General features: G+C 57.8%; 55 protein-coding genes, 2 tRNA genes and 1 pseudogene (1 of these 58 running past the window's edge). 32 read left to right on the forward strand and 26 right to left on the reverse strand.

The features are described 5' to 3' along the window. The first annotated feature begins 37 nt into the window (after window positions 1–37). Genes MX657_RS08180 through yccX form a run of 3 tightly spaced genes read left to right on the forward strand, consistent with a single transcriptional unit; the run spans window position 38 to window position 1687 of the window. Window positions 38–595, forward strand: coding sequence for a kinase inhibitor (locus MX657_RS08180; protein ID WP_346808017.1), 558 nt, complete (start codon window positions 38–40; stop codon window positions 593–595). A 10-nt stretch (window positions 596–605) separates the two neighbouring features. Continuing rightward, window positions 606–1394, forward strand: coding sequence for a helix-turn-helix transcriptional regulator (locus MX657_RS08185; RefSeq protein ID WP_346808019.1), 789 nt, complete (start codon window positions 606–608; stop codon window positions 1392–1394). An 11-nt stretch (window positions 1395–1405) separates the two neighbouring features. Beyond that, entirely contained in the window at window positions 1406–1687 is a 282-nt protein-coding gene (yccX, locus tag MX657_RS08190) for an acylphosphatase (protein ID WP_346808021.1), read from the forward strand. Here the strand turns inward: yccX and tusE are convergent. The 6 genes from tusE to MX657_RS08220 form a co-directional block, all read right to left on the reverse strand. Further along, window positions 1684–2013, reverse strand: coding sequence for a sulfurtransferase TusE (gene tusE, locus MX657_RS08195; RefSeq protein WP_346808023.1), 330 nt, complete (start codon window positions 2011–2013; stop codon window positions 1684–1686). The genes yccX and tusE overlap by 4 nt on opposite strands. A 69-nt stretch (window positions 2014–2082) precedes the next feature. Further along, window positions 2083–2634, reverse strand: coding sequence for a LuxR C-terminal-related transcriptional regulator (locus tag MX657_RS08200; protein ID WP_119914932.1), 552 nt, complete (start codon window positions 2632–2634; stop codon window positions 2083–2085). Between the two features lie 10 nt (window positions 2635–2644). Further along, window positions 2645–3802 carry a CfaE/CblD family pilus tip adhesin gene (locus tag MX657_RS08205; protein ID WP_346808025.1) on the reverse strand — a complete coding sequence of 386 codons (1158 nt, stop codon included), beginning with the start codon at window positions 3800–3802 and terminating at the stop codon, window positions 2645–2647. Window position 3803: 1 nt separating this feature from the next. After that, entirely contained in the window at window positions 3804–6521 is a 2718-nt protein-coding gene (locus MX657_RS08210) for a TcfC E-set like domain-containing protein (RefSeq protein WP_346808027.1), read from the reverse strand. A gap of 72 nt (window positions 6522–6593) precedes the next feature. Then, window positions 6594–7100 (reverse strand): CS1 type fimbrial major subunit, encoded by a 507-nt coding sequence (locus MX657_RS08215; RefSeq protein WP_119914929.1) that lies wholly within the window; start codon window positions 7098–7100, stop codon window positions 6594–6596. 75 nt (window positions 7101–7175) lie between these two features. After that, window positions 7176–7838, reverse strand: coding sequence for a fimbrial protein (locus tag MX657_RS08220; RefSeq protein ID WP_265194157.1), 663 nt, complete (start codon window positions 7836–7838; stop codon window positions 7176–7178). Window positions 7839–8226: 388 nt separating this feature from the next. Between MX657_RS08220 and MX657_RS08225 the strand changes: the two genes are divergently transcribed. Together MX657_RS08225 and MX657_RS08230 are read left to right on the forward strand one after the other, a co-directional pair. After that, on the forward strand, window positions 8227–8988 hold the full coding sequence (locus MX657_RS08225) for a winged helix-turn-helix domain-containing protein (protein WP_429844736.1): 762 nt from the start codon (window positions 8227–8229) through the stop codon (window positions 8986–8988). After that, window positions 8985–9461 (forward strand): hypothetical protein, encoded by a 477-nt coding sequence (locus MX657_RS08230; RefSeq protein ID WP_119914927.1) that lies wholly within the window; start codon window positions 8985–8987, stop codon window positions 9459–9461. Before MX657_RS08225 ends, MX657_RS08230 begins: the two co-directional genes overlap by 4 nt. Before the next feature lie 55 nt (window positions 9462–9516). Here MX657_RS08230 and yccA read toward each other — a convergent pair whose 3' ends face one another. Further along, window positions 9517–10176 (reverse strand): FtsH protease modulator YccA, encoded by a 660-nt coding sequence (gene yccA, locus MX657_RS08235; protein WP_013097244.1) that lies wholly within the window; start codon window positions 10174–10176, stop codon window positions 9517–9519. Window positions 10177–10445: 269 nt separating this feature from the next. Here yccA and MX657_RS08240 point away from each other — a divergent pair, with 269 nt between their 5' ends. Beyond that, window positions 10446–12074, forward strand: coding sequence for an ABC transporter substrate-binding protein (locus MX657_RS08240; protein ID WP_346808032.1), 1629 nt, complete (start codon window positions 10446–10448; stop codon window positions 12072–12074). A gap of 130 nt (window positions 12075–12204) precedes the next feature. After that, window positions 12205–12292, forward strand: a tRNA-Ser gene (locus MX657_RS08245). A 47-nt stretch (window positions 12293–12339) separates the two neighbouring features. On the opposite strand, the gene MX657_RS08250 is transcribed toward MX657_RS08245, so the two are convergent. After that, on the reverse strand, window positions 12340–12744 hold the full coding sequence (locus MX657_RS08250; RefSeq protein ID WP_346808034.1) for a GNAT family N-acetyltransferase: 405 nt from the start codon (window positions 12742–12744) through the stop codon (window positions 12340–12342). Window positions 12745–13057: 313 nt separating this feature from the next. Here MX657_RS08250 and MX657_RS08255 point away from each other — a divergent pair, with 313 nt between their 5' ends. Beyond that, on the forward strand, window positions 13058–13315 hold the full coding sequence (locus MX657_RS08255; protein ID WP_032674491.1) for a YjhX family toxin: 258 nt from the start codon (window positions 13058–13060) through the stop codon (window positions 13313–13315). 44 nt (window positions 13316–13359) lie between these two features. Here the strand turns inward: MX657_RS08255 and MX657_RS08260 are convergent, their stop codons facing one another. The 5 genes from MX657_RS08260 to MX657_RS08280 form a co-directional block, all read right to left on the reverse strand. Beyond that, window positions 13360–14196, reverse strand: coding sequence for an alpha/beta fold hydrolase (locus MX657_RS08260; protein ID WP_080327648.1), 837 nt, complete (start codon window positions 14194–14196; stop codon window positions 13360–13362). 213 nt (window positions 14197–14409) lie between these two features. Beyond that, on the reverse strand, window positions 14410–14628 hold the full coding sequence (locus MX657_RS08265; RefSeq protein ID WP_008499867.1) for an acyl carrier protein: 219 nt from the start codon (window positions 14626–14628) through the stop codon (window positions 14410–14412). Between the two features lie 17 nt (window positions 14629–14645). Then, entirely contained in the window at window positions 14646–16079 is a 1434-nt protein-coding gene (locus MX657_RS08270; protein WP_346808036.1) for an AMP-binding protein, read from the reverse strand. Continuing rightward, on the reverse strand, window positions 16076–17194 hold the full coding sequence (locus MX657_RS08275; protein ID WP_119914923.1) for an MBOAT family O-acyltransferase: 1119 nt from the start codon (window positions 17192–17194) through the stop codon (window positions 16076–16078). Before MX657_RS08275 ends, MX657_RS08270 begins: the two co-directional genes overlap by 4 nt. 128 nt (window positions 17195–17322) lie before the next feature. Beyond that, the gene (locus MX657_RS08280; RefSeq protein ID WP_346808536.1) at window positions 17323–18459 is read right to left on the reverse strand and encodes a D-alanyl-lipoteichoic acid biosynthesis protein DltD; all 1137 of its coding nucleotides are present in this window, start codon (window positions 18457–18459) and stop codon (window positions 17323–17325) included. Window positions 18460–18737: 278 nt separating this feature from the next. Between MX657_RS08280 and MX657_RS08285 the strand changes: the two genes are divergently transcribed. Further along, window positions 18738–18825: transfer RNA gene (locus MX657_RS08285), tRNA-Ser, on the forward strand. Between the two features lie 75 nt (window positions 18826–18900). Here MX657_RS08285 and MX657_RS08290 read toward each other — a convergent pair. Further along, window positions 18901–19767 (reverse strand): AraC family transcriptional regulator, encoded by an 867-nt coding sequence (locus MX657_RS08290; RefSeq protein WP_346808037.1) that lies wholly within the window; start codon window positions 19765–19767, stop codon window positions 18901–18903. Window positions 19768–19996: 229 nt separating this feature from the next. Here MX657_RS08290 and MX657_RS08295 point away from each other — a divergent pair, with 229 nt between their 5' ends. The 4 genes from MX657_RS08295 to MX657_RS08310 are packed head-to-tail and all read left to right on the forward strand — an operon-like array spanning window position 19997 to window position 24938. After that, the gene (locus MX657_RS08295) at window positions 19997–21835 is read left to right on the forward strand and encodes a DUF2264 domain-containing protein (protein WP_346808039.1); all 1839 of its coding nucleotides are present in this window, start codon (window positions 19997–19999) and stop codon (window positions 21833–21835) included. Continuing rightward, window positions 21832–23112 carry an oligosaccharide MFS transporter gene (locus tag MX657_RS08300; RefSeq protein WP_320727927.1) on the forward strand — a complete coding sequence of 427 codons (1281 nt, stop codon included), beginning with the start codon at window positions 21832–21834 and terminating at the stop codon, window positions 23110–23112. Before MX657_RS08295 ends, MX657_RS08300 begins: the two co-directional genes overlap by 4 nt. Window positions 23113–23125: 13 nt before the next feature. After that, complete coding sequence (locus MX657_RS08305; RefSeq protein WP_346808041.1) at window positions 23126–24316, forward strand: glycoside hydrolase family 88 protein; 1191 nt, start codon at window positions 23126–23128, stop codon at window positions 24314–24316. A gap of 22 nt (window positions 24317–24338) precedes the next feature. Beyond that, window positions 24339–24938 carry a DJ-1/PfpI family protein gene (locus MX657_RS08310; protein WP_346808043.1) on the forward strand — a complete coding sequence of 200 codons (600 nt, stop codon included), beginning with the start codon at window positions 24339–24341 and terminating at the stop codon, window positions 24936–24938. A 123-nt stretch (window positions 24939–25061) separates the two neighbouring features. Here the strand turns inward: MX657_RS08310 and MX657_RS08315 are convergent, their stop codons facing one another. From MX657_RS08315 to hpxO, 3 genes are read right to left on the reverse strand one after another with little or no spacing between them, the layout of a single operon-like run. Beyond that, entirely contained in the window at window positions 25062–25997 is a 936-nt protein-coding gene (locus MX657_RS08315; protein WP_346808045.1) for a PDR/VanB family oxidoreductase, read from the reverse strand. Window positions 25998–26008: 11 nt separating this feature from the next. Further along, window positions 26009–27043 carry a molybdenum cofactor-independent xanthine hydroxylase subunit HpxD gene (gene hpxD / locus MX657_RS08320; RefSeq protein WP_217479861.1) on the reverse strand — a complete coding sequence of 345 codons (1035 nt, stop codon included), beginning with the start codon at window positions 27041–27043 and terminating at the stop codon, window positions 26009–26011. A gap of 15 nt (window positions 27044–27058) precedes the next feature. Then, window positions 27059–28213, reverse strand: a complete 1155-nt coding sequence (gene hpxO / locus MX657_RS08325) for an FAD-dependent urate hydroxylase HpxO (protein ID WP_346808047.1) — start codon at window positions 28211–28213, stop codon at window positions 27059–27061. Window positions 28214–28452: 239 nt separating this feature from the next. On the opposite strand from hpxO, the gene uraD reads away from it, so the two are divergent. Continuing rightward, window positions 28453–28953, forward strand: coding sequence for a 2-oxo-4-hydroxy-4-carboxy-5-ureidoimidazoline decarboxylase (uraD, locus tag MX657_RS08330; protein WP_346808049.1), 501 nt, complete (start codon window positions 28453–28455; stop codon window positions 28951–28953). Next, window positions 28950–29273 (forward strand): hydroxyisourate hydrolase, encoded by a 324-nt coding sequence (gene uraH / locus MX657_RS08335; protein WP_252001340.1) that lies wholly within the window; start codon window positions 28950–28952, stop codon window positions 29271–29273. Before uraD ends, uraH begins: the two co-directional genes overlap by 4 nt. Here the strand turns inward: uraH and guaD are convergent. Together guaD and MX657_RS08345 are read right to left on the reverse strand one after the other, a co-directional pair. Beyond that, window positions 29253–30569, reverse strand: a complete 1317-nt coding sequence (gene guaD, locus MX657_RS08340; protein WP_346808051.1) for a guanine deaminase — start codon at window positions 30567–30569, stop codon at window positions 29253–29255. The genes uraH and guaD overlap by 21 nt on opposite strands. Further along, window positions 30569–32077, reverse strand: a complete 1509-nt coding sequence (locus MX657_RS08345) for an NCS1 family nucleobase:cation symporter-1 (RefSeq protein ID WP_346808053.1) — start codon at window positions 32075–32077, stop codon at window positions 30569–30571. The genes guaD and MX657_RS08345 overlap by 1 nt, the downstream gene beginning before the upstream one ends. A 144-nt stretch (window positions 32078–32221) precedes the next feature. Here MX657_RS08345 and MX657_RS08350 point away from each other — a divergent pair, with 144 nt between their 5' ends. The 3 genes and pseudogenes from MX657_RS08350 to puuE all read left to right on the forward strand — a co-directional run bounded on the left by MX657_RS08350 (window position 32222) and on the right by puuE (window position 34628). After that, a complete protein-coding gene (locus tag MX657_RS08350) occupies window positions 32222–32938 on the forward strand; it encodes a GntR family transcriptional regulator (RefSeq protein ID WP_217479856.1) in 717 nt (238 codons plus the stop codon). Next, window positions 32938–33811 (forward strand): annotated as a pseudogene (gene hpxA, locus MX657_RS08355) (allantoin racemase). The gene MX657_RS08350 and the pseudogene hpxA overlap by 1 nt, the downstream one beginning before the upstream one ends. Further along, window positions 33729–34628, forward strand: coding sequence for an allantoinase PuuE (gene puuE, locus MX657_RS08360; protein ID WP_429844912.1), 900 nt, complete (start codon window positions 33729–33731; stop codon window positions 34626–34628). Before hpxA ends, puuE begins: the two are co-directional and overlap by 83 nt. Window positions 34629–34670: 42 nt before the next feature. On the opposite strand, the gene hpxZ is transcribed toward puuE, so the two are convergent. Genes hpxZ through hpxW form a run of 4 tightly spaced genes read right to left on the reverse strand, consistent with a single transcriptional unit; the run spans window position 34671 to window position 38230 of the window. Continuing rightward, window positions 34671–35057 carry an oxalurate catabolism protein HpxZ gene (gene hpxZ / locus MX657_RS08365; RefSeq protein ID WP_336238494.1) on the reverse strand — a complete coding sequence of 129 codons (387 nt, stop codon included), beginning with the start codon at window positions 35055–35057 and terminating at the stop codon, window positions 34671–34673. After that, window positions 35054–36451 carry an AtzE family amidohydrolase gene (locus MX657_RS08370; RefSeq protein WP_346808056.1) on the reverse strand — a complete coding sequence of 466 codons (1398 nt, stop codon included), beginning with the start codon at window positions 36449–36451 and terminating at the stop codon, window positions 35054–35056. The genes hpxZ and MX657_RS08370 overlap by 4 nt, the downstream gene beginning before the upstream one ends. Next, on the reverse strand, window positions 36448–36636 hold the full coding sequence (gene hpxX, locus MX657_RS08375) for an oxalurate catabolism protein HpxX (RefSeq protein WP_080327617.1): 189 nt from the start codon (window positions 36634–36636) through the stop codon (window positions 36448–36450). Before hpxX ends, MX657_RS08370 begins: the two co-directional genes overlap by 4 nt. 10 nt (window positions 36637–36646) lie before the next feature. Continuing rightward, on the reverse strand, window positions 36647–38230 hold the full coding sequence (gene hpxW / locus MX657_RS08380; protein ID WP_346808057.1) for an oxamate amidohydrolase: 1584 nt from the start codon (window positions 38228–38230) through the stop codon (window positions 36647–36649). 143 nt (window positions 38231–38373) lie between these two features. Between hpxW and hpxU the strand changes: the two genes are divergently transcribed. From hpxU to hpxK, 7 genes are all read left to right on the forward strand, one after another. After that, window positions 38374–39213, forward strand: a complete 840-nt coding sequence (gene hpxU, locus MX657_RS08385; RefSeq protein WP_265194138.1) for a MurR/RpiR family transcriptional regulator HpxU — start codon at window positions 38374–38376, stop codon at window positions 39211–39213. A 191-nt stretch (window positions 39214–39404) separates the two neighbouring features. Then, a complete protein-coding gene (locus MX657_RS08390; RefSeq protein ID WP_080327614.1) occupies window positions 39405–40187 on the forward strand; it encodes a transporter substrate-binding domain-containing protein in 783 nt (260 codons plus the stop codon). A gap of 4 nt (window positions 40188–40191) precedes the next feature. Continuing rightward, window positions 40192–40857, forward strand: a complete 666-nt coding sequence (locus MX657_RS08395) for an amino acid ABC transporter permease (protein WP_346808060.1) — start codon at window positions 40192–40194, stop codon at window positions 40855–40857. Then, a complete protein-coding gene (locus tag MX657_RS08400) occupies window positions 40857–41513 on the forward strand; it encodes an amino acid ABC transporter permease (protein ID WP_217479943.1) in 657 nt (218 codons plus the stop codon). The genes MX657_RS08395 and MX657_RS08400 overlap by 1 nt, the downstream gene beginning before the upstream one ends. Next, a complete protein-coding gene (locus MX657_RS08405; RefSeq protein ID WP_346808061.1) occupies window positions 41494–42231 on the forward strand; it encodes an amino acid ABC transporter ATP-binding protein in 738 nt (245 codons plus the stop codon). The genes MX657_RS08400 and MX657_RS08405 overlap by 20 nt, the downstream gene beginning before the upstream one ends. A gap of 13 nt (window positions 42232–42244) precedes the next feature. Beyond that, the gene (locus tag MX657_RS08410; protein ID WP_346808063.1) at window positions 42245–43486 is read left to right on the forward strand and encodes a pyridoxal-phosphate-dependent aminotransferase family protein; all 1242 of its coding nucleotides are present in this window, start codon (window positions 42245–42247) and stop codon (window positions 43484–43486) included. Continuing rightward, window positions 43483–44721 carry an allantoate amidohydrolase gene (gene hpxK / locus MX657_RS08415; protein ID WP_346808065.1) on the forward strand — a complete coding sequence of 413 codons (1239 nt, stop codon included), beginning with the start codon at window positions 43483–43485 and terminating at the stop codon, window positions 44719–44721. Before MX657_RS08410 ends, hpxK begins: the two co-directional genes overlap by 4 nt. On the opposite strand, the gene MX657_RS08420 is transcribed toward hpxK, so the two are convergent. After that, window positions 44718–45833, reverse strand: a complete 1116-nt coding sequence (locus MX657_RS08420) for an ABC transporter ATP-binding protein (RefSeq protein WP_346808067.1) — start codon at window positions 45831–45833, stop codon at window positions 44718–44720. The two genes, hpxK and MX657_RS08420, sit on opposite strands and share 4 nt — an antisense overlap. Window positions 45834–46154: 321 nt before the next feature. On the opposite strand from MX657_RS08420, the gene MX657_RS08425 reads away from it, so the two are divergent. From MX657_RS08425 to MX657_RS08450, 6 genes are all read left to right on the forward strand, one after another. Then, window positions 46155–47369: an extracellular solute-binding protein gene (locus MX657_RS08425; protein WP_346808068.1), complete on the forward strand. Its 1215-nt coding sequence runs from the start codon at window positions 46155–46157 to the stop codon at window positions 47367–47369. A 57-nt stretch (window positions 47370–47426) separates the two neighbouring features. Next, a complete protein-coding gene (locus MX657_RS08430) occupies window positions 47427–48731 on the forward strand; it encodes a carbohydrate ABC transporter permease (protein WP_119914896.1) in 1305 nt (434 codons plus the stop codon). A gap of 11 nt (window positions 48732–48742) precedes the next feature. Beyond that, the gene (locus MX657_RS08435) at window positions 48743–49594 is read left to right on the forward strand and encodes a sugar ABC transporter permease (RefSeq protein WP_042715482.1); all 852 of its coding nucleotides are present in this window, start codon (window positions 48743–48745) and stop codon (window positions 49592–49594) included. Between the two features lie 2 nt (window positions 49595–49596). Then, window positions 49597–50799 carry a glycoside hydrolase family 53 protein gene (locus MX657_RS08440; protein ID WP_336238502.1) on the forward strand — a complete coding sequence of 401 codons (1203 nt, stop codon included), beginning with the start codon at window positions 49597–49599 and terminating at the stop codon, window positions 50797–50799. A gap of 29 nt (window positions 50800–50828) precedes the next feature. Then, window positions 50829–52886: a beta-galactosidase gene (locus MX657_RS08445; RefSeq protein WP_346808070.1), complete on the forward strand. Its 2058-nt coding sequence runs from the start codon at window positions 50829–50831 to the stop codon at window positions 52884–52886. Between the two features lie 148 nt (window positions 52887–53034). Next, entirely contained in the window at window positions 53035–53277 is a 243-nt protein-coding gene (locus tag MX657_RS08450) for a PTS transporter subunit EIIB (RefSeq protein WP_346808072.1), read from the forward strand. Between the two features lie 104 nt (window positions 53278–53381). Here MX657_RS08450 and MX657_RS08455 read toward each other — a convergent pair whose 3' ends face one another. Continuing rightward, the gene (locus MX657_RS08455; RefSeq protein ID WP_119914892.1) at window positions 53382–54647 is read right to left on the reverse strand and encodes a maltoporin; all 1266 of its coding nucleotides are present in this window, start codon (window positions 54645–54647) and stop codon (window positions 53382–53384) included. 269 nt (window positions 54648–54916) lie between these two features. On the opposite strand from MX657_RS08455, the gene MX657_RS08460 reads away from it, so the two are divergent. After that, complete coding sequence (locus tag MX657_RS08460; protein ID WP_346808074.1) at window positions 54917–55993, forward strand: LacI family DNA-binding transcriptional regulator; 1077 nt, start codon at window positions 54917–54919, stop codon at window positions 55991–55993. 42 nt (window positions 55994–56035) lie between these two features. On the opposite strand, the gene MX657_RS08465 is transcribed toward MX657_RS08460, so the two are convergent. Next, on the reverse strand, window positions 56036–56115 hold the 3' portion of the coding sequence (locus MX657_RS08465; protein WP_346808076.1) for a magnesium transporter. It continues 922 nt past the right edge of the window; 80 of the gene's 1002 nt are visible here — the last part of the coding sequence; its start codon lies beyond the right edge, outside the window; it ends in the stop codon at window positions 56036–56038.

Here is a 56115-nt window from a genome sequence, read left to right on the forward strand (position 1 = left end):
TTACAGTGGGGCTTCCGGTACAGCAAAGGGAGCACCCATGAAAAAGCGTAGTGTGATAGCAATAGCCGCTCTGGCGGCAATCAGTTTTCAGGTTTCAGCGGCAACGCCTTTCAGCATTACCAGCCAAGATATATCCGGCGAGCGTCGCTTAGCGCAACAGCAGGTATTCGAGGGATTCGGCTGCCACGGCGGTAATCAGTCTCCGCAGCTGGTGTGGAAAAACCCGCCCGCTGGTACGAAAAGTTTTGCCGTCACGGTATATGACCCCGATGCGCCCACCGGCAGCGGCTGGTGGCACTGGACCGTAGCCAATATTCCCGCGAAGACAACGACGTTGCCCGCTGATGCCGGTAACCCAAATGGCGAGAAATTACCTGCCGGTGCAGTGCAGGGGCGTAATGATTTCGGTTATTCTGGATTCGGCGGCGCATGTCCACCTGCGGGAGACAAACCTCACCGCTATCAGATGACCGTCTGGGCGCTGGATGTGGATAAACTGCCTCTCGACAAAAATGCCAGCGGTGCGCTGGTCGGTTTTATGATCAACAGCCACGTTCTGGAAAAAGCCCAGTTAACCGCAACCTACAGCAGATAAGGATGAACCGGTGCAGGAGTTCCATTTTCGAAATAAACACCTCACGTCGGGTGAAGTGAACGCCAGCAAAATGCATCGCCTGCATCAGGTTAAACTCTTTTTTCCGGCCATTTGCCATATCACCCATGGCAGTAAGGTGATTGTTCAGGATGACAACCGTCTGGTGGCGACCCGGGATGAGCTCATCATTATCCCGGCCAATACCACGATGGAGATTATCAATCAGCCCGCGAACGGTATTTTTCATTCTGATTTACTGATGTTGTCTCCGGAAATCGTCGCAGAGTTCAAAGCGCATTACCTGAAATCCTGGCCACGAACGACATTACATTCACTTTGCGCCCCGCTGAGCGAGGGGCTGGCGTTTATGTGGGATAACCTGCTGCACGCCGTGCGCCAGGATTTACCCGAGGCGCTACAAAAGCATCAGGCCTTCGGTCTTCTGCTGGCTTTGCTGCATGACGGTTTGGCAGGTCCGCTGCTTATTGAGCGAAACAGTAACCTGACCGAGCAGGTGCGGCAGTTCATTATGCTGTCGCCCGCCAGAGCCTGGACAGCGCAGGACGTCGCCAGCCGTCTGGCCTTAAGCGTACCGACCCTGCGCAGACGGTTACGTGAAGAATCGCAGAGTTTTCGCCAGATCGTGGAGGAGGTGAGGATGGCCGTGGCGCTGTCACAGCTTCAGTCGACCCGACTACCGATCGGTGAAATCGCGTTACAATGTGGGTATCTTTCCAGCTCTCGTTTCACCGCCCGTTTCCGGCAGCACTACGGCTGTTTACCGAAAACGCTACGTTAAGGAGAAGAAAAATGTCAAAAGTCTGCACCATTGCCTGGGTCCACGGCGTTGTTCAGGGCGTCGGGTTCCGCTACAGCACCCAGCGCGAAGCGATTGAGCTTGGGCTAACGGGATACGCGCGAAATATGGAAGACGGCAGCGTTGAGGTGGTCGCCTGCGGCGACGCGGAGCAGGTTGAAAAACTAATGGCGTGGCTGAAAGCAGGTGGACCGCGCAGCGCCCGGGTTGATAAGGTCTTAACGGAACCGCATCAACCCGGCCGGGAATATGTGAACTTCGGTATTCGGTATTAAATACACTTCACCGGTTTAGGCAGGCCGGCAATTTTGGTGGCCTGTTTTGCCGGGCCTTTAGGGAACAGACGATACAGATAGCGGCTGTTGCCTTTCTCTTCGCCGAATTTGTTGGCCATCGCTTTCACCAGCATGCGGATCGCCGGAGAGGTGTTGAATTCGAGATAGAATTCGCGCACGAAACGCACCACTTCCCAGTGTTCGGGAGAAAGGGCGATACCTTCGTTCTCGGCGATTTTCTCCGCCAGCGACTCGCTCCATAGCGTCGTGTCTTTCAGATAGCCTTCGCTATCGGTTTCAATTTCCTGGCCTGCAAAAATGAACATAGTGCTCTGTCGATAAAGTAAAAATCGCCCCTAGTCTAGCAAATAAGGGGCGGCGTGAGAATCATTGACCTACAGAAGAAGCTGGAGCAGATTGTTGGCATTAAGCTTTTTCAGCGCGTTGCATTTATACGTCGAAACCTGTTTTTCGCTCATCTGCGTCATATGCGCCACGTGCCGTACCGATTGTCCGTTCACCAACCTGTCAAGGACGTTGAACTCCATGCCCGTCAGGCAACAATTCAGGGTGCGCACCCGACGGGGCTCTCTGGCAAGCAGATACGCCGCATCCGCCACGGCAATCCGGTCATCAATGATATATAAGGTCAGCGTGGCAAACCGCTTTCGCAGATGGGTAGCCAGCGCCCAGCCTTTTTCATTGCACACCAGGTAAAGCGTTCCCTCCCAGCGCCTGGCTTCCAGCTCCAGCAGAATGTCGACCAGCGCCAGATGGGTCCCCGCGACGGAAAAGCGGCAGCGAACAACGAGGGTATTGCAGGCTAGCAGTGAACGTCGCCACTTTACCGCGCCGCTCTCAACCTGCGTCTGAGCGTTACGGCGCAGAAGGGCGTAGCGCAACCCTTCGGCATAAAAGCGATTATTGTCGAGAATGGCGTAACTCACGATGGCCTCTTTATAACGTGCTGGGCGTGTAGATCACGCGCAGCGTGCCGGTGTAATCCCCGGCATTTTTACTGCTGGCAGCAAACGCGGGCGTTTTCAGAATGATGGGGGCGGGGACACAAAGTACGCTCTCCCGTCCACCCGGCAGCACAACCTGACGCAGATATTGCGGGTCATTAGTGCCCTGCCAGACCAGCGTTTTGCCATTCGCCACGGTTTCGGTTGCACCCGTCACCGGGTTGGCCACCGTAACCTGATAATCGAGGCGATCCCGCGGTTCGGTCTGGCTTCCTCCGCGCCGTCTGACGGAAAACGCCCCTTCGGCACGGTCTGTTGCCGCCAAACCATCATCCTCAAAGCGCAGATAGACGCGCGTGCTGGCGCTGTTATTGCCGTCATAGAGGCACATATCCAGCGCACTCTCGCCCTGGATCTCGCTGCCGCCGGGCCGCCCGGGGAAGTTGGTCAGGTTAAGGTTCACGATTGGCGTTGAGTGGGGAAACGCTGGCAGATAAATCTGCTGGTTACCCGGATCGACCACCTCAATACGTATCGTCGCCTGCCAGCGGGCAATGGTGAGGTAGCCGGGACATCCGATGTTAACATCGTTAAAGTTGCCCCCGCAGTCGGCGCTACCCCATTCGCGGAGGTTCTGCTTCAGCGTTGCGGTCCAGATACCCGGCTGGGTGAGCTTATCCAGTTCGCTTTTAACGATGTAAAAATCAAAATAGGGCTCCCGGTTCCAGGCCGAGAGCTCGCCGGTGCCACCGGTAACAAAGCTGGCGAACGTGAAGACTTTGTTGTTGATAAACATATGTTTTTCCCCATACACCTTGATGTCTGCCGTTTTTTTGGTCGACGAGTGGGTAAAACGCAGCGTAATGGAGGAGGGGCCTGCCGGGGTCGCGGAAAACCAGACCGGCGCTGTCATACATGCTCCGTTCGTCGGGTCGGTGCGGGACTCGCAGGTCAGGGTGTTGCGTCCCCACTTTTGCGGGTCGATTGTGTCGTAACCGCTCGGCTCATGGACCCAGATATCAAAACGCGCAGGCGGTACCGCGCGATCGTAGCTAATCCCCACGCTGGAGTTTCTTCCGGCAGGGACGCCCGCCAGCGTCTGGCAGCTCCACAAGGTCAAAAAAAGCAAAATAAAGAGGTAGTTGATCACGTCATTTCCCTTTGGTGAGGTGCTCTGCATTCATGGCCGTTGGCCCCGTCGGCACGTTGCGCCCGGCGAGCATCAGCTCAGCCTGGTGCTGGACTGAATCCGGCAGGGCGGAGAAGGTGAGTTCCCGACACGGGATCGACCCGACGTAACGCACCACGTCGCGCATGCTTTTCACGCTCAGCTCGCACTGATAAAACTGCTGCTGACGCACCAGATAAAGGTTGCGGAGCAGGGCGTCGCTCTGGGCGCTGAAACCGCCATTGCCGAGATCGTTCCAGCCGTTCACGTTCAGCGGCACACCGCCCACGAACGGCGAGTGATGTTCGTCAGTGAGCTGGCCGAGCCAGGTGTAGCGGGTGGTGGTCTGTACGTCCCGGCGGAGCATTTTGCCCGGCACCATAAAGAGCGTCCGGCTGCCGGAACCCTGCGTGATTTCACTGGTGGCACCGGATGAGACGTTCAGCGACTCATTAACCGTCAGCGTGGTTTGCTGATAACCCGGCACCGCAAAAAGGGCACGGCTGTTGGCCGGGATATCCGCGCTGCCGCCGTTATCCAGCGAGACGGCAACGCGTGAATCACGGGAATCCTCAGGCGTAGCCACGTTCACCGCAATGGCAGAAGCGGGACGGCCGTCTCCCCAGCGGCCAAGCCACAGCCCGGAGCGCGACAGGGCGAGGGTAGAGCTGTAATTGCCGCTGCTGCTTAACGTATGACGCCGATCCTGACGATCCCACGCGTCGCTCACCGTCAGGCTGGCATTACCAAAACGTCCGCCCTGGCGCGTATACGCCGAGGCGTTGAGCGAATCGCTGTTGATCCCCGACGCGCTCAGGCCGTATTCATTCTCGCCACGCGCGTCGGCATACCAGTTGTGCGCCACGTTGTAACTCAGCTGGTTTTTCTGATTCTGCTGGTGCTGCCAGGTTGCCCCAAGCGAGGTATAGCCTGACGCATCGCCCTGGCGGTTATGCGCCATTGAGAGGCTAATGCTCAGATAGCCACCTTTGTCTTTACCGTCGCGAGAGTGGTCGTTGCGCATAAACAGGTTAATACTGCTGTTGATGTTCAGACCGCGCGCGCTAAAGGAATTACTCAGCCCTCCCTGCCAGGCCTGCGTGCGGGAGCGGGTCACATACACTGGTTCCCACGGCAGGCCCGCGTCGTGACGATCGTCATGGTCCGGCAGTTCCCGGCGCGTAACGTAGCGCCCTTCGTTGCGGTTATCCGAGTACCCAAGGTTTGCGTACCACGAACCGACAGGCACGGAGAACATGACCGAGAGGCTACGATAACAGCCGTTGACGGCGTCAAAACCTGCGCTGCGGGTATCACAATTTTCTGCGGATAACGCGTTGCGATAGAAGCTCAGCGAAAAGCCGTCGTTATAGCTGATTTGCTGAATATTGCCGCGTTGGCCCTTGCTGCCGTAGAGGTAGCTAAAGCGTGTGCTTAATACCCCGTCGATCGGACCCGCGTTAAAGCCGCGGCTCCAGTCGAGGGCATTTTCCAGAAAATGCTGCCTTTTCATGACGGTTGCGCCGCTGGTCAGGGCCAGCGTCGGGGTAACGGGCAGGCGTATACCCGCCTGCGCGACCGGGCTGCGTTCGTCACTCGAATCGTTATTGGCCGTTTCCCCTGCCTGCAAAAACCACTCGACGCGGTCGAATGGCGTGATGCCCGTACGGGTAAATGGAACCTGCTCAGTGCGCGTCAGTCGGTTATTTTCATAAACAGACAGCGTCACGGTATAGCTTCCATCCGGGAACGCGCGGGTATCCAGGGTTTGTGCCCCGGCATTGAGGTAAAAGCTGGCCAGTAGCTCCTTGCCGCGGCGCGCGTCGATACGCGCATCGTGCGAAAGCAGCACCGTAATGGGCGTGCCCTTCGATTGCTGAACCGGGTTGATCCAGGCCCGGGTCGAACCCGTGCGCAGGCCACGAATTTTGCCCAGCGGCAGCTGGCTGAGGTTAATATTCCCCCCGGCGTTGCTGAACAGGTCGCGGGTATCCATCTCGCCCATCTGTAGATAATATTCACGCCATAAATCCTGGCGGAACCAGGCATTGTTGACGGTCATTTCCTGCTGCTGCTGGTGACGCGAGCGTTGTCCAAGCCAGGTCCAGTCAAGGTTAAGATAGCCGTCCTGGGTCAGCGCCAGCGCCCCGTTACCCTGAACGGTGGCGGACTGATAATCCCTGTCGGCAACAAAATTGATATTTTGCTGATGAATTAACGCATTTTCGCTGTCCTGCGTGGGCTGATACCACTGGCTTTCCACCGTGGGCTTTGGCAAAAAGCGCTTATCAAAAAACAGGTTTATGCGGGCATTGTTTTCGTCATAAATGATGGCCGCACGGCGGGTTTCGAGATAGTCACACCCCGTTGCCGAGCCGTTGCTGCTGCAGGCCAGGTTGCCGTTTCGGGCAAGCGGAACGGCCAGCGCCGCGGAAACGGAACCGATAAGAGCAGGATCGTCGTTAAACTGACGTTTGATGGCCGCGACCACGGTGTCAGGCGCGACAAAACTGACCGTTTCAAGATTGATATCGGTTTCAAAAAGGCCAAGCGACTCGCCGTATAAGCTCACTTCTGTCCACATGCGCTGCGTTTTCGCCAGATCCTCGAAACCGGCCGGGACGGCCATTTCAGCGCAGGCGAGGTGAACAGATGCGGGTAATAAAGCAACAAAAAGGAGAGTATTTCTGTGAAACGCCATGAACGAGCCTCGACATCATCCTGACGTCAGAGGGCGGGCGCCCTCTGACGTTATTCCTTAGGTGCTGTGGTGTTACGCACCGCCTTCCGTGGTGGTTGCCTGAGTCAGCATCAGGCTTACAACGCCGCTGTACTGGCCAGTTTTCAGAATGCCTTTGGTGGTCTGGGAAATGGTCAGAGGCAGAACCGCAGAACCGTTTTCAATGCTGCCCGGGAACAGTTCGGTTCCGGTAAATTCAGCATCGGCCGTGGTCAGGGTTTTGTCGCCCAGCTTCACCGTCATCGGTACGGCCTGATCGCCATCGGTGTTGGTCAGCTGCGCGGCGCTTACCAGACGCACTTTGACGTTGCTGGTGGCTGAGTTTGACCATACTTTGGTATTCAGGCGGTAGCTTTCCAGCCCGCGGCCCGGCAGATACTGCATATCAATACTGGCTGGCAGCGGCGTATTATCGGCCTGCGTCAGGTCAAGCTGTGAATCGACGCTGGCGTTGACGGTAATATCTTTCTGAATTGCCAGCGCGCTGGCAGATGTGGCCATCGCGGTAACGATCATCAGAGGTTTAATAAATTTACGCATTGATATCTCCATATTTTACAAATGAGCACCCTGGCTCTTTAAACAAACCACAAGGGTTTTTACAGTGACGTCGTGTTATTGCACGACGGGTAAGTCAGCTTCCTCAGCGGTTTTTTTCACCCAGTTGAAGTAGCGGAATTTGTATTTCTTGCCGTTTACCTGATTAAGCGTTTTTAATTTCCGCTCGGTATCCGGGTAAATCGTGGCGTCTTCTTTAATCCATTTACAGACGTCGTCTGACTGGCAAATACCAATTTCCCTGAGCGGCACGCGCAGGGTGCCAGCGTTGGTGACGGTCCCACGAGCAGGATCGATATACAGCGAAACGCGCTCCTTTGCGGGGGCAAGATGGACCAGCGCTCCCCAGATCACATTGACCCCTAATTTTGCCGTCGCTGCCGTGTTTTCGGGCTGGCCGGGAATAATGCTGTCCGGCTGTTTCACCCCCTCGAAATAGACTCGCCAGGTGGTCTCTTTTTCCGGCGGCGTCAGTGAAACAAGGCGCACCACGCGCATTGCGCCTGCCGCCAGGGCAAATTTATCGGGCGTCACCACCACGCCGCCTTCTTTCCACGATGCAACGTCAATCTCTTTTTCCTGGGCCGTTCCGGGGTTAAGAATTTTCTTTTGCCTCACCCGGATGAACTGAATATCATCCGTTTTCGATGCCACTTTTATTTGCGCTGCGCCGGAACTATCCACGTTAAGTTCCATTGGATAAACGCTCATATTGGCCATTGTCATTCCTGAGAAAAATGACAGTGACAGCGCGGCGACATAAAACGCGGTTGTCATATTCACTTTTTGTTTCTGTTTCACATTCAGCCTGCCTGCTCTGAGTTCATGTACGGTTTTTAACACCAGGACACCGTCTGCTTTCGTATCGCTTCAGGGCAGGGAAACTTTAACCAGAACAGAAGGTTGTGAGAATTTGTATTAGCTAACTGGCAAAATACAGTGATTTGTCCTGCCTTTCTGGATTTAAAGATGTATAGTTAAAAGAAAATACCGCAACCCAGGATGGGGAGAAAATTCCTGTTGATGAAAAATTAACCTGTTCAGGAGGCGATTTTCTTGCCGATGTCACAGGGATAAAAAAGCATGCGGTAACAGCTGAGAGTGAAATATGTTTTTTATATGCAATAATTCGTTGTTATTTGATCCTGAAGCACATGCGATTAGTCTTGTCGGTCAACCGGAGACGGTATTAACGCTTTCGGCGCCCGCCGTTCGTCTTTTGCAGGAATTTATTCGTCATAAAGGACACGATCTGAGTCGGGAAGAATTGATTACGCGCGTCTGGGAGGAATACGGCTTTACGCCCTCAGGAAATAATCTCAACAAAGCGGTCAGCGAATTACGCAAAAGTTTCCAGCTACTGGGTGAGCAACACGATTATATTGTGACTATACCCCGGCATGGGTTCCGTTTTGTTGCCGACGTTGTTTTTCAGCCTGCGCAAGCCGTTCAACCCGCTGAACCGCAGTCGTTCTCTGTTGTGGCGCAGCCAGAGGCAAAACGTCAGCGTTTTTCCCTAAAATGGGGCGTTGCGGCGGCGGTGCTTTTAGCCTCAGCATTGGGGCTAGGGCTGCTGTTTAACCAGCAGCAGAAAATCGTTATACCGATGAAACCAACACCCGTCGCGCAGAAAATAGCGGGCTGCAGCATCTGGCTTATTAACGATAATGGCCGACCGCTGGTGCTGTCGAAACTGGCGGCGTTACTGGAGGAAAATAACGTGGCGTGCGAGCGGGAAGCGTACAATATTTACTATTTCAGCGCCCGTTTTAACCTTGCCGCTGCCGATGAAGTGTTTATTGGCGCATGCCCGGTCAGTACAACCAGCCTGTGCAAAACTATTCGCTATAAAAGCGGGGCAGAAAAATGAAAATGAGGCTTCTCTTTGCTGCGGGTGGTGCGCTTGCCGGCGGCGCGCTGGCGCTCTTTATTTATTCCGGCGGCATATATAAACGTGATGCGCTGGTTTGCAGTACGGAATTTAACTTTACGCGCAATGAGGGAAAAGCAAGTGAAGTGAAGGTTAATGCCGTTGCCCATTTCTATTTTCATCGGGATGGCACTGGCTTGACCACATATAAAGGGGCAGCGAGCGCGGGCGGGCAATGTCTGATTGTTGACAGAGATGTGGACTTTACCTGGAAACAGCGGGACGATGATAACGTCATTGTGTTGAGCTATACCAAAACCTGGCGTCGGCACAATGACAATACGCCGGATGCCCAGTGGGGTAGCTATGCTAATCCGACCGCACGCTACTATCTGACGATCTCTGAACTCTCACCTTCCGTGTGGCTGATTCAGGACCGTCATTATCCCACCTATATTTGCCGCAAGGAATAAAGCATAAAAAAGGAGAATGCCTCAGGCATTCTCCTTTTAATTTCAGCAGGTCTGCTTAATCGCGGCTGGCGAAGCCCAGGATGCTCAGCAGGCTGACGAAGATGTTGTACAGCGACACATACAGGCTCACGGTCGCGCGGATGTAGTTCGTCTCACCGCCGTGAATGATGTTGCTGGTTTCATACAGGATCGCGCCAGATGACAGCAGGATAAACACCGCACTGATGGCCAGGTGCAGGGCAGGCAGCTGCAGGAAGATGTTCGCCACCATACCAATCAGCACCACCACGATACCCGCCATCAGCATACCGCCGAGGAAGGACATGTCCTTACGCGTGGTCAGCACGTAGGCCGAGCAGCAGAAGAACACCAGCGCGGTACCGCCCAGCGCCATGCCAATCACGTCACCCATACCGGCAGACAGATACGCGTTCAGGATCGGCCCCAGGATGTAACCCAGGAAGCCGGTAAAGGCGAACGCGGACAGGATGCCGACCGGTTTGTCAGCGGTTTTGTAGGTCAGGAACATCAGACCATACATTCCGACCAGCGTCAGGATCAGGCCCGGAGACGGCAGCATCAGCACGGTGCTGGCGGTGGCGGTGATCGCCGAAAACGCCAGCGTCAGGCTGAGCATGAAATAGGTATTGCGCAGCACCTTGTGGGTACTGAGTAGCGATGTGCGGTCGCGTGAGGAAGTAATTATACGATCCATGAGTCACTCTCTTATGACAGATGTAATTAACGGAAAGAATAGGAAACGGCACGCCAGTCTCAAAGTGGTTTTACCCATCTTTACTCAGCACGTTAGCGCTGAAGGTGGTTGTTTATTCTGTAAAAGCATGTGTAACCAGTATGAACAGCGGTTTGCAAGCATTTACCAGATCAACCTCTTATAGGTTACTGAAAAATATTGAGTTATTCCCGTGCGGGCGCTAAGAGTTATCTCCGGATCGTCATAAAACAGACAATAAGGCGAAGGAAATGAAACCACAAACACGCACGCGCTTTACGCTCTCTTTACTTACTGCCGGGATCCTGTGCGCCAGCACGGCAACCTGGGCGGCTAACGTGCCAGCAGGAACAGCGCTGGCCGAAAAACAGGAACTGGTCAGAAATAATGGCAGTGAACCGGCCTCGCTCGACCCGCATAAAGTCGAAAGCGATGTCGAATTCAATATTATCAGTGATTTATTCGAAGGACTGGTGAGCGTCTCCCCATCAGGGGAAATTCAACCCCGGCTGGCGGAAAAATGGGAGAACAAGGACAACACCGTCTGGACGTTCCATTTGCGTCCGGGCATCACCTGGAGCGACGGGACGGCCATAACCGCAGAGGATGTCGTCTGGAGCTGGCAGCGCCTGGTTGATCCCAAAACCGTTTCACCGTACGCCAGCTATCCCGGCAACATGCATATCGTCAACGCGGCCGATATCGCTCAGGGGAAAAAATCCCCCGACACGCTGGGCGTAAAAGCAATTAACGATACCACGCTGGAAGTGACGCTCACCCAACCCAACGCGGCGTTCCTGGCGATGCTGGCGCACCCTTCGCTGGTACCGGTGGATAAAGTGCTGATTGGCCGTTTCGGCGAAAAGTGGACCAAACCGGAGCATTTTGTCAGCAGCGGGGCGTATAAGCTGTCCCAGTGGGTGGTCAATGAACGCATTGTGGCGGAGCGTAACCCGCGCTACTGGGATAACGCGCATACCGTGATTAACAAGGTGACTTATCTGCCCATCACGTCCGAGGCCTCTGACGTAAACCGCTTTAAAGCGGGCGAAATTGATATTGTCTATACGGTGCCGATCAACCAGTTTGCCCAGCTCAGGAAAACACTCGGCAGCCAGCTGGACGTTTCACCTCAGCTTGCGACCTATTACTACGAATTCAATACCACACGTCCGCCGTTTAACGATGCCCGCGTGCGTAAGGCGCTGAACATGGCGCTGGATAAAGACATCATCGCAGAGAAGGTAATGGGGCAGGGGCAGCGCCCGGCGTGGCTGATTAGCCAGCCGGATATCGGCGGAGTCAAGCTGCAGAACCCGGATTACGCCAGCTGGCCGCTGGACAAGCGCATCGCTGAGGCGAAAAAGCTACTCAACGAGGCTGGGTATAACGAAAGCCATCTGCTGAGCTTCAATCTTCTCTATAACACCTCTGAGTCACACCAGCGCATCGCGATTGCCGCCAGCTCCATGTGGAAGAAAAACCTCGGTGTAGACGCGAAGCTGCAAAATCAGGAGTGGAAAACCATGCTGGATACCATGCACACTCACAACTTTGACGCAGTGCGCTACGCCTGGATTGCCGACTATGACGACGCGGCGACCTTCCTGAACAACTTCCGCACCGGCGACAGTGAAAACACCAGCCAGTACAGCAACCCGGACTACGACCAGGCCTTGATCAACGCCGCAAAAGCCAAAACGCCGGCAGAGCGGGGTAAGTTCTACCAGCAGGCGGAAGACCTGTTGGGCCGTGATGTGCCGGCCATTCCGGTTTATCACTACGTGCGTACGCACCTGGTGAAACCGTGGGTGGGCGGATTTACGCCGGATAAGCTGGGGTACTATTACACGAAGGACATGTACATTAAAAAGCACTAAGCCGGTGCTGATAAAATCGTCGATGTGTCGTCAGTTCAACCGATTAAACACGTTTTGACTATTTTTACAGCGAACGAATGGCGCGACTCTTTACAGCGCGCGGTGAGGTGTTTATAGTTCGCCTCACTCAGGAAGTGTGGCCGAGCGGTTGAAGGCACCGGTCTTGAAAACCGGCGACCCGAAAGGGTTCCAGAGTTCGAATCTCTGCGCTTCCGCCAGATATAAACCCCAGGTTACTCGTGAACCTGGGGTTTTTCTTTTTGTCTTACCGCCAGACTCTGGCCATTCCCTCGCTTGCCGGGCGAACGAGCGTAAAACCAAATTTTGCATAAAGCTCAGGCACATCAGCCATTAAACAAACGTACGCCCCTTTACAGGCATGGTTATCCAGCCAGACAACCAGCGTTTCCATAATGACTCTGCCGAGCCCTTTCCCCTGATGAAGGGGATCGACGGCGACGTCGACAATATCGAAATTCAACGCACCGTCCCCCACGATTCGCCCCATACCCACCGGTTTACCCTCATAGAGAATATGCATGCCATAACAGCTGCCGGGCAGCGCTTTTCGGGCCGCCTCCAGCGGGCGAGGGCTAAGACCCGAGATTTCGCGTAGGCGGCAAAAGTCCTCCGCTGTGGGGACGGTTTCAACCACGGTATAGTCAGGCATTAAAAAGCTCCAGTCAGCGTTAAGTCAGATGCCCCAGTCTGGCAGTAAAATGCACTAAAGACGATTTCACGGACCGATCCAGATCACACTTTTAACCTGCCGCTATTCCCCTGTAAAAACCCGGCGTTATCATTCACCCCGTAAATATCTATTCATCTCTTACCGAGGCTTTGATGCTGGAGAATGTTTTCATCAGATAATCAGCTTCTCGCCCTTCTCAGGACGGACTGGTTATCGCTGCGCTTAAACCTTACGCACGCACCTTTGGGTGTGGGCTCGTTTTTACGCATGATGATTACACAGGTTTTCCAGTATGAATTTATCCCGTCAGGAACAACGTACCTTACACGTTCTCGCCAAAGGTGGACGTATTGTGCACGTCCGCGACAGTTCAGGCCGCGTCACGTCCGTTGAGTGCTATACCCGAGAAGGGCTGGTGCTGAGCGACTGCACGCTTAACGTCTTCAAAAAACTCCGCACTAAAAAGCTGATCCGTTCCGTGAACGGGCAGCCTTACCGCATCAACACCACCGGGCTGAACAACGTTCGCGCCCAGCTTGATAATCGTTAAGCGGAATAAACAACGCCACCCGCGGGTGGCGTTGAACGCGACGTTTATGAGCGGATAAAGGCCAGAATGTCGGCGTTGATGGTATCCGCATGGGTGGTATGCATCCCGTGCGGGAAGCCCGGATAAATTTTCAGTACGCTGTTCGCCAGCAGCTTGTCCTGCAGAAGGGCGGCGTTCTTATACGGCACGACCTGATCGTCGTCGCCCTGCATCACCAGAACGGGAACCGTGATGGTTTTCAAATCTTCCGTCTGGTCGGTTTCTGAAAACGCCTTGATCCCCTCATAGTGGGCTTTGGCGCTGCCGATCATGCCCTGACGCCACCAGTTCTGGATCGTACCCTGCGAAACGTCTGCCCCATCCCGATTAAACCCGTAAAAAGGACCGCTGGCGACGTCGAGGTAAAACTGGGCGCGGTTAGCCGCCAGCGCTTTACGGAAGCCGTCGAAAACCTCAATCGGTGTGCCGCCGGGGTTATTATCCGTTTTGACCATCAGAGGCGGGACGGCGCTGACGAGCACCGCTTTAGCGACGCGCCCCTGCGGCTGGCCGTACTTCGCCACGTAGCGGGCGACCTGGCCGCCGCCGGTGGAGTGGCCCACGTGCACGGCATTGCGCAGGTCCAGGCTTTCAACAACGGCCGACGCATCGGAAGCATAATGATCCATATCATGCCCTTCGCTCACCTGATCCGAACGTCCATGACCGCGGCGATCGATAGCGATAACGCGATAGCCTTCCGCAAGGAAAAAGAGCATCTGGTTATCCCAGTCGTCTGCACTTAACGGCCAGCCGTGATGGAAGACAATGGGCTGAGCCTCTTTTGGGCCCCAGTCTTTGTAGTAAATGTTGACGCCGTCTTTTGTTGTTACGAATGCCATACCGCAGACTCTTCTTTTTAAAGACACAACGATCGCTGGCTGAGCGCAGAGCGAACCATTATTGTCTTCATGATGTTGGCTTGTTTTGTTTCCCGTACCGACAGTACCCCTAAAGTGTAGGAGAAATAGTCAACGCGGTGGGTTTCATTCCTGTGAAGGGGAGAGCGAATGATGGCTCTGGAGAGATCCCCGGAGCCATCAGAACAGCGGACTTTAACGGTTCTCTTCAATATAGCGGGCCAGATCGGCCGGGGTTTTCAGCACCGTCGCGACGTCTGTCGGCGGGATCATACAGCCGTAAACGTCCTGAACTTCGAGCACCATGTCGACTGCCAGAATGGAGTCGAGAATATCCGATTCAATCAGCTCATCGTGAAAGCCCACCTTACGGGATAACACTTTTTCGAACAGGGCGAGAATTTCTTGTTCCATCATTTTTCCTGGGATAATTAATGTGTGCGGGCGTAAGCGTCCAGCAGCTTGCGGTCAATTTTGCCGTTAGGATTCAGCGGCAAAGCGTCTTTTACGATAATTTGTGAAGGCACCATGTAGTGGGGCACCACTTTTGCCAGCAAGGTTTTGATCGCATCCGGTTCCAACGCCGTTACGCAGAACGCGGCGATGCGCAGCACGCTGCCGCAGGGTTTCATCAGCGGCATCACCACCGCTTCGTTGATGCCGGACATGGCCAGCAGGCGGTTTTCAATCTCGTTGATCTCAATGCGGTAGCCATTCAGCTTGACCTGGCTGTCGTTGCGGCCCTGGCAGTAGATGAGCCCGTCTTCATAGCCCAGATCGCCGGTCCGGTAGCCGCGAAACGCGTCATGTTCCCGACGCAGCAGTTTTGCCGCGTTCTCCTGCGGCAGGCCGAGGTACCCGCGCATGACGTTTTTACCCCAGATAATCAGCTCGCCCTCGGCGGAAATTTCCATTCGGCTGTCCGGCATCATCACGCCCACAGGCAGCACCGCGCTGTCGCTGTTAAGGATCTCATCCGTGATCTCAACCACGGTTGTCGCGATGGTCGCTTCCGTTGGGCCATAGGAGTTGATGATTTTGGCCTGCGGGAAACGGCGGCGCAGCTGTTTCACCAGCGCTTTATTGAGCACTTCGCCAATGAAGATAAAGACGCTGAGTGCAGGCAAATACTCGCTGTTAAACTGCGGGGAAAGCAGCTGCTGGTAGGCAAAAGAGGGAGTGGAAACCCAGGCGGAGACCGCGTTGCTTTGCAGTCGCTCGAGCCAGTTCACTTTCTGAATATCCTCTTTAGCGTTCAGCACGATGTGGCCTCCCATCGCCAGGTTTGCCAACAGCGGGATCAGGGAGAGGTCAAAGCTGAACACCGCGTGGTTCATCAGCACCGGTTTTTCCGGCAGCGAAAAGTCCTGGCTGACCCACTTCATGAAGTGCCACACGCTTTCACGCCCAATCTGCACGCCTTTCGGTTTGCCGGTGCTGCCTGAGGTGAACATGATATAGGCCAGATCCTGCTCCTCCAGCACCTTACCCGCCTCGCCGGTAGCGATGAACTGCCGCGTCGCCACGTCGTAATAGTAAGGGGCACTGGCCAGGTGGCAGATCTCGCGAAGCCGCTCCTGCGGGTAGATGCAGTCCACCGGGATGTACGGAATGTTGTGCAGCAGGCAGCTATAGATCGCCACGGCGAATTCGGCCTGCTGATGGCCGTACAGCACGATCGGCGTACCGTCAGCGGGCTGGCAGCGTCGATAACGCTCTGCCCAGTCCGTCACGGCAGCGGAAAGCTGGTGCCAGCTCAAAGTTTCGTCGCTGCCGCTGATGGCCCGCTGCTGCGGAGAGGCGGGATCGCGCAGTGCCGCCCGTAAGAAATCCTGCAGTTCCTGAAGATCGGAGTGATTTTTCATAGAGGTGACATTCCACTAAAGATGTAAAGGGATCCTGCGGCGCTTGCCAGCGTCAGAATTCGTCCCAAAAACGCAACGGCGGGATACTGCAAACCGCGGTGTAACGCCGGGCTGCGTTTGGCTGACCACAGCAGCATATTGTGCGCGACGGAAATCGCGCCAAACAGCGCGCCGCTGATAACGTAATGGCGTTCCAGGCCATTCCACGCCCCCATGCAGAACAGGGTGCAAAAAATACCGATATTTTGCGCCAGCGTTTTGTTCTGGCGGAAAAAGTTGAACTTCATCAGGTTCATATAGACGGGCATAAAGACCACGTCTCGCAGCCATTCGGACAGGCTGATGTGGAAGCGGCGCCAAAAATCCTGCGGGTTCTTCGCAAGAAGCGGCATGTTGAAGTTTGCCGGAATGTTCAGCCCAAACAGGCGGCCAGCACCGATGGCCATATTGCTGTAACCCGCAAAATCAAAGTACAGGTAGGCGCTGTAGGCAATCGACATCACCACGCCCACGGTCAGGGTAAACGGCTTATGGCTCCAGGGCTGCACGACGAGCGAATCGATCAGCATGGCAAACAGGAACTTCTGGATAATGCCGGTAATAATTTGCTCCAGCGCCGTTAAAAACTGTTCACGGTTAAGGACAAATACCGGCTTATTCACATCGCTCATCCATGTTCGCCAGCGATACATCGGGCCGGCCAGAATAATAAAGGGCATAAAGAGATAGCAGAAATAGTGCAGGAAATTCTGGCCCTCTTTTTTACTGCGATAGAGCAGCACATCCACAGCGCGGAACGTCATAAAAGAGAGACCGATCATGCCAAAATGATGATTAAGGTGTAATTTCATCAAAAACAGGGGCAGCAGCGTTAAAACGATCGCCTGCCAGGTTTTTAACCATCCCTTTTCTTTTAGCGTAGCGAAGAGATAAAAACAGCAAAAGACGGCCAGAGGGACAATGTAATCACCCTGAAAAATATACCCCCAGCCTAATGCTGTCACCACGGATAAAGAAGTAAGCCAGGTCAGGCGATGGCGTAAAACACGATTAACCAGCGCAAACGCCAGCGCGGATGAAAATAAACAGACAAAAAACATTCCTGAGCTGTACATCATTCGGCCTCAGAATTTTTGATATTCAAAATGCAGCTGCATACTCATGCTGTCATCGACGGCAGTCCATGCAACGACGGTAATTGCCAGCAGGAGATAAAGGAAAAAAAGACGGATCGCGATTTTCATTATTTAAAACTCTGTGCAATAAAGCGAAGCATTGGCACCCAGGCCAGTTCGGTAGGGTGCAGACGATCCCAGTTCCAGCCGTTCTGATACGGCATGGCGTACATATCTAAATACGGGATCTGGTTCTCCTTCAGAATGGTTTGAATTTGCTTATCAAACGGGCGGAAGGTGTCAGTATTGTAAAGCGCCCAGGGGTTAACCGGGTCGACGATAGCAATTACCTGTACGTGATGTGCTTTCAAAAGCTGGACGGTTTTCCTGAGCGCAGCGAACTGCCCTGGCACTACCGGCGTATCATCCCACTGCTGCGGCTTACCGTCCTCGTCGTAAATCGTTTTGTCCATCCACAACGTGGCCGCGCTCTGCTGGCGTTTTTTATTTAACTCGCGGGCATTCGCCAGCGCTTTATCCCAGTCAGGGGAAAGACGGGCGGTTGGCTGTTGAGGCCAGGGCTGCGCCGTCTGTGGCGTAATGTTGAGCAGCGACAGCCAGTCGTTTTTGATCAGGGTACAGAAGTTTGCAAACTGAAAACTTAGCTCGTCCCACATCAGCGCCGGATGCCAGCCATACACGCGCATTTGCCCGAAGGTTAAATGGCTTATCTCTTTCGCATCAATATGCTTCAGGTAATTAACCAGTAACGGGCGCGCCTGCGAATCTTTCATCAGTGGATTAAAAATGGAACCCGGAAAATTGTCCGCATAGATAGCGGGCGGCAGACCTTTTGAATAAAAGCCGTCAGGCGCCAGAAGCAGCACCACTTTACTGTATGCGTTAAGGCTTTTTTTAAAACGCGAGAGGAGTAGAAATTGCGTTTCGTCATCGACAAACGCATCGCCGTATGCCACGACGGGCTGGTGCAATTGCTTATTAAAATAATTATAGACCGCGTAATGTTCATCTTCGGACGTGGCGACCTCAGACGCGCCAAGGAAGAAAATAGCATTTCCTTCTAAGGCATGGGAAATAGTGGCTATTTTTTCCGCCTGTTCTTTTGTCGTCCCTGTCATAGATTTGATCAGCGGCTGAAATTTAAGCGGCGGATCAAAGCTTGTCACCAGCGGGTGAAAACTCAGGGCTAAAATGGCCAAAACGGCCATCAGGATATGTAAGCAAAACGTATTTTTGATTTTCATCATCAACCAGTAAGGCGCTATGACAGTAATGCGTAAAACTCGTGTTATCCGGATTTATTACCATTACAAAACACATGGCCGTCTATTTTTTTGGGCATTCTATACCACAGTGATTTAAAAGGATGAGCGTTGCTGTGTAACGGTATGTACAAGGGGGGAAGGAGGGAGGGCAGGTAAGCGTCCGGGTGACTTTTTGCGCAGTCAAACGCCTGCAGGCAAAAATCGAAAAATTCCTGCTTTACAAGGCGCTAATAGATGTTTATAGTGCGCCTCACTTTGGAAGCGTGGCCGAGCGGTTGAAGGCACCGGTCTTGAAAACCGGCGACCCGAAAGGGTTCTAGAGTTCGAATCTCTACGCTTCCGCCAAATTTGAAACCCAGGTCGTTATGCGACCTGGTTTTTTTTATGCGCAGAAAACCCCTTTCGATCTGTTAATGACGTTCAAATACGGGAACAGGACGTTCTGGCGCTGAGGTGACTTCGTCGATACTGCAGCGGCGTCTGGCGCATCATCTTTTTAAAGCAGGTAATGAAATAGGTTACCTCGCTAAACCCGACGGCCAGCGCAATGGCGTCAATACTTTCATCGCTGTAACGCAAGAGATCGCAGCTGCATTTTATTCGCCGGGTCAGCAAATATTCATGGATAGTACCGCCGGTCTGCTGGCGGAAAATGCGTGAGGTATAGCTGCGCGAAAGCCCCAGGTCGTGGGCCAGCTGGTCGAGCGAAAACTTGCTGGCATAGTGGGCTTCGACCCAGCTCATAATCCGCGAGGCGACGGTCTGCTGGCGCGGCGGGTAGGGCTGCGGCTGTTCGGGCAGAAACGTCATGAGCTGCATCACCAGAAATGCCACCTCACAGGCCTCGGTCTGCTCGTAGCCCTCCAGGCGCTGAAACTGTTCAAGGATCCTCTCGATAAACGTCGCGTGTTCGCTGAGATCGTAAATCTGTGCTGGCAGATTGCTGGCGGCCAGCGCGGCGAACCGGGCCTGATGGCGAGGGAAGGCGCCGAGTGCACTTTCGACGACCGATTGCTCAATGTGCATGGTAGTGCGGTGGTAGGGGTTCTTATCGCTATGATCGACCTGCACTTTGTGCAAACGGAAGGGAGGGAAGATAAATAATCGCCCCGGGCGGGCGGTGTAGTGCTGATTATCCACCACCACGATGCCGTAGCCGCTGGAAATATAGAGCAATTCAACGCATTGATGCCAGTGGTAGTAAATCGCGCTGGTGGTGTACATGCGGTTAAAAGAAATGGCCTGCCGATCGAGCGTTATGCGTTCCAGCAGCTGCGTTTCACCCATTTTACCTCCACAACAACAGATTTAAATTTTTAGGCCATCATTTGTAATTTATCCCCCTCCCGATCGACAAAATCCAGCAAAAATGAAATGGCGGTTTAATTTTGTGAGTCTGCTCACTCAGCGCCGGGAATAAAAGCAGTTACTCTTCATTCAGACGTCGCACGTGTGGCTTTAAAAAAGCCTGATAACAATAACTTATCTCTACCCTCGTGTAATGCGGGAGGACCCTGTGCAACCTGAAAACATTCATCTGGATAATCCACTGACAAGCCGGGAAGAGGTGCTACGGCTGGTCAACGACATGCTGAACGCGGTGGCGCCCTTTTTTAAAAAAGACGCCAGCCGCATTGATTTAGCGAACTTTACCGCTCACTACGGCCAGCAGGTCGCGAGCATGGAAACGTTTTCCCGCCTGCTGTGGGGGGTAACGCCGCTGTTGGCTGGCGGCAGCGAGCCGCAGCACTTCTCTTTCTATATACAGGCGATAAAAAACGGCACCAATCCGCAGCATGCCGATTACTGGGGCGACGTGGCGCCTTACGATCAGCGAATCGTCGAGATGGCGGCCTACGGGCTGCTGCTGGCGCTGGCGGGCGATACCGTACTGGCGCACTTCACCGAGACGGAGAAAGAGAATTTATGGCGCTGGCTAAAGCAGTGCGAGACCCAGGAAATCCCCGATAACAACTGGCACTTCTTTCCGATTCTGGTGCAGGTTGGCTTCCATTATTGCGGCATGCCCACCAACCCGCAGGTGCTGGAAAATCATTTTGCTGCCATCGAGCACTACTATCTCGGCGATGGCTGGTACTCCGATGGTCCGGGGCGGCCGCGTGACTATTACATCTCGATGGGCTTTCATTTCTATGGCCTGATTTACTCGAAGCTCATGGCCGGGGTCGATCCAAAGCGTTGTGCAACGCTGTGTGACCGGGCCGCGCGTTTCTCCTCTGACTTCATCCATTTCTTTGCCGAAGATGGCGCGGCGATCCCGTTTGGCCGTAGCCTGACCTACCGCTTTGCCGAGGTGGCGTTCTGGAGTGCGGCGGCCTTCGCCGGGCTGGAGGTCTTTTCGCCCGGCGTGATGAAGGGCATCGTCTTGCGCCATCTGCGCTGGTGGCTGAAGCAGCCGATATTCGACCGCGACGGCGTACTGAGCGTCGGTTACAGCTATCCGAACCTGGCGATGGCGGAAGACTACAACGCGCCGGGTTCGCCATACTGGGGCCTGAAGACCCTGCTGGTGCTGGCATTAGATGAGGGCAATGCCTTCTGGCAGGCGGCTGAGCTGCCGCTGCCGCCGTTGCCCGCGCAGCACACGATAGCCCACGCGGATCAGGTGGTGGTGCATCAGGCCGACCACCTGTGGATGCTGACGTCCGGTCAGCTGGAGCTGAACAACTTCGTCAATACCGAAGCGAAATACTGCAAATTTGCCTATTCCACCCGCTTTGGCTTCACCATCGAACGCGGGCGCTACGGCCTGAACCATGCCGCGCCCGATTCGATGCTGCTGCTGGCCGAAAAGGATAACTACTGGCGTGGGCGCCGTGAATGCCAGCACGTGGTCACCGCAGACGGCACCATTTACAGCCGCTGGCTGCCGTGGCGCGATGTAGTGATTGAAAGCTGGCTGCTGGCGCTGGGCGACTGGCAGCTGCGCGTCCATCGTATCAATACCCGGCGCGCGCTGGACTGCGCGGAGGGGGGCTTTAGCCTTGCGAACCGCCCGCAGCCGCAGGTCCACGAGAGCGACGGCGCCTGCTGGTTACGCAATGCCCGGGATGTCTCAGCCATTTTCTGTTTACACCCGCACGCCCGCCGCGGCGAGACGGTGTTGACGCCGCCAAACAGTAATCTGCTGTTCGCCGAGCGCGCGGCGGTGCCGCTGCTGCGCGGTGAACTCGACCCCGGCAAGCATGTGTTAATCAGCGCGGTGTGGGCGGGAAATGCCGCCGACTTCGACCCGCAATACTGCCCACAGGCCATCATTAGCGATGACGCGGTACGCTTCGTGACGGCACGACAAGAAACGACGCTCGTTCTGGCCCCGGAGGCATCGCTATGAGCACATCATCGTCCGTACGCGCCGCACAGTACAAAATGAGTACCTTTATTTTTCTTTACTTCTTCACCTGGTCATCCAGCTTTGGCCTGTACGCCTTATGGCTGAGCCAGAAAGTGGGGCTCGATAGCGTCACCATCGGCAGCGTGTTCGCCATCAACGGCGTCTTCGCGGTGGTCCTGAAGCCGGTGTACGGCTACATCATGGACAAAATCGGCATGAGCAAGTGGCTGCTCTATTTTGTCTGCGCCATTTCTGCGCTGATGGCGCCGTTCTTCGCGCTGGTGTACCAGCCGCTGCTGCAAAGCCATGCGATGGCGGGGATTATCATCGGCGCGCTGTATCTGAGCCTGGGCTGGTACGCCGGCGTGGCGGCGTCTGAATCTTACGCCGACCGCTTTAGCCGCCTGTACGGGCTGGAGTTTGGCCGCATCAGAATGTGGGGTTCGCTGGGTTGGGCGATGGCGGCTTCGGTCTCCGGGCTGTTGTTTAATTTCACGCCGCTGGCCAACTTTCTGCTCAGCAGCGGTACCTCGGTGCTGATGCTGCTGGTGCTGATGAGCCTCAAAATCGGCGACGAGCAGCTGCGCAACAACAGCGTCATCTCCGCCAATAAGATCGTTTTTGCCGACGTGCTGATGCTGCTGAAAAACCGCAAATTCTGGATGTTCAGCCTCTACGTTGCCGGGGTGGCGTGGATGATGTTTATCGCAGAGCAGCAGTTCCCGCGCTACTTCGTGTCGTTCTTCGCCACCAAAGAGCAGGGTAATGCCTGGTACGGCTACCTAAGCACCGTCCAGTCGGGGATGGAGTTCGTGATGATGATGTTTATCCCGTGGCTGGTGAACCACTACGGCGCGAAGCGCGGCCTGCTGTTCTGCGGCTGCGTGGTCGGAGCACGGCTGATCGCATCCGGGCTGACCAGCGACCCGATTGTTATCTCCATCATCAAACCGTTTTATGGCGTTGAGATCGCGCTGCTGCTGATTTCGGTCTTCAAATACATCGCCGAACATTTCCATCGTCGGGTTAACGCCACGATGTACCTGCTGGGCTATCAGGCGATGATTTACGTGGGTTCGATTGTGGTCGCTCCGCCCGCCGGCTATCTGTACGACAGGATAGGCTTTGAGCATACCTATCTGCTGATGGGCTGCTGCGCCCTGATGTTTACGCTGATTTCCGCCTTTACGCTATCGCGCTGCCAGTCGAATCGCGATGTTTCACGACCCTTTGCTCCGGCTTTAGATACCGCCCCGGTTGAACCGGCCAAACATTAATTCAGGAGTTGTTATGACCAAATCTGTTATCACCGAAGCGCTGCGGCCGATCGAACTGCATCAGGTCGATCGCCTGGCGCTGAGCCAGAAGCTGGAAGCGGCCTTAACCCGCGTCACGCGCAAGCTCGACAAGAATATTGTCGCCTTCGGCGATAAGTTCCCCGGTGAAGCCTGTGAGAAGGGGGTCTGGCCGCGCACCGATAACGTGGAATGGACCACCAGCTTTTGGCCAGGCCAGCTGTGGCTGGCGTGGGAGATGACCGGCAAAGCGCATTATCGCGAAGCCGCCGAGCGCTATTTACCGTCGTTCGCCCGGCGTATTGAGCAGCGCATCGACACCGCCACGCACGATCTCGGGTTCCTCTATTCGCTCTCCTGCATCAGCGCCTGGCGGCTCACCGGCAACGAAGCCGCTCGCCAGTCGGCGCTGCTGGCGGCAGAGCGCCTGATGGAGCGTTTTAACCCGACGGCCAGCATTATTCAGGCGTGGGGTGATTTAAACGACCCGGAGCAGCAGGGGCGAATGATCATCGACTGCAATATGAACCTGCTGCTGCTGTACTGGGCCAGCGAACAGACCGGGGATCCGCGCTATGCGCAGGCGGCGACGGCTCACGCCGGACAGGCAGCGAACTATATCGTGCGTGAAGATGCCTCGACGTATCACACTTACTATATGGATGTGCAGACGGGTGAGCCGCGCTTTGGTAATACCCATCAGGGCTACAGCGATACCTCGTGCTGGTCGCGCGGCCAGGCATGGGGCATTTACGGCTTTCTGCTCAGCTATCAGCACACCGGCGATAAGCAGATGGTTGAGCTGTCACGCAGCCTGGCGCATTACTTCCTCAACCGTCTGCCGGAAGATGATGTGTGCCACTGGGATCTGGCCCTGCTCGGTACCGATGCCGTGCGCGACAGTTCAGCGGCGGCGATTGCCGCCTGCGGCCTGCTGGAGCTGGTCAAGGCGCTGCCGATGCTCGACGCACACCGCGCGTATTATGAAGAGATGGCGCTGCGTATTGCGCAGTCGCTGACCGATAACTACCTTGCTCATGACGACGATCCGACCGAAGGGCTGCTGCAGCACTCGGTTTATCATATGGGCAGCGGTAAGGGCGTCGATCAGTGCTGTAGCTGGGGAGACTATTTTTATCTTGAGCTGCTGGTGCGGCTGCGACAGATTTGGCACCCGTACTGGTAACCCTTAAGCAATGGAGAGCAAGATGAAAAGCGTAGCCGTGCTATTAGCCCCCGGTTTTGAAGAGGGGGAAGCGATTGTCACTATCGATATCCTGCGCCGCCTGAATATTACGGTGCAGACGATTGCCTGCGGCGAGAGTCGCGAAGTGGTGAGCTATCACGCCATCCCAATGGTGGCGGATAGCACCCTCAAGGCCAGCCTCGATCGGACCTTTAATGCCGTGGTGTTACCGGGCGGCCCGGAAGGCAGCGTCAACCTGGCGAAAAGCGCGGAGGTGATTGCCTTCGTTCGCCGCCATGATGAAGCGGGCAAATATATCTGCCCGATCTGCTCCGCCGCCGCCCGCGTGCTGGGCGGCAACGGACTGCTCAAAGGGCGCCGCTATGTCTGTTCCGGCGAGTTGTGGAAAACGGTCAGCGACGGCATTTACGTCGATACCGACGTGGTGGAAGACGGCAATCTGCTGAGCGGCCGCGGGCTGGGCAACGTGTTTGATTTCGCCTTTACCCTGGCGGCGCGATTACAGGGCGATGGGGCACTGGCGCACGAGCAGGCCAGTCATATTGAGTACGCGTGGCAGGATAGCGAGCCCGTTTACGGGCTGGCAAAGTGCGATTTGTGAGTGTCGCCCGGCGGCGCTACGCTTGCACGGGCCTACAATAAAACGTGCAACCCATTGAAAAACCTGAGAAATGCAGGCCGGGTAAGCGCAGTGCCACCCGGCAAGAAAAACTGTGCAGGTGGTTTACAGCCCGATCACCAGCTCCCCCGAATGGCTCCGCGAGCAGCACAGCGCCACCTGCTGGTCCGGCGCGCCTTTTTCCGCCTCCGACTGCACGCTATCCCGGTGATCCACCGCGCCGTCAATCACCGGCGTCAGGCAGGCGCCGCAGATCCCCATTTCGCAGGACAGCGGCACGTCCACGCCGTTTTCCTGCAAAACCTGGGCGATGGTTTTGTCCGCAGGCACCGGCCAGCGCTCGCCGGTGGAGGCGAGTTTGACCGTAAAGATCTCGCCCGCGACGCCGCTTGTGACAGGGGGGGCGGGCTGAAACGCCTCGCTGTGAAGATGGCCATCCTCCCATCCCTTCGCCGTGGCGACCTCACGCACTTTTTCCATAAACCCTGTCGGACCGCAGATCCAGGCGTGAAGCCCCGCCTCAGCCGCCGGGAGATGTTCTGCCAGCGTGGATCGCGGGCTGGTGGTATGAATAATGCTGTCACCGCACTGCGAGAGCGCGTGCGCAAACGCCGCGCTTTCGCGGTTTCTGACGTAATAGTGCAGCGTAAACGGCGTTCCGGTCGCCTTCAGCTGCAATGCCATTGCATACAGCGGCGTAATGCCAATTCCCGCCGCCAGCAGCAATACCCGCTCTGCCTGACGTAGCGGAAAGAGATTGCGCGGGGTCGAGATCGAAAGCGTCTGGCCCGGACGCAGCGTCTCGTGAACGTAGCGTGAGCCGCCGCGCGAGGCGTTTTCCCGCCCCACGCAGATAAGATAGCTCTCGTCCTGACATGACCCGGTCAGGGAATACTGGCGCACCACGCCGCACGGCAGATGCACATCAATGTGCGCGCCGGGCTGCCACGGCGGCAGCGCTTCACCGTTTTTAGCCACCAGCCGGACGGCGAGGCTTTTATCCCCCTCGCGCCACAGCCCGTCAACGATCACGTTCAGCATATCGGCCTCCGTCATACCAGGAAAAATTCGCCAAAGCCCATTTTTTTCAGTCCCCGACGATAGGCAATCGAGCTTTTATCCGCCGGAATATGGGCTTCCAGGGTCAGATCCAGCGGCAGACTTTCCGGGCGCTGGGTTTCCACCATCAGGCGATCTTCTTCAAAAATGCGCAGGTTAAAGGCATGCACATCCTCAACCGGAATATGCAGATCAACGTTGCGGGCGATGGGCGCGAACATGCGGGTCACGCGCGACGAGACGGGCGAGGCGGCGTTCATAATCACCAGCCGCGATTCACCCGGAAAATGAATCGTCAGGGTAGCGGTAAACGGCAGATGCATTTCAAAATGGCGCAGCCACTGGAACCCTTCTGGTGCCTGCACGTCCGAACTGGCAGGATAGTTGCTCACGGAGCTCCAGTAATCGGCCACGAAACCGAACGGCGTCTCCTGCGGTTGATAGGTGGGGACAAGCTGATTATTGGGATCGGCAAAGGTATCGGTATGGATCCACGCAAAGTGGGCAACATCCAGAAACCCCTCCACCTGGCGCCCGGCGAAGCCGTTCACCTCAAAGGCCGGGCAGTTGATCTGCTGAAATCCGTCGTCGTCCCAGTGCGGCATGGCAGGCAGCGGCGCAGGATTGTCCGGGTCAAACGCCAGGCAGGTCCAGATCAGGCCGAAGCGCTCTTCCACCGCGTAGTTAATCAGGTTCAGCTTCGCCGGAACGGGCTGGTCGGGGCTGGACGGAATACGGTTGCAGCGCCCGTCTTCACCAAAGCGGAGGCCGTGGTAAGGGCAGATAATCCCGTGCTCATCGTGAAAGCCGAGCGTCAGCGGCACGCCGCGGTGCGGACACACGTCTTTTGCGACCACAATCTGGTCGTTAATCCGGTAAATCACCAGCTGTTCATCCAGCAGGGTGGCTTTGACCGGCGCCGGGCCGACGTCGCAGGCGCGCGCAACCGGATGCCAGCATTTCGCCAGGCGCAGCCAGTCCTCTGGCTCAAACGTGCAGTGGGCGGGTGGAGTCGGTTCTCTTTTCATCGTTATCCCTCTTGTTCAGCCTAACGGGCCGCCCTGAATGGTCTCGCACAGACCGTTGATAATGCGCTCTCCGGTCTCCTCTTTGAGCTCCTGATACCAGGCCTGTGTCAACGCCATGTCTTTCCCGTGGGTGACGTCGCAGCGTTTACGCGCCTTCAGCACCAGGTCGCGCACACGGGCGCAGCGCAGGGCTTCGTACTGCCGCAGGGCCAGCGTAATGCTGTGGTTTTCACGCAGGCATTCGCCCAGCACGACGGCGTCTTCCATCGCCGCACAGCCGCCCTGGCCGATGTCCGGCGTGGTGCTGTGCGCGGCATCACCGAGCAACGCAACGTTGCCGCGCACCAGGCTGTCAAACGGCTCGATGTCGTGGATTTCAATACGGTTGGTGGTTTCGGGATCCAGCGCGGCGATAAGCTTCTGCACCGGCGGCGCCCAGCCGCGGAAGTAGCCCGTGAGATCGGCGCGCAGGGTGGTGCGATCCTCCGCCAGGCCCGCGGGCAGCGGCACGTCAAAAAAGAAGTAGAAGCGTCCGCCGGAGACGGGCATCAGCGACACGCGTTTGCCTTCGCCAACGAAGGTGGTCCACTGGTGCGCCGGGGCAATCTCTTCGTCAATCTCCACCAGCCCGTTCCAGTTCACGTACCCGGCGTAGCGGCGCTCCGGGGTATAGCCCAGCACATACGGGCGAACCGCAGAGTGGCTGCCGTCGGCGGCAATCAGGAAATCCCCGGCTGCCGTGGTGCCATCGGTAAAGGTCACGGTGACACCCGCGTTATCTTCACTTACGCGTTCGACGCGCTTGCCAAACTGCACGTTATCACGCCCCCAGAAGTCCAGCATTTCGCGCTGGAGCTCGGTGCGCGAGACGGGGCAGGGGCGGCCTCCGGTACGCTCAACCAGCGGGGCAAGGCTAAAGCGGGTCAGGGTATCGCCGCGCCGGTAATCCTTGTAGGCCATAAAACGCATCGGCCCGCCCCAGGTCTCGATAATGTCGCCCATGCCAAGATGCTGCATACATTTCACGCCGTTTGGCCAGATGGAGATTGCCGCCCCGACGGGCCGGATCTCTTTTACGGCTTCGAACACGGTACAGTCGATGCCCGCTTTCTTTAGCGCGACGGCGGCGCTCAGGCCGCCAATGCCCGCGCCAATGACGATTGCTCTCATGCTTCTCTCCTTTTGCAGGGTGTAACAACATTCAGCAATTTGCGTACCAGGCTGCAGAGTGGCGAAAACGGCGTTGTGGGAGGGGAGTTTGCACTGCTAAGGTGCGCAAATGCGGTGAACATGCCTTTTTATGAATCAATAACTTCCTGTTCAGCCATACGGAATCGACCGTTTCACACTGCCCACAAGAGTGGCGTGGTTTGTGCAACAGCCCGGAGGATGACAATAAAGGAGACACCATGATCGCACTGCACGACTTCAATCATCTTCCTGAGAAAGAGGCTCTCGCGCGGCTCCATCCCTGCGTGGCGCTCCCCGGCTGGGCTAAGGCGCTGGCTCACGGGCGGCCTTACACCAGCCGGGATGAATTGTTCAGTACGGCGAAAGCGCTGATGCAGCGCTGGGATGAGGTGGCGCTGGCGCAAGCCCTGAGCGCCCACCCGCGCATCGGCGAAAAGCCCGCAGGTGCACGAGCGGAGGCGGCGCTGTCGCGCCAGGAGCAGGGCGCGGTGAATGAAAGCGATGCTGACCTTGCCCAGGCGCTGCGCGAGGGCAACGCCCGCTACGAGGCCCGTTTTGGACGCGTCTTTCTGATCCGCGCGAAGGGCCGTAGCGGCGAGGACATTTTACAGATACTGAACGCGCGGCTGGCGAACAGCGACGCGCAGGAAGTTCAGGCGGCGCTGGAGCAGCTGCGGGAAATTACGTTACTACGGCTGGAAGGAGTCATTAGCGAATGAGCACACTCAGCACCCATATTCTGGATATCTCGACGGGTAAACCCGCAGAGGGCGTGACGGTTCATCTCGAACGGGAGGGCGAAATCATGGCGACGGGTGTGACCAACGCGCAGGGTCGCATCGCCGCATTCGTTCCCTCTCTGCCCGCTGGCCGTTACCGGCTGGTAGCGGAGATCGGCGCGTGGTTTCGCGACACCGGTCGCGACACGCTCTACCCCTGCGCGCAAATTGATTTTGTGACGGGAGAAGCGGCAGACGAGCATTTCCATCTGCCGTTTGTGATTGCGCCCGGCGGGTGGTCAACCTACCGGGGCAGTTGACCACACCCGCTCGCCGTTGACCCAGGTCTCGCTGATGTTGCGCTCGTCGCCCAAAGTCATCAGCACAAAAAGCTGCTCATAGATATCCTGACAGCGGCGATTGCGCAGGCGCTGCAGCGGCGTTACGTCAGGGTCGATAACCACGAAATCCGCCTCTTTGCCGGGCGCGAAGTTGCCAATCTTATCGTCCAGCCGGAGCGCGTGCGCGCCGCCCAGCGTGGCGTGATAAAACGCCTCGCAGGCGCGCAGGCGGTAGCTCTGAAGCTGGCCGACCTTGTAGGCCTCACCCAGGGTGCGCAGCATGCTGAAGGTGGTGCCCGCACCGACGTCGGTGCCGATGCCCATCCGTACCTTGTGCTGCCAGCAGGCGGGCAGGCGAAACAGCCCGCTGCCGAGAAACAGGTTCGAGGTGGGGCAAAACGCCACCGCCGAACCGGTGTCATGCAGGCACTGCCACTCGCTGTGGTGAAGATGAATCGCGTGGGCAAACACGCTGCGCTCGCCGGTCAGGCCGTAGTGGTGATAGACGTCCAGATAGCGCTCGTGCTCCGGCCACAGGTCGCTCACCCAGGCCACTTCGTTGGGGTTTTCGCTGAGATGGGTCTGGAGCCAGGTATCCGGGAACTCCTCTCTGAGCAGGCTGACCGCGGCAAGCAGTTCCGGTGATGAGGTCGGGGCGAAGCGCGGCGTAATGGCGTAGCCCAGGCGTCCACGGTGATGCCAGCGCTGAATCAGCGCCCGCGTCTGTCGGTAGCTCTGCTTCGCGTCTTCGGTCAGATAGTCCGGCGCGTGCCGGTCCATCATTACCTTGCCGGCGATAAGGCGCATGTTGAGGCGCAGGGCTTCGGTAAACAGCGCCTCGACCGATTCCGGATGCAGCGTGCAAAACACCAGCGCGGTGGTGGTGCCGTTGCTCACCAGCTGGTGAATGAAAAATTCGGCGATCTCTTTCGCGTAGGCTTCATCGGCAAACTGGCTCTCTACCGGGAAGGTGTAGGTGGTCAGCCACTCCAGCAGCTGTTCGCCAAAGGCACCGATCATCTCCGTTTGCGGATAATGAACGTGGGTGTCGACAAAACCGGGCAGCAGCAGCCTGCCGCGCAGGTCGGTGTAGCCTTTGTGAGGGTCAAGATACTGCTCGCCCTCCTGCCAGGGCATTTGCGCCAGAATTTTCCCGCTCTGGATAAACAGCAGGCCGTCCTCAAGGTAGCGCGCGTGGTCGGCAATCAGGTCTGCGCTGTCGCAGACCTGGGTAATATCGAAAAGTGCACCACGAAGTGCCGTCTGATACTCCATTACGGCTCCTGCCTGATGGTTTGTGTGGTCTCGCGTGAGCCGAACTGAACGCTTGTCGACAGGTCGCGCTCTTCCCGCGCCAGCCAGCGGTAGGTCACGCCGCCGAGGAAGACGCCGATAAACCAGCTGAAGTTCGCTACTTCATGCAGGGCCGGGATAAAGCCAATTACCAGCCCCACGGCAACGGACGGGATCAGCGCGCCAATGGCCTTCGGGTTAAAGCCGTTGCGGTACCAGTATTTGCCCTTTGGCGTGTCGTCGAACAGATCGTCTACCGACACCTTGCCGCGCTTAATCAGGTAGAAATCGGCAATCAGAATGCCGAACAGCGGGCCGATAAACGCCCCGAGCACGTCGAGGGTGTAGTGGATAAGCTCCGGCGAGTTGAACAGGTTCCACGGGGTGAGCAGGATCGAGCCGACGGCGGCAATCATCCCCCCGGTGCGGAAGCTGATCTTCTGCGGAGAGCAGTTAGAGAAATCAAACGCCGGTGAGACGAAGTTTGCGACGATGTTGATCCCGATGGTGGCGGTGATCATGGTCAGCAGGCCAATCGCCACGGCCAGATCGTTACCCACGCGGCTGACGGTCTCGATCGGGTCGGTGATCATGCGGCCAAACAGCGACTGGGTGCCGGAGACAATCACCACGGTGACGATGGAGAACAGCAGGAAGTTAAACGGCAGCCCCCAGCGGTTACCGCGGCGGATCTCGCCCATGCTTTTGCCGTAGCGGGAGAAGTCACCAAAGTTGAGCAGCGGGCCGGAGAAGTACGAAACCACCAGCGCGGTCGCGGTGATCATCTGCCAGGTCTGCTCGCCCGCGCTCAGGGATTTGCTGGCGAGGGTGAAGGAGATCCCGTCAAGACCGGTCTTGTATACAATCCAGCCTGCGAGGGCCAGCATCACCACATAGACCGCCGGGCCGGCGATATCAATAAAGCGCTTAATGGCGCTCATACCGTGCCAGAAGACCATCGCCTGGAGAACCCACATGATGGCAAAGCAGATCCAGCCCAGCGGCGACAGACCCAGGAAGGCACTGGTGGTAAGGCTCGCCAGAGAAGGCCAGAACTTCAGCACCACCAGCATCAGCGCGTTGGCGGCAAGCCAGGTCTGAATGCCGTACCACGCAAAGGCGATAAGCCCCCGGATCACCGCCGGAATATTGGCCCCGAAGACGCCAAACGCCTGACGGCTGATCACCGCGTAGGGCACGCCCGCCATCTGGCTCGGTTTTGCCACCAGGTTGGCGCAAAGCTGCACAATGCAGATCCCCACCAGCAGGCAGAGCAGCACCTGCCAGCTTGCCAGTCCGAGCGTAAAGAAGCTCGCGGCAACAACATAACCCCCCATGCTGTGAACGTCCGACATCCAGAAAGAAAAAATGTTGTACCAGCTCCAGTTCTGGTCACGCGTGGGTGCCAGATCCTCATTGCAAAGACGTGGGCTGTAAACCGCACCGGAATCAGCGGCCGTACCCTGCTGCGCGTTTTGACTGTTTGGCATGAATCCTGCTCCTGTGTATGAAAACCCGTTGAGTGGGAGTACAAACGGTGTTGCAGGATCCAGGCCAAAATAATAAATCTTGTATGCAATATTTTATTTTTATGTATACGATTCGATAACGAAAGGTAAAAGATGGAGTGGTAAATGAACATCGTAAACGCCCTGCAGACCGCGCCAGACCTGCATGACAAAGACGAATCGATCTTTCAGGCGCTGATGACCGCGATTGTGGAACATCAGCTGCTGCCGGGGAGCAAATTGCCGGAAGAGGTGCTGGCCGAGGTGTTTGGCGTAAGCCGTACGGGCATCAGGAAGGTGCTGCAGCGACTCGCAGCTGTGCAAATGGTCACCTTAACGCCCAGGCGTGGTGCACACGTCGCCAGCCCAACGGTCGAAGAGGCGCGGCACATCTTCCGCACCCGCGCCCTGCTGGAGGTCGCCAACCTGCCGGACGTGCTGGCCCGCTGCCAGCCGCCGCACCTTGCCGCGCTGGAGGCCATTATTCGCCAGGAGCAGCAGGCGCACGAGGCGTACGATGGCCCGGCGGCAATTCGCCACTCCGCCAATTTTCACATTCAGCTGCAGGCCATCTCCGGCAACCAGGTGCTGACGGAGATGGTGACCAGCCTGAGCCAGCGCTCCTCGCTGGTGATTGCCACCTGGGGTGCGCCGTGGCGTCAGGGATGCCGCTGTAACGATCACGAACAGCTGGTGGATCTGCTGCGTCAGAAGGCGCTGCAGCCGCTAAGCGATGCCCTAATGCACCATTTTGAACACATCGTTGCCAGCCTCTGCTTTGAGCGGGCGGGCGAGTGCCTGCCTGATTTTGCCCGGCTGTTTGCCGGCCACAAGGAGTCGTAATGTCCTCTGTCTGTATACAAGTCATTAACCCCAACACCAGCCTCGCGATGACGGAAACCATCGGCGCGGCGGCCCGCGCGGTGGCGGCGCCGGGCACGGAGATCCTCGCGGTCTGCCCCAGCGCTGGCGTGCCGTCTATCGAGGGCCACTTTGATGAAGCCATCGCCGCCGTGGGGGTTCTCGAACAGGTCAGGCTCGGGAGAGAGCAGGGCGTGCACGGTCACGTCATCGCCTGCTTTGGCGATCCGGGCCTGCTGGCGGCGCGCGAGCTGGCGCAGGGGCCGGTAGTCGGCATTGCTGAAGCCGCCATGCATATGGCGACGCTGGTAGCGACGCGCTTTTCGGTGGTCACCACGCTGCCGCGCACGCTGATTATTGCCCGCCATCTGCTGCACCAGTATGGCTTTCAGGACAAGTGCGCGGCGCTGCACGCCATCGATCTCCCGGTGCTGGCGCTGGAAGACGGCAGCGGTCTGGCGCAGGAGAAGGTGCGCGCGCGCTGTATACAGGCGCTGAAGGAGGATGGCTGCGGCGCTATCGTGCTGGGCTGCGGCGGCATGGCGACCCTTGCGCAGGAGCTGACCCGCGAGCTGCGCGTGCCGGTGATCGACGGCGTCAGCGCGGCGGTGAAGATGGTGGAATCGCTGGTGGCGCTGGGGCTCACGACCAGCAAGCACGGGGATCTGGCCTTCCCGGAGAACAAACCGTTAAGCGGGCATTTTCAGGCACTGAATCCATTTTAATTTTTGGGGGGGCAATGGGGCTTTTTGAACAGGATTACCCGCGCGATCTGCGCGGCTACGCGGGCAACCCGCCGCACGCGCGGTGGCCGAATCAGGCGCGTATCGCCGTGCAGTTTGTGCTCAATTATGAGGAAGGGGCGGAAAACCACGTTCTGCACGGCGATGCCGGATCCGAGCAGTTCCTGTCGGACATCATCGGCGCGGCCAGCTACCCGGATAAACACATGTCGATGGACTCCCTCTACGAATACGGCAGCCGCGCCGGGTTCTGGCGGATCCACAGTGAATTTCAAAAGCGCGGCCTGCCGCTAACGGTCTTTGGCGTGGCGATGGCGCTGGCGCGTCATCCGGAGATCGTTGAGGCGATTAAGGCGGCGGATTACGACGTGGTCAGCCACGGCTGGCGCTGGATCCACTATCAGAACATGGACATCAGCCAGGAGCGCGAACACCTGCATAAGGCGGTGCACGTGCTGACCGACCTGTTCGGCAAGCCGCCAACGGGCTGGTATACCGGGCGCGACAGCCCCAATACCCGCCAGCTGGTGGTGGAGCACGGCGGCTTTGACTACGACAGCGACTACTACGGCGACGACCTGCCGTTCTGGACGGAAGTGGCCTGCGGCGACGGCACCCGCAAACCGCACCTGATTGTGCCCTATACGCTGGATGCGAACGACATGCGCTTCGCGACCGCGCAGGGGTTTAACACCGCCGAGCAGTTTTATACGTACCTGAAGGACAGCTTTGACGTGCTGTACGAAGAGGGGGAAAGCGCGCCGAAGATGATGTCCATCGGCATGCACTGCCGCCTGCTGGGAAGGCCGGGGCGTTTTCGCGCGCTGGAACGGTTCCTGGATTACGTGCAGCAGCATGAGCGGGTGTGGGTCTGTACCCGCCAGCAGATTGCTGACCACTGGCGGGAGGTGCATCCGTTTCAGAAATAAGTGTGCCGTGTTTAGCCGGGTGGCGGCTGCGCCTTACCCGGTCTACAACATCAAACTCACCTGCGCCGCCACGATCCGCCACCCGCAGGCAAACCGCACCCACGTCTGTTGCTGGCGACCAATCCGCTCCGTACCTTCACGGGTAAACTCGGTGCTGCACACGGCATAATCCTCCCCGAAGGTGGTGATGACGGTGTGGCGCAACGTCCGATGTAACCCGGCGGACGGGCGCGCCGCGCGAAAGGCGCGGATTTCATCGATCCCGTACAGGTTTTCACCCGCCCCCAGACGCACCGTGTTTTTGTCGTGCCAGAACAGCTCGTCCAGGACGGCAACGTTGTTGCTCACCAGCGCGTCTTCATAGCGGTAAAACGCGGCGGTCACCCCGGCAACCACCCACGGCAGGTTAATGTCATCATGATTTATCATGCTGCAACCTCCGCCGGACGGGCATCGGTGATGCCGCTCTCTTCCAGCACGCGCGCGACGCGCAGGCAGGCCTGCTCGTTAAACGGCGCGGCAATCAGCTGCAGGCCAATCGGCGCACCCTGGGCGGTACGCAGCGGAACGGTGGTCACAGGCAGGCCTAAAAATGAAATCGGCTGGGTCAGCATTCCCATGCTGGCGCGGATGGGGAGCGGCTGACCGTTAATCTCCATGGTTTGCTCGCCGATCCGCGTGGCGCTGCGCGGCGTCGCGGGGGCGATCAGCACGTCGGCCTGGGCAAACAGCGCCTGAAACGCCTGCCGCGCCTGCGCGCGGAACCGCTGGGCCTGAATATACCAGGCGGAGGGGATCATCGCGCCTGCCAGCAGGCGCTCGCGAGAGTGCGGCTCAAAACGCTCAGGCTCGCGGCGAAGCGCGGGCAGATACTGATTTCCCCCTTCGGAGGCGCTGATGATAAACGCCGCCGAGCGCGCCAGCTCGGCGTCCGGGAATTGCAGCTCATCCTGCACGTCGAGCGCCTTCGCCACCCGCGCCACGGCGTCTCTGGCCTGTGCGTCGCACCAGGTGGTGAAGTAGCCGCCGAGTACGGCGCAGCGCAGGCCGTCAAGGCCGCGATCGAGCAGGGGGCGTGTCTGCTCGCGCGAGCTCTCGGCCTGAGAACCGTCGCTGCTGTCCCGGCCCTGCAGCGCGTCGTACACGGACGCAAGGTCGCACACGCGGCGGGCGAAGGGGCCGATATGATCCAGGCTTGCGACAAACGGATGGCTGCCGGATCGTGACAGGCGGCCAAAGGTGGGCTTCAGGCCGTAGATACCGCACAGGGAGGCCGGAACGCGAATCGACCCGTTGGTGTCGGTGCCAAGCGAAAAGTGCACCAGCCCGGCGGCCACGGCGGCAGCGGAACCGCCGGAGGAGCCGCCCGCAATGCGCGTCAGGTCGTGCGGGTTACGCGTCGCGCCGTAGTGGCTGTTCTCAGTGGTAAAGCCGTAGGCGTAGGCGTCCATATTCACCATGCCGGACAGCAGCCCGCCCGCGCTGCGCAGCTGGCGTACCGCGAAGCTGTCAGCAGCCGCGGCGGGGCGCTGGCTGAACAGCTCGGTGCCCGCAAGGGTGGTATGTCCGGCAACGTCGAACAGGTTTTTCACCGCGTAGGGCACGCCCGCCAGCGGCGGCAGGGGGCGCTTTTCGCGGCGCAGGGTGTCGATGTTCTCGGCCTCGGCGAGCATGCGTGCTTCCGTCACGGTGGTCCAGACGTTGATCTGCGGATTAACGCGCCCAATCGCCTCCAGCGTCTGGCGGGCAATCTCATGGGCGCTCAGCTCGTCCGCGCTCAGCGCCTGTTGAATGTCGCTGATACTCATCTCGTGTAGCGTCATGCTTTATACACTCCTGCGATCTCCAGACGGTCGTCGAGCGGCAGCGCCATCAGTGGGGCGGCCAGGGTAGCAATGCGGCTGAACTGTAACTGCAGCTCGGCGCGACGGTCATCGTCCAGCTCTACGCCGAGCACGGACTCCATTTGCGCCAGGTATGCTGGCCAGTCGGGTTGTACGTTGTTCATTATTCTCTCCTCAGAATCCGGCGGCCGCGCCGTTGCTGCGCGGGTCAAACGCCCCTTCAAACAGCCCGTTGGGATGGCGAACGATCGCCCCCGCGTGGCCCATCGCTTCGCTAAAGTCCGGGAAGCATTCGACCTCATGCCCCCTCGCCCGCAGTTCAGCGACCGTCTCAGCGCTAAAGCGTCCTTCCAGTTTTAACGTGTCCGAGGTTTGTCCCCAGGTGCGCCCCAGCAGCCAGCGCGGGCGGGAAATGCTTTCCTGCAAGGGCACGCCCTGAATCGCGTAGCGGGTAAAGAGCGCGGCCTGAGTTTGCGGCTGTCCGTCACCGCCCATCGATCCGTACACCATCACGCGCCCGTCCTTAAGACGCGCCGCCGCCGGGTTCAGGGTATGGAAAGGCTGTTTGCCCGGCGCGAGGGCCAGAAGATGAGCGGGGTCGAGGCTGAACGACGCCCCCCGGTTCTGCCAGACGATGCCGGTGTCGGGCAGCACCACGCCGCTGCCGAACTCGTGATAAATGCTCTGGATAAACGACACGGCAAGCCCGCTGTTATCCATCACCCCCATCCACACCGTATCGCCGGGCCCTTTTCCGGTGCCCCACGGCGCGGCGTGGACGTCGTCAACCCTGTCGGCAAGCGCCTGCAAGGCGGCGGGATCCAGCAATTTCTGAATATCGGTTTTCAGCTCGCGCGGGTCGGTGATGTGGGCATCGCGCAGGCCAAAGGCCAGCTTGGTGGCTTCAACGATGCGGTGAACGGTGTCCGCGTCGTCGGCCTCCGCCATATTCAGGCGGTCGGTGATGCCGAGTATCGCCAGCGAGACCAGCCCCTGTGTCGGCGGGGCGTGGTTAAAGATCTCTCCCTGCTGATGCTGCAGCTTCAGCGGCGCGGTGCGACGGGCAACGTGCGCGTTAAGATCGGCCAGCGTCACGGGCAGGCCCAGCGTCTCCATGCCGTGCGCCAGCACGTTCGCCAGCGGGCCGCGATAAAAGCTGTCCAGACCTTCCTCGGCCAGGCGCGTCAGGGTTGAGGCCATGGCGGGCTGGTAAAAAAGGCTGCCTACCTGCGGCGGCTTACCGTCCACCAGCCAGGTTTCCGCGAAGCCTGGCACGTCCTTCAGTTCGTCGAATTTACTGGCCGTGGCATGGGCCTGTGAGGCCGTGACCGGCGTGCCGTTCTGCGCATAGTCGATGGCGTCGGCCAGCAGGCGGGCCAACGGCAGCGACTTGCCGGTCATCTCCCGGGAGACCTTCAGCGCCTCGTCCCAGCCGCTCACCGTGCCGGCGACGGTCAGCGCCGCCTGCGGTCCGCGATGGGGGATATGCGCCAGCCCGTCGTAGGCGGCAAGCGTCGCGCGCGAGCCCGCTGCGCCGCTGGCGTCAATGGCGATGGGATCGCCTTCCGGCGGCACGATAAGCCAGAAGCCATCGCCACCCAGCCCGTTCATGTGGGGGTAAACCACGGCGATGGTGGCCGCCGCCGCAACCATCGCTTCAATTGCGGTGCCGCCTTCGCGCAGCACCGCCAGCGCGCTCTGGCTGGCAAGATGGTGGGGCGCAACGGCCATACCGTGCGTGGAGACATTGCTTTGCATGAGAAGTCCTCGTAACCCTGAAAGTCACAAGGCGCTGCAAAAGCTGTTCCAGTTCTGAAAGAAAAGTTTCAGTAAACTGGCACGTATAATGAATAGCTGTAATAAAAGGTACAATGTGATGAAACAAAAGTTACAGAGGCGCTATGGAACAACTGGATGAACGTCTGAAAGCACAATACCCGTCGCTGTCGCCGCAGGAGCAGCGGGTGGCGGATTTTATTTTCGATCATTTTGACGATCTCATTAGCTACAACAGCGCCGAACTGGCGCAGCTGAGCGGGGTGTCGAAAGCCACGGTGAGCCGCCTGTTTAAGCGTCTGGGCTATGAGAAATATAAAGATATGCGCGACGAGCTGCGCACCCTGCGCCAGAGCGGGATGCCGCTCACGGATAACCGCGATGCGGTGCAGGGCAACACGCTGCTGGCGCGCCACTATAAGCAGGAGATGGCGAACCTGACCCAGTGGGTCAATGCCCTCGATGCGCAGCAGTTTGCCGACGCCATGGCCTGCATGGTGAAGGCGCGGCGCATCGTCATTATCGGCATGCGTAACGCCTATCCGGCGGCGTTGCACCTGCGCCAGCAGTTGCTGCAGGCGCGCGGTCAGGTACTGGTCCTGCCGCAGCCGGGGCAAAGCCTGAGCGAGGAGCTGGTGGACTTAACGCCGGACGATCTGGTGGTGATGATGGCCTTTCGCCGCCGTCCGCGCATTATCCGCCCGCTGATGCAGCAGCTTCAGAGTTGCGGTATTCCGGTGCTGCTGATGTGCGAGCCGCAGGCCCACAGCCTGTTTCCGCTGGCGAGCTGGCAGCTCTGCGCCCCGCTGGACAGCGTCTCCGCCTACGACAGCTACTCCTCGGTCAACAGCCTGATCAACCTGCTGGCAAACGCCTTCCTGCATGAAATTCTCGATAAAGGCCGTCCGCGCATTCACGAGATTGCCTCCCTCTACCAGCAGCTGGACGAACTCGAACAACGATAATGGGGCATCAGGCTGGTGCTTTGCATTGAAATGGTGCAAATGACGGGTCGGGAAAACGCATGTTTTTCCGACCCGTCCGCGTTTTATCAGGCTTTACAACAATATTCCCCGCTTCGCTTTATCTGGCACATTAGTTGCAAAATCACATTAAAAGAATCTTTTGTTTCATGTTAACGTTACGGGGAAGCACCATGAAAAAACTGTTAATTGCACTGGCCGGGGCCGCCTGTCTCTTCACTCAGCTGCCGGCAAAGGCTGACCAGCTTCAGGATATCGAGAAGCGCGGCACCATCCGCATTGCCGTTCCGCAGGACTTCCCGCCGTTTGGCTCGGTGGGGACCGATCTGCAGCCGCAGGGCTACGACATCGATATGGCGCGCTATCTGGCGAAACAGATGAAGCTCAGGCTTCAGCTGGTACCGGTGACCAGCGCCAACCGCGTGCCGTACCTGCAAACCGATAAGGTGGATCTGGTCATTTCCAGCCTCGGTAAAAACCCGGAGCGCGAGAAGGTGATCGACTTCAGCCGCGCCTACGCGCCGTTCTTCCTCGGCGTGTTTGGCCCGAAAGGGGCCGAGCTGAAGGACGCCGCCGCGCTGAGCGGAAAAACCATCGGCGTGACGCGCGGGGCGGTGGAGGACATGGTGCTGACCGGCCTGGCGCCGAAAGATGCCAACGTGAAACGCTACGAAGATAACAACACCACGCTCTCCGCCTACCTCTCCGGCCAGGTGCAGTACGTGGCGACCGGCAACCTCGTGGTGGCGGCCATTTCGCGCCAGAACGCGGATAAAGCCCCGGTGCCGAGCTTTATGCTGAAAGACTCACCGTGCTTTATTGGGCTGAAGAAAAACGAACCGGCCCTGAAGGCAAAAGTGGATGCGCTGATTGAGCAGGGCATCAAGGACGGCACGCTGAACGGCCTGTCCGAGCAATGGCTGAAGGCCCCGCTGCCGGCAAACCTAGGCGCCTGAGCCGATGACGGAGCAACTTGATTTTTCAGCCCTCTGGCCGCTCTGGCCGGAGCTGCTGGCGGGGCTGTGGGTCACCGTTCAACTGACGGTGATGGCGACCGTCGGTGGGCTGGCTATCGGAATTTTCGGGGCGGCGATCCGCAGCGGACGCACCACCTGGTACAGCCGGATCTGGGGCGGGTATGTGGAGATCATTCGCAACACGCCGTTTGTGGTGCAGCTGTTTTTCATCGTATTCGGCCTGCCGAATCTGGGCCTGAAGATGACGGCGGGGGAAGCGGCGCTATTGGCAATCGTGGTGAACCTGGGCGCGTACAGCACCGAAATTATCCGCGCGGGCATTCAGGTCACGCCGAAAGGGCAGTGGGAAGCCGGGCGTGTATTAGGGCTGACTCGTTTGCAGACGTTTATTCGCGTGGTGCTGCCGCCCGCGCTGCAGCGCATTTATCCGGCGCTGGTGAGCCAGTGCATTATCGTCATGCTCGGCTCGTCGGTGGTGTCGCAGGTCTCGTATGAAGAGCTGACCTTCGCCGCCAACCTGATCCAGTCCAGAACGTTTTTGAGCTTTGAGGTTTATCTGGTGACAACCGGGATTTACTTAGCGCTGTCGATTACCCTGCGCCAGCTGATGATGGCGGCAGGACGCAAATGGCTGGGGGTGCAGGCATGATGACCACCTTTACCGACTGGGACATTATTCGCAACCTGCTGCTGGCCGGACGCTGGACGGTGCTGCTGTCGCTGGTGGCGTTTGTCGGCGGGGCGGCGGTGACGCTGCCGCTCCTGCTGCTGCGCCTGACGGGCGGACGCACGGTGAAGCGCATCATCCGCGGCTATATCGAGCTGTTTCAGGGTACCCCGCTGCTGATGCAGCTGTTCCTGGCCTTCTTCGGCGTGGCGCTGTTCGGCATCGACGTCTCGCCGTGGACCGCCGCCTCGCTGGCGTTAACCTTCTACACCAGCGCGTTTCTGCTCGATATCTGGTACGGCAGCATTCGCGCCCTGCCGAAGGGGCAGTGGGAAGCCTCGCGCTGTCTGGGGCTGACCTTCGGCCAGACCCTGTTTCGCGTGGTCGCTCCGCAGGCGCTGCGCATCGGCATCGCCCCGACGGTCGGCTTTGCCGTGCAGGTGATCAAGGGCACCGCGCTGGCGTCGATTATCGGATTTATCGAGCTGACCAAGGCCGGGACCATGCTGACCAACGTGACCTATCAGCCGTTTAAGGTCTTTGCGCTGGTGGCGCTCGGCTACTTTGTTCTGTGTTATCCGCTGTCCCGCTACAGCCGCTATCTGGAGACCAAATTCAATGCCTCTCATCACCATTAATCAGGTGCAGAAGTACTACGGCGATAACCACGTGCTCAAGGGCGTCGATCTGGATATCGACATGGGCCAGGTGATCTCCATTATCGGGCGCAGCGGCTCGGGCAAAAGCACGCTGCTGCGCTGCATCAACGGACTGGAAGGCTATCAGGACGGCAGCATCAAGCTGGGCGGCATGACCATTACCGACCGGGACTCTCAGGCGCGCGAAATCAGCCGCTCGGTCGGGATGGTGTTCCAGAGTTTCAACCTGTTCCCGCACATGACGGCGCTGGAGAACGTGATGCTCGCCCCGCGTCGGGTGCTGAAGAAAAGCGCCGTCGAATGCCGCGAACTGGCCCAGCGCATGCTGGAGAAAGTGGGGCTTGGCGATCGTCTGGATTACTACCCGTCGAGCCTCTCCGGCGGCCAGCAGCAGCGCGTGGCGATTGCCCGCGCGCTGGCGATGTCGCCTAAAGTTTTACTCTGCGACGAGATCACCTCCGCGCTCGACCCGGAGCTGGTGGGCGAAGTGCTCAAGGTGCTGGAGCAGCTGGCGGCCGAGGGGATGACGCTGATCCTCGTGACCCATGAAATGAATTTTGCCCGCGAAGTGGGCGACCGCGTGGTGTTTATGCACCAGGGGAAAGTCTGGGAGCAGGGCGACAGCAAAACGCTGTTCGCCAACCCGCAGACCACGGAACTGAAGCAGTTCATCTCCTCCGTGCGCGGCCTCAACTGATAAGGACTGAACAATGGATATCGCACGCTTTCCGCAAATCAACCCGCCCCAGCGCCTGCTGATGGGGCCGGGGCCGATCAACGCCGACCCGCGCGTGCTGCGCGCCATGTCGAGCCAGCTGATCGGCCAGTACGATCCGGCCATGACCCACTATATGAACGAGGTGATGGCGCTCTATCGCGGGGTGTTCCGCACCGGGAACCGCTGGACGATGCTGGTGGACGGCACCTCCCGCGCGGGGATTGAATCCATTCTGGTCTCCGCCATTCGCCCGGGGGATAAAGTGCTGGTGCCGGTGTTTGGCCGCTTTGGTCATCTGCTGTGCGAAATTGCCCGCCGCTGCCGCGCAGAGGTGTATACCATTGAGGTGCCGTGGGGCGAAGTGTTTACCCCGGACCAGGTCGAGGACGCAATTAAGCGTATCCGTCCGCGCCTGCTGCTGACCGTGCAGGGCGACACCTCCACCACCATGTTGCAGCCGCTGGCGGAGCTTGGTGCCATCTGCCGCCGCTACGACGTGTTGTTTTACACCGACGCCACCGCGTCGCTCGGCGGCAACGCGCTGGAGACCGACGCCTGGGGGCTGGATGCGGTATCGGCCGGGATGCAGAAGTGCCTCGGCGGCCCGTCGGGCACCTCGCCGATCACCCTGAGCGCGCGCATGGAAGAGGCGATCCGCCGCCGCAAATGCGTCGAAGAAGGCATACGCACCGACGCCCACCGGGACGGCGACGAGGAGATGATCTACTCCAACTATTTCGATCTCGGCATGGTGATGGACTACTGGGGGCCGGAGCGCCTCAACCACCATACCGAAGCCACCACCGCGCTGTTTGGTGCCCGCGAGTGCGCGCGGCTGATCCTGCAGGAAGGGCTGGATAACGGCATCGCGCGTCATAAGCTGCACGGTGACGCATTGCTGAAGGGGATTCAGGCGATGGGGCTGGAGACCTTCGGCGATCTGAAGCATAAGATGAACAACGTGCTGGGGGTGGTGATACCGCAGGGCGTCAACGGCGACCAGGTGCGTAAGCTGATGCTGGAGGATTTCGGGATTGAAATCGGCACCTCGTTTGGCCCGCTGCACGGCAAAGTGTGGCGCATTGGCACCATGGGCTACAACGCGCGTAAAGACTGCGTGATGACCACCCTGAGCGCGCTGGGGTCGGTGCTGAACTACCTGAAATTCACCACCACGCAGGGTGCGGCGATGCAGGCCGCGTGGGACCACTATCGCCGCGAGATGCCGCAATGAGCCCGGCGGCAGAACGGGTGATGGCGCGCGCCGACGCGCTGGCCGCCATCAGCGAAACCCCGGATGCGCTGACCCGGGTCTATCTCTCTCCCCAGCATCTGCAGGCCAACCAGCTGGTGGGGCAGTGGATGCGCCAGGCGGGAATGACCGTCTGGCAGGACAGCGTGGGCAACATCTGCGGGCGCTACGAAGGCGCGCAGGAAGGGGCGCAGGCGGTGCTGCTCGGATCGCATCTGGATACCGTGCGCAACGCCGGACGCTACGACGGCATGCTCGGGGTGCTCACCGCCATTGAAGTGGTGGACAGCCTGCACCAGCAGGGTGTGCATCTGGCGCAGGCCATTGAGATTGTCGGGTTTGGCGATGAAGAGGGCACCCGCTTCGGCATTACGCTGTTAGGCAGCCGGGGGCTGACGGGCACCTGGCCGCAGGGCTGGCTGGAGACGTGTGATGCCAGCGGCATCAGCGTGGCGCAGGCGATGGTGCAGGCGGGGCTCGATCCCGCCCGCGTGGCGCTGGCGGCACGCCATCAGGACGATTTCAGCGCCTGTCTGGAACTGCATATCGAACAGGGACCGTGTCTGGAACAGGAAGGGCTCGCGCTTGGCGTGGTGGAAGCCATTAACGGTGCGCGCCGCCTGAGCTGTCGCTTCACCGGCGAGGCCGGACATGCGGGAACCGTGCCGATGCTCCACCGCAGAGACGCGCTGGCCGCCGCCGCCGAGTGGATGGTTATCATCGAAAACGCTACCCGACAGCAGGGCGGCAACCTGGTGGCGACGGTCGGTGAACTGCGCTGCCTGCCGGGTGCGGTCAACGTGATCCCCGGCGAGGTTCAGCTTTCGCTGGATATTCGCGGCCCGCAGGATGGCCCGCTTGACGCGCTGCTCGCGGAACTGCTGTCGCAGGCGCAAACCATTGCCGCTCGACGCGGGCTGAGCTTCAGCGCCGAGGAGTTTTACCGTATCGCCGCCACGCCGTGCGATGCGCGTTTGCAGGATCTGCTGGGGCAGGCCGTTGAATCGATGCAGGGGCGCTCAACATCGCTGCCGAGCGGTGCCGGGCATGACACCATCGCGCTGGCAGAACGCTGGCCGGTCGGCATGCTGTTCGTGCGCTGCAAAGGGGGCGTCAGCCACCATCCGGCGGAATCGGTGATGGCTGAGGATGTTGCCCTGGCGATTGAGGCGTTTGGGCGGGCGGTGAGAACGCTGGCCGACGGTGGCGCGCGTTAAGCCACCGAACGCACCGCATCTTCAATATCCGCGCTCACCCGGACATCCTGCTCGTCAAAGACCATGCAGTGACGCTCGTCAAACGCCACGTCTATCTTCTGCCAGGGCGCGAACTTAACGTCGCCCGGCAGCAAGATTTTGACGTTGTCGTGGCCATAACACTGGCCAAACAGATAGGTGTTGTTCCCGAGTCGTTCAACCACTTCGCAGTGAAACTCCAGCGGTGTGCCCAGGCGAAGGTCAGTGGTTAAATGTTCCGGACGGATGCCCAGCGTAACCTGACTGCCCGGCTGCAGCGGCGTGGTGGTCACGGCGAGCGTCAGTGACTTCTGTTGCGACAATCTCACCGTCAACGCGCCCGGCTGCCATGCTTCAACCGTGGCCGGCATGAAGTTCATCTTCGGCGAGCCGATAAAACCGGCCACGAATCTGTTCACCGGCTTGTAGTAGAGATCCATCGGCGCGCCCATCTGCTCCACTTTGCCGTAATTCATCACCACAATTTTATCGGCCAGCGTCATGGCCTCAATCTGGTCGTGGGTAACATACACCATGGTGGTTTTCAGCTCCTGGTGCAGGCGAGCGAGGTGCAGGCGCATCTCCACGCGCAGTTCGGCATCCAGGTTGGAAAGCGGCTCATCGAACATAAAGACGCGCGGGTTACGGACGATAGCGCGGCCAATCGCGACGCGCTGGCGCTGGCCGCCGGAGAGCTGTTTGGGTTTGCGATCCAGCAGGTGAGAAAGCTGCAGCGTTTTGGCGACCATCTCGACCTGGTGGCGGATCTGATCTTTCGGCACTTTATTCACCTTCAGCCCGTAGCCCATGTTTTCGGCCACCGTCATGTGCGGATAGAGCGCGTAGGACTGAAAGACCATCGCCACACCCCGATGGGAAGGGGCGATGTCGTTCATCACCTCGTTACCGATCAGCACTTCACCCTCGCTTATCTCCTCCAGCCCGGCAATCATGCGCAGCATTGTGGATTTGCCACAGCCTGAAGGCCCAACGAATACGGCAAACTCTCCGTCCTCAATATCAAGATTAACGTTGTGGAGCGTGACGGTGTCGCCAAAGCGCTTGGTGACATTCCTCAATTGTATGTTCGACATCAGTGTTCCCCAGGTAAACCGCCGATTATGTTTTACGTATAACAATGGTGTTCAACGTGGCCGGACGGTGCGATTTGTCTGCCTTGACTATAACTTCCAGCATTCATGCGCCCTATACAGATATTCCATTAATGTTATGACGATCACACAACTTACAGTTTTTTGTAGAGTTATCATGATGTGGAGGGTAGCGTATAACAAACCAAAGGTATTTGGTGTCAGACGTACAACGCCAGTTTTATCAGGATATATAACGGGGTTTGCGGGGCATTAAATGCAATAACAACCATAAAATTGTTATACCTTCACATGAGGTTGATAATGAAAAAGAACATACTCGCTGCTCTGATCCTCTCTACGCTCGCGGTACAGGCTCACGCTACCGCGCAGCTTAACGTCTGGGAAGACATCAAGAAGTCGTCCGGTATTAAAGATGCGGTCGCGGACTTTGAAAAGCAGTACGACGTTAAGGTCAACGTGCAGGAAACCCCTTACGCACAGCAGCTGGAAAAACTGCGCCTGGACGGCCCGGCAGGCATTGGCCCGGACGTGCTGGTCATTCCCAACGATCAGCTGGGCGGCGCCGTCGTGCAAGGGTTATTGACCCCCCTGAATCTGGAGGCTAAGCAGACCGAACAGTACACCCCGGCCTCGATTAACGCCTTCAAGATGGATAACGCCCTTTACGGCGTGCCGAAAGCGGTTGAGACGCTGGTGCTGATCTACAACAAAGATCTCATCGACAAGCCGCTCAACTCGCTGCAGGACTGGTATGACTTTTCAAAACAGCAGCGCGCAAAAAACCAGTACGGTCTGCTCGCCAAGTTCGATCAGATTTACTACAGCTGGGGCGCGATCTCCCCGATGGGAGGCTACATCTTCGGTCAAAACGACAAAGGCGGCTATAACGCCAGCGACGTCGGCCTGAACAAGCCGGGTGCGGTAGAAGCGGTGACTTACCTGAAAAAATTCTACGCTGACGATATTTTCCCGGCCGGGATAGTCGGTGAGAACGGCCTGAACGCTATCGACTCCTTGTTTACCGAGAAGAAAGCGGCAGCCGTCATCAACGGCCCGTGGGCGTTCCAGCCGTATGAAGCGGCGGGCATCAACTACGGCGTCGCGCCGCTGCCCACGCTGCCGGACGGCAAGCCAATGAGCTCCTTCCTCGGCGTGAAAGGCTACGTCGTTTCCACCTGGAGCAAGGACAAAGCGCTGGCGCAGAAATTTATCGAATTCATCAACCAACCACAGTACGTGAAAACCCGCTACGTGGCCACGCGGGAGATCCCGCCGCTGACCGCAATGATCGACGACCCGGTAATCAAGAACGACGAGAAGGCGAGCGCCGTTGCGGTGCAGGCCGCGCGAGCCACCGCCATGCCGGGTATCCCTGAAATGGGCGAAGTCTGGGGGCCGGCCAACGCCGCGCTGGAGCTAAGCCTGACCGGCAAACAGGATCCCAAAGCCGCGCTGGACAGCGCAGAGAAACAGGTCCAGATGCAAATCGAAGCCATGCAGGCCAGCAACCAGTAATTTTCTGACGTCGAAGAACGGGAGGCCACTCTCCCGTTTTATTGAAAGGAGTTGTCTGTGAGTATCATCCCGGAAAATTTTGCCAGACCGCACGGGGCCGGGCGTCACGCCTGGACCGGCCTGCTGCTGGCGGTCATCCCCGGCTTCGGCCAGTTCTATCACCGCCAGTGGCTGAAGGGCGTTATCTTCCTGGTGCTGCTGGCCAGTTTTATCGGCGTTTTTGCCGATTTCCTGCGCGAAGGACTTTGGGGGCTGGTGACGCTGGGGGAGGAAGTGCCGCGGGATAACTCCATCTTCCTGCTGGCAGAAGGGATCATTAGCGTACTGATCGCCGCATTTGGCGTGATGGTGTATTACCTGTCGATGCGCGATGCCTGGGTTAACGGTCGAAAACGCGATGAAGGGCTGGGGCTAAACAGCGTGCGTAAGCAGTATCAGATGCTGCTGAGCGACGGCTTTCCGTATCTGATGATTACGCCGGGCTTTATTCTGCTGGTGTTTGTGGTGGTTTTCCCGATCCTCTTCGGTTTTGCCATCGCCTTTACTAACTACAATCTTTACCACACGCCGCCGGCTAAGCTGGTGGATTGGGTTGGGTTTAAGAACTTCATCAATATTTTCACGCTTTCCATCTGGCGCTCAACCTTCTTTGACGTCCTGCAGTGGACGGTAGTCTGGACGCTGCTCGCCACCACGCTGCAATGTACTGTGGGCGTGCTGCTGGCTATCCTGGTGAACCAGAAAGACCTGCGCTTTAAGCCGCTTATCCGTACCATCTTCATTCTGCCGTGGGCGGTGCCGGGTTTTGTCACCATTCTGGTGTTTGCCGGCATGTTCAACGACTCCTTCGGGGTGATAAACAACGCCATTCTGGCCTTCTTCGGCATTGCGCCAAAAGCCTGGATGACGGATCCGTTCTGGACCAAAACAGCGCTGATTATGATGCAGACCTGGCTCGGCTTCCCGTTTGTTTTCGCCATGACCACCGGCGTGCTGCAGGCCATTCCGGACGATCTGTACGAAGCGGCGACCATGGACGGTGCCAGCAGTGCGACCAAGCTGCGCACCATCACGCTGCCGCTGGTGCTTTATTCCATTGCGCCAATACTGATTACTCAATACACCTTCAACTTCAATAACTTCAACATCATCTACCTGTTCAACAACGGCGGGCCAGCGGTGGTGGGATCCAATGCGGGTGGGACAGATATCCTGGTGTCGTGGATCTACAAGCTCACCATGTCGTCGTCGCAGTACGCGATTGCGGCGACCATCACTATCCTGCTGTCGATCTTTGTCGTCGGCCTGGCGCTGTGGCAGTTCCGCGCCACCAAATCTTTCAAAAACGACGACATGGCGTAAGGGACGTAACAATGGCTCAATCACAAAGTATTAAACGTGAGAAGTGGGTACGCCTCTCGCTCTCATGGCTGGTAATCGTGCTGGTGTCGACGATTATCATCTACCCGCTGGTTTGGACGGTCGGCGCGTCGTTTAACGCGGGTAATAGCCTGCTCAGCTCCTCAATTATTCCTGAGAACTTTTCGGTGCAGCACTACGCTGACCTGTTTAACGGCCAGGTGAACTACATGACCTGGTACTGGAACTCGATGAAAATCAGCTTCCTGACCATGGTGCTGACCTTAATCAGCGTCAGTTTTACCGCCTATGCCTTTTCGCGCTTTCGCTTTAAGGGACGCCAGAACGGGCTGATGCTGTTCCTGCTCCTGCAGATGATCCCCCAGTTCTCAGCGCTGATTGCCATCTTCGTGCTGTCGCAGCTTTTGGGCCTCATCAACAGCCATCTAGCGCTGGTGTTGATCTACGTGGGCGGCATGATCCCGATGAATACCTACCTGATGAAAGGCTACCTCGACGCCATCCCGAAAGATCTGGATGAATCCGCGCGCATGGACGGGGCCAGCAATTTCCGGATTTTTATCGAAATTATCATGCCGCTTTCGAAGCCGATTGTGGCGGTGGTGGCGCTGTTCTCTTTCACCGGGCCGCTGGGGGATTTCATCCTCTCCAGCACGATTCTGCGCACCCCGGATAAATACACCTTACCCATCGGGCTCTATAACCTGGTGGCGCAAAAAATGGGTGCCAGCTACACCACCTACGCGGCAGGCGCGGTGTTGATTGCGGTGCCGGTAGCGATCCTCTATCTGGCATTACAAAAATACTTCGTCTCCGGCCTGACCTCCGGGAGTACCAAAGGATAATCATGAAAAGACTCAAACCTGCTTTACTTGCCGTTTGCCTCTCATGTGGCCTTGCCGCGAGCGCATTTGCTGCGGAGGCGGTGAAAACGCGTCCTTTTAACGCCATGCCCGCGGATTTTATTAAGGGGGCGGATATTTCGACCCTGCTGGAAGCAGAACAACACGGCGCGAAATTCTATAACCAGAACGGCCAGCAGCAGGACGCGATTGCTATCCTCAAAGCTAACGGGGTGAACACCGTGCGCCTGCGCCTGTGGGTTGACCCGCAGGATGCGAGCGGCAATACCTACGGCGGCGGCAGTAATAATCTCGAAAACACCCTCGCGCTGGCGAAGCGCGTGAAGGCGCAGGGCCTGAAGCTGCTGCTCGACTTCCACTACAGCGATTTCTGGACCGATCCGGGCAAACAGTTCAAGCCAAAAGCCTGGGAGAAGATGGACTACCCGCAGCTTAAAACGGCGATCCATGACTACACCCGCGACACGATTGCCCGCTTTAAGAAAGAGGGCGTATTGCCGGACATGGTGCAGATAGGAAACGAAATTAACGGCGGTTTGCTCTGGCCGGAAGGGAAAAGCTGGGGGCAGGGCGGCGGCGAATTTGACCGCCTGGCCGGGCTGCTCAACGCCGCGATTGGCGGGCTAAAAGAGAACCTGACCGACGGCGAGCAGGTGAAAATCATGCTCCATCTGGCCGAAGGCACCAAAAATGACACCTTCCGCTGGTGGTTTGATGAAATCACGAAGCGCGACGTGCCGTTCGATGTCATCGGCCTGTCGATGTACACCTACTGGAACGGCCCGATTAGCGCGCTGAAGACCAACATGGATGACATCAGCAGGCGCTATAACAAAGACGTGATTGTGGTGGAAGCGGCCTATGGCTATACGCTGGAGAACTGCGATAACGCCGAGAACAGCTTCCAGGCCAAAGAAGAAAAGGACGGCGGCTATCCCGGCACCGTTCAGGGTCAGTACGATTATATTCACGATTTAATGCAGTCCGTTATTGATGTGCCTGACCGTCGCGGCAAGGGCATCTTTTATTGGGAACCGACCTGGATAGCCGTTCCGGGCACAACGTGGGCCACCAAAACCGGCATGAAATATATCCACGACGAGTGGAAAGAGGGTAATGCCCGTGAGAATCAGGCGTTATTTGATTGCCAGGGTAAAGTGCTGCCGTCAATAACGGTATTTAACTAGTTTTTATCTCCATTCAGGACGTTTTAAATATGAATAAATTTGCGCCTTTAAGTCCAAAGGTCGCGGCGTTATTGCATGGCGCCGACTATAACCCGGAGCAATGGGAGAATTACCCCGGTATTATTGAAAAAGATATCGCCATGATGCAGCAGGCGAAATGTAATGTCATGTCGGTGGGGATATTTAGCTGGGCGAAACTGGAGCCTCACGAAGGGGAATATGATTTTGCCTGGCTGGACAGCATCATTGAAAAACTCTATTCGGCGGGCATTCACATATTTCTCGCTACGCCGAGCGGCGCGCGTCCGGCATGGATGTCGCAAAAATATCCGGAAGTGCTGCGCGTCGGGCGCAACCGCGTCCCCGCGCTGCACGGCGGGCGTCATAACCACTGCATGTCGTCTCCGGTCTACCGCGAAAAAACGATGAAAATTAACAGTCTGCTGGCGGCGCGTTATTCGCATCATCCGGCGGTGCTGGGCTGGCATATCTCCAATGAGTACGGCGGCGAATGCCACTGTAGCCTGTGCCAGGAACGCTTTCGCGACTGGCTAAAGGTGCGCTACAAAACCCTCGACGCGCTGAACCATGCGTGGTGGAGCACCTTCTGGAGCCATACCTACACCGACTGGTCGCAGATTGAATCCCCCGCGCCGCAGGGGGAAGTGTCGATTCACGGCCTGAATCTCGACTGGCGCCGCTTCAATACCGCGCAGGTCACCGATTTTTGCCAGCATGAAGTGGCGCCGCTGAAGGCCGCCAATGCCGAACTGCCGGTGACGACCAACTTCATGGAGTATTTCTACGATTACGACTACTGGCAACTGGCGAAAGCGATCGACTTCATCTCCTGGGACAGCTACCCGATGTGGCACAAGGAGAAAGACGAAACGCAGTTGGCCTGCTATACCGCCATGTACCACGACATGATGCGCAGCCTGAAGGGCGGTAAACCCTTTGTGCTGATGGAATCCACGCCGAGCACCACCAACTGGCAGCCGACCAGCAAGCTGAAAAAACCGGGGATGCATATTCTCTCCTCTCTTCAGGCGGTGGCGCACGGGGCGGATTCTGTGCAGTACTTCCAGTGGCGTAAGAGCCGCGGGTCGGTGGAGAAATTCCACGGTGCGATTATCGATCACGTGGGGCATCTTGATACCCGCGTCGGGCGCGAAGTGACGCGTCTGGGGGAGATGCTGGCGCGTCTGCCTGAGGTGGTGGGGGGCCGCACCGACGCGCGCGTGGCCATTATCTTTGACCAGCAAAACCGCTGGGCGCTGGACGATGCCGAAGGCCCGCGCAACGTGGGGCTGGAGTACGAAAAAACCGTCAACGAACATTATCGTCCGTTCTGGGAAAAGGGCATCGCGGTCGACGTCATCGACGCTGACGGCGATCTGAGCCGCTACGCGCTGGTGATTGCCCCCATGCTCTACATGGTGCGCGAAGGTTTCGCCGAACGGGCGGAAGCCTTTGTGGCCGCGGGCGGGCATCTGGTGACGACCTACTGGAGTGGGGTAGTTGATGAGACCGATCTCTGCCACCTCGGCGGTTTCCCGGGCCCGCTGCGCAAGCTCCTCGGCATCTGGGCTGAAGAGATTGACTGCCTGGGCGAGGGGGAGCGAAACCTGGTTCAGGGGCTGGCGGGCAATGCGGCGGGCCTGCAGGGGCCGTATCAGGTCAGGCATCTGTGCGAGCTGATCCATACTGAATCCGCGCAGGCGCTGGCGACCTACCGGGATGATTTCTACGCCGGTCGCCCTGCGGTGACGGTCAACCGCTTCGGCAAAGGCAAGGCGTGGCACGTGGCGTCGCGCAACGACCTGCCGTTCCAGCGCGATTTCTTCGCCGGGATTATCGACGAGCTGGCGCTGCCGCGTGCAGTCGAAGGGGAGCTCCCTCCGGGCGTGGTCGCGACGGCGCGCACGGATGGCGAAACCGCCTGGGTGTTTGTGCAGAACTACACGGCCCTGCAGCAGCTCATCACGCTGCCGCATGGGTATACCGACTGCATGACCGACGCCGCCGCTGTGGGCGATACCGTGCTGCTCCCCTGGGACTGCCGGGTGCTTAAGCGCAAAGCGTAGTGCGGTTTTATTGCCGGGTGGCGCTAGCGCTTACCCGGCCTACCCAACCCGTAGGCCCGTGCAAGCGAAGCGCCGCCGGGCAAAAAAGGCACAGAACGCCTGCTCTATGAGCGGGCATTTTTTTATCTGCATAACAGAGAGGCGTATTATGGACAGTCAAATTACCCAGCGTTTAATTCCGGCATTTGGCGGCGACGATAATATCGAGCACGTCGAAGCCTGTATTACCCGCCTGCGCGTGACGGTAAAAGATATAAATAAGGTTGATTCACAGGCGTTACAGAGTGAGGGGGCGCTGGGGGTGATTATTATCGGCCAGCAGGTGCACGCTATATTCGGCAGGCAGTCTGATACATTACGGAAATTATTAGACGAACATTTTAATCAGTAAATATAAAAAAGGGATAGCCAAAGTAATGGCTATCCCAAAGCAGTAAAATAGACTGCAGGTTGTTGGAGATACGATAACGATTTACGCAAATTATAAATTACGATTTACCACCAGGCCTCGACCTGCACACCGAAGTTCCAGGTATTGTTGGCCGTGCCATCCTCGAAGGATTGCCCTTTTTCGGAGTCATTCAGATAGGAGGCGAACACGCGCAGTTCAGGACGCGACATAAACTCTGGACCGTCTGCCAGGCCCAGCGCGAGAGTGTACTTCTCGCCGCTCTGCTTGTACTTAGCCCCGTCGGTGTAAGTCTCTTCCTGGTAGAATCCGCCCACTTCGCCAATCAGACGCACGTACTCGGTGAACTGATACTGCGCGCGGCCCACCAGCGATACCAGGCGTGATTTGTCCGTGTACTGCGTGGTGTCGTCTGCCGAGCCCCATGTCAGGACGTGGTTAAAGGAGAACTTATCGGTAATCGGAATTAAGCCGGTGTTAATCACGCGGTAGCCGGTGGCGTCGTTCACGTAGTTCCACATGTCGTACCAGCCCCCACCCTGTGACACCATGTTCTGAGCCAGACCTTTATTGGCATACTGCAGCACCAGCTTGTTATAGCCGCCAAACATATCCTGGCTGATCTCACCGGTGACCATCACACCGTTATCGGCCTCGTACAGCCCGCCGTACTCTTTCTGCTTGTTGGTCGGGTTTGGCATGGCGTAATCAATACCCACTTCCGTCCACGCGCCCGCCCACGGCTTCCAGCCCGCATAGCGAAGGTCGATGTAGTTGATGTTAACGTCGCTGTCGCCATCCACGCGGTAATCCACGTCGTTGGCATCGCCGCGGATCCACGCAACGGAGACTGCGCCCGGGCCAAGCGTGTAGTTCTCGATACCTGCACCGGAGCCGGAAATATTCCAGTATTTGGTATCGATGATGTGCAGGTCATGGCGCTGGTAGTAGCGCTTACCGCCCCAAATCACCGCATTGGGATCCCCGGGGATCAGCCCCTTGATCTGCAGGTTAAGCTGGCGCAGGCCGAACTGGGCATCGTCATCTAAGGTGGTTTCATTGTCGTTGGAGCCGTCTGAAACCATGCTCACCATGCTGTCGAGATAGAAACTGACGTCGTTCTTTTTGTATACCTCGGAGCCTAGCTCCAGCTCGCCGTAGGTGTCGGCCTCGTTACCCAGACGGCCAATTTTGTTTTTTTGCCACTCCTCCATCCCACCATCCCGTGAGACGCCCACGCCGGAGCGAAGATATCCATGAAAATCAATCGGTACTGAAGATGCTGCAAACAGCGAAGGAGATGCCAGCGCGGCAGCCAACGCAACAGATACAGAGCGGATCGTCGTGTTCATTGTAACCCTCTTATTGTTTTGTAATACGTTCACAAATACGCTGTCATAAAATGCCTAAACCCGTTAGCTGGCAATTAAGCGATCCGAAATGTGTGATTAACTGCAAATAAAATAGACAATTTTGTTACGAGTAATGAGATTGGACACAAATTATGGCATTGTGAGCGTCGTACTTTTTGACGGCGTTATGCCCGCAGCGAGAGGGTGGTAAGCGTTTTTTTTCAGCACCCCTGTTACAATCAGCGCATAACAACATAAGGAACCGGACCATGAAGTCGAAAAGCGCAACGTTAGAGGACGTGGCACGCCATGCGGGCGTCTCCTATCAGACCGTGTCCAGGGTACTGAATAAATCTGCCAATGTATCCGACGCCACGCGCAGCAATGTGGAGAAATCCATAGAGTTATTGCGGTATGTACCCAACCGACTGGCTCAGCAGTTGGTGGGCAAGCAGAGCCAGACCGTTGGGCTGGTGACCATTTCGCTGGCGCTGCACGCGCCTTCGCAGGTTGCGGCGGCGGTGAAACGCTATGCCAATCTGGAAGGCTACCAGGTACTGATCTCAATGATTGATGAGAACGTCAACCACAGCATCCAGGATTCCATCAACGAGCTGAAATCCCAGCTGGTGAGCAAAGTGATCATTAACGTGCCGCTGGAGGCTGATGCAGCGCAGAAAATCGCCGCTGACAACGACGACATTGTCTGCCTGTTCCTCGACGTGGACCCGTACAGTTCCGTGTTTAACGTTTCGTTTAACCCGGCGGACGGCACCCGCGCCAGCGTCAAATATCTTTATGAACTGGGGCATCGCGACATTGCCCTGCTGGCGGGGCCGGCATCTTCCGTGTCGGCACAGCTGAGGCTGAGAAGCTGGATCGAGACCCTGAAGGGCTACGGCCTGGAGCCAGCATCGGTTATTCGCGGCAACTGGGATGCGCAAAGCGGTTATTCGGGAGCCTTGCAAATGCTGCGGGAAACGGCGCAGTTTACCGCCGTGCTGGTGGCTAACGACCAGATGGCGCTCGGCGTGCTGAGCGCGTTCCATCAGCAGCAGATTTCAATTCCGGGCGAGAAGTCGGTGATTGGCTATGATGACACCTATGAAAGCTCGTTCTTCTACCCGGCGCTGACGACGGTATCGCTGGATTTAGATCTGCAGGGTAAAGAGGCAGTGCGCCGCATTCTCGACAGCTGTGAAGAGAGTGCCCAGCGCATGTCCTCGATTTTACCTGCCCGTCTGGTGGTGCGTCAGTCCACCGGGCCGAAAGGGGAGAAAGGGAAAAACCTGCAGGCGCTTGCCCAGCAGCTGCGTGAGATCGCGCAACAGCTCGGCGATGCGTAGCGAAGTGAGCACCTCAATCACGTCAATGAGGTGCTCGCAAGCTTACTCCAGCCCCAACGTATATTGTGCAATCTTAAAGTAGATAATCAGCCCGGTACCGTCGATAAGCGTCGCGATAAACG

The organism is Enterobacter chuandaensis (assembly GCF_039718975.1).
Lineage (GTDB): Bacteria > Pseudomonadota > Gammaproteobacteria > Enterobacterales > Enterobacteriaceae > Enterobacter > Enterobacter chuandaensis.

Excerpts from the sequence above, each read along its gene's own strand:
- hpxX (WP_080327617.1), bottom strand. The coding sequence starts at position 36,636 with ATGAACAACGTACAACCCGACTGGCCAGCATACCTGGCGCAAATGGAG.
- uraD (WP_346808049.1), top strand. The coding sequence starts at position 28,453 with ATGATCGCACTGCACGACTTCAATCATCTTCCTGAGAAAGAGGCTCTC.
- MX657_RS08225 (WP_429844736.1), top strand. The coding sequence starts at position 8,227 with ATGTTTTTTATATGCAATAATTCGTTGTTATTTGATCCTGAAGCACAT.
- MX657_RS08265 (WP_008499867.1), bottom strand. The coding sequence starts at position 14,628 with ATGGAACAAGAAATTCTCGCCCTGTTCGAAAAAGTGTTATCCCGTAAG.
- MX657_RS08440 (WP_336238502.1), top strand. The coding sequence starts at position 49,597 with ATGAAAAGACTCAAACCTGCTTTACTTGCCGTTTGCCTCTCATGTGGC.
- hpxZ (WP_336238494.1), bottom strand. The coding sequence starts at position 35,057 with ATGATAAATCATGATGACATTAACCTGCCGTGGGTGGTTGCCGGGGTG.
- MX657_RS08305 (WP_346808041.1), top strand. The coding sequence starts at position 23,126 with ATGACCAAATCTGTTATCACCGAAGCGCTGCGGCCGATCGAACTGCAT.
- hpxW (WP_346808057.1), bottom strand. The coding sequence starts at position 38,230 with ATGCAAAGCAATGTCTCCACGCACGGTATGGCCGTTGCGCCCCACCAT.
- MX657_RS08410 (WP_346808063.1), top strand. The coding sequence starts at position 42,245 with ATGGATATCGCACGCTTTCCGCAAATCAACCCGCCCCAGCGCCTGCTG.
- MX657_RS08315 (WP_346808045.1), bottom strand. The coding sequence starts at position 25,997 with ATGCTGAACGTGATCGTTGACGGGCTGTGGCGCGAGGGGGATAAAAGC.
- MX657_RS08215 (WP_119914929.1), bottom strand. The coding sequence starts at position 7,100 with ATGCGTAAATTTATTAAACCTCTGATGATCGTTACCGCGATGGCCACA.
- MX657_RS08280 (WP_346808536.1), bottom strand. The coding sequence starts at position 18,459 with ATGAAAATCAAAAATACGTTTTGCTTACATATCCTGATGGCCGTTTTG.
- MX657_RS08250 (WP_346808034.1), bottom strand. The coding sequence starts at position 12,744 with ATGCCTGACTATACCGTGGTTGAAACCGTCCCCACAGCGGAGGACTTT.
- MX657_RS08425 (WP_346808068.1), top strand. The coding sequence starts at position 46,155 with ATGAAAAAGAACATACTCGCTGCTCTGATCCTCTCTACGCTCGCGGTA.
- yccA (WP_013097244.1), bottom strand. The coding sequence starts at position 10,176 with ATGGATCGTATAATTACTTCCTCACGCGACCGCACATCGCTACTCAGT.
- tusE (WP_346808023.1), bottom strand. The coding sequence starts at position 2,013 with ATGTTCATTTTTGCAGGCCAGGAAATTGAAACCGATAGCGAAGGCTAT.
- MX657_RS08275 (WP_119914923.1), bottom strand. The coding sequence starts at position 17,194 with ATGTACAGCTCAGGAATGTTTTTTGTCTGTTTATTTTCATCCGCGCTG.
- MX657_RS08255 (WP_032674491.1), top strand. The coding sequence starts at position 13,058 with ATGAATTTATCCCGTCAGGAACAACGTACCTTACACGTTCTCGCCAAA.
- MX657_RS08300 (WP_320727927.1), top strand. The coding sequence starts at position 21,832 with ATGAGCACATCATCGTCCGTACGCGCCGCACAGTACAAAATGAGTACC.
- MX657_RS08435 (WP_042715482.1), top strand. The coding sequence starts at position 48,743 with ATGGCTCAATCACAAAGTATTAAACGTGAGAAGTGGGTACGCCTCTCG.
- MX657_RS08210 (WP_346808027.1), bottom strand. The coding sequence starts at position 6,521 with ATGGCGTTTCACAGAAATACTCTCCTTTTTGTTGCTTTATTACCCGCA.
- MX657_RS08460 (WP_346808074.1), top strand. The coding sequence starts at position 54,917 with ATGAAGTCGAAAAGCGCAACGTTAGAGGACGTGGCACGCCATGCGGGC.
- MX657_RS08420 (WP_346808067.1), bottom strand. The coding sequence starts at position 45,833 with ATGTCGAACATACAATTGAGGAATGTCACCAAGCGCTTTGGCGACACC.
- MX657_RS08455 (WP_119914892.1), bottom strand. The coding sequence starts at position 54,647 with ATGAACACGACGATCCGCTCTGTATCTGTTGCGTTGGCTGCCGCGCTG.
- MX657_RS08240 (WP_346808032.1), top strand. The coding sequence starts at position 10,446 with ATGAAACCACAAACACGCACGCGCTTTACGCTCTCTTTACTTACTGCC.
- MX657_RS08390 (WP_080327614.1), top strand. The coding sequence starts at position 39,405 with ATGAAAAAACTGTTAATTGCACTGGCCGGGGCCGCCTGTCTCTTCACT.
- yccX (WP_346808021.1), top strand. The coding sequence starts at position 1,406 with ATGTCAAAAGTCTGCACCATTGCCTGGGTCCACGGCGTTGTTCAGGGC.
- hpxK (WP_346808065.1), top strand. The coding sequence starts at position 43,483 with ATGAGCCCGGCGGCAGAACGGGTGATGGCGCGCGCCGACGCGCTGGCC.
- MX657_RS08350 (WP_217479856.1), top strand. The coding sequence starts at position 32,222 with ATGAACATCGTAAACGCCCTGCAGACCGCGCCAGACCTGCATGACAAA.
- hpxD (WP_217479861.1), bottom strand. The coding sequence starts at position 27,043 with ATGAAAAGAGAACCGACTCCACCCGCCCACTGCACGTTTGAGCCAGAG.
- MX657_RS08405 (WP_346808061.1), top strand. The coding sequence starts at position 41,494 with ATGCCTCTCATCACCATTAATCAGGTGCAGAAGTACTACGGCGATAAC.
- MX657_RS08450 (WP_346808072.1), top strand. The coding sequence starts at position 53,035 with ATGGACAGTCAAATTACCCAGCGTTTAATTCCGGCATTTGGCGGCGAC.
- MX657_RS08220 (WP_265194157.1), bottom strand. The coding sequence starts at position 7,838 with ATGGCCAATATGAGCGTTTATCCAATGGAACTTAACGTGGATAGTTCC.
- uraH (WP_252001340.1), top strand. The coding sequence starts at position 28,950 with ATGAGCACACTCAGCACCCATATTCTGGATATCTCGACGGGTAAACCC.
- MX657_RS08445 (WP_346808070.1), top strand. The coding sequence starts at position 50,829 with ATGAATAAATTTGCGCCTTTAAGTCCAAAGGTCGCGGCGTTATTGCAT.
- MX657_RS08310 (WP_346808043.1), top strand. The coding sequence starts at position 24,339 with ATGAAAAGCGTAGCCGTGCTATTAGCCCCCGGTTTTGAAGAGGGGGAA.
- hpxO (WP_346808047.1), bottom strand. The coding sequence starts at position 28,213 with ATGAGAGCAATCGTCATTGGCGCGGGCATTGGCGGCCTGAGCGCCGCC.
- MX657_RS08370 (WP_346808056.1), bottom strand. The coding sequence starts at position 36,451 with ATGACGCTACACGAGATGAGTATCAGCGACATTCAACAGGCGCTGAGC.
- MX657_RS08230 (WP_119914927.1), top strand. The coding sequence starts at position 8,985 with ATGAAAATGAGGCTTCTCTTTGCTGCGGGTGGTGCGCTTGCCGGCGGC.
- hpxU (WP_265194138.1), top strand. The coding sequence starts at position 38,374 with ATGGAACAACTGGATGAACGTCTGAAAGCACAATACCCGTCGCTGTCG.
- MX657_RS08395 (WP_346808060.1), top strand. The coding sequence starts at position 40,192 with ATGACGGAGCAACTTGATTTTTCAGCCCTCTGGCCGCTCTGGCCGGAG.
- MX657_RS08345 (WP_346808053.1), bottom strand. The coding sequence starts at position 32,077 with ATGCCAAACAGTCAAAACGCGCAGCAGGGTACGGCCGCTGATTCCGGT.
- MX657_RS08180 (WP_346808017.1), top strand. The coding sequence starts at position 38 with ATGAAAAAGCGTAGTGTGATAGCAATAGCCGCTCTGGCGGCAATCAGT.
- guaD (WP_346808051.1), bottom strand. The coding sequence starts at position 30,569 with ATGGAGTATCAGACGGCACTTCGTGGTGCACTTTTCGATATTACCCAG.
- MX657_RS08400 (WP_217479943.1), top strand. The coding sequence starts at position 40,857 with ATGACCACCTTTACCGACTGGGACATTATTCGCAACCTGCTGCTGGCC.
- MX657_RS08270 (WP_346808036.1), bottom strand. The coding sequence starts at position 16,079 with ATGAAAAATCACTCCGATCTTCAGGAACTGCAGGATTTCTTACGGGCG.
- MX657_RS08290 (WP_346808037.1), bottom strand. The coding sequence starts at position 19,767 with ATGGGTGAAACGCAGCTGCTGGAACGCATAACGCTCGATCGGCAGGCC.
- MX657_RS08260 (WP_080327648.1), bottom strand. The coding sequence starts at position 14,196 with ATGGCATTCGTAACAACAAAAGACGGCGTCAACATTTACTACAAAGAC.